This window comes from Verrucomicrobiota bacterium, assembly GCA_016200005.1.
GTDB lineage: Bacteria > Verrucomicrobiota > Verrucomicrobiia > Limisphaerales > PALSA-1396 > PALSA-1396.
Genome location: JACQFP010000042.1, coordinates 1 through 57,671 on the forward strand (window position 1 = coordinate 1; position 57,671 = coordinate 57,671).

The 57,671-nt window shown below is 57.6% G+C and carries 42 protein-coding genes (1 of these 42 running past the window's edge); 19 read left to right on the top strand and 23 right to left on the bottom strand.

The genetic code is table 11. The features are described 5' to 3' along the window. The 5 genes from HY298_14875 to HY298_14895 form a co-directional block, all read right to left on the bottom strand. The coding region (locus tag HY298_14875; GenBank protein MBI3851539.1) for a hypothetical protein at positions 1-2,671 on the bottom strand (2,671 nt) is incomplete at its 3' end. Between the two features lie 271 nt (positions 2,672-2,942). Beyond that, a complete protein-coding gene (locus HY298_14880) occupies positions 2,943-4,355 on the bottom strand; it encodes an ATP-binding protein (GenBank protein ID MBI3851540.1) in 1,413 nt (470 codons plus the stop codon). Continuing rightward, entirely contained in the window at positions 4,336-5,010 is a 675-nt protein-coding gene (locus HY298_14885) for a response regulator transcription factor (GenBank protein ID MBI3851541.1), read from the bottom strand. Before HY298_14885 ends, HY298_14880 begins: the two co-directional genes overlap by 20 nt. A 154-nt stretch (positions 5,011-5,164) precedes the next feature. Next, positions 5,165-6,700: a DegQ family serine endoprotease gene (locus HY298_14890; protein ID MBI3851542.1), complete on the bottom strand. Its 1,536-nt coding sequence runs from the start codon at positions 6,698-6,700 to the stop codon at positions 5,165-5,167. Between the two features lie 331 nt (positions 6,701-7,031). Then, complete coding sequence (locus HY298_14895; protein ID MBI3851543.1) at positions 7,032-8,048, bottom strand: MBL fold metallo-hydrolase; 1,017 nt, start codon at positions 8,046-8,048, stop codon at positions 7,032-7,034. A gap of 226 nt (positions 8,049-8,274) precedes the next feature. Between HY298_14895 and HY298_14900 the strand changes: the two genes are divergently transcribed. Continuing rightward, complete coding sequence (locus HY298_14900) at positions 8,275-9,141, top strand: prepilin-type N-terminal cleavage/methylation domain-containing protein (protein ID MBI3851544.1); 867 nt, start codon at positions 8,275-8,277, stop codon at positions 9,139-9,141. A 65-nt stretch (positions 9,142-9,206) separates the two neighbouring features. Here the strand turns inward: HY298_14900 and HY298_14905 are convergent, their stop codons facing one another. The 3 genes from HY298_14905 to HY298_14915 are packed head-to-tail and all read right to left on the bottom strand — an operon-like array spanning position 9,207 to position 12,708. Then, positions 9,207-10,622, bottom strand: a complete 1,416-nt coding sequence (locus tag HY298_14905; GenBank protein MBI3851545.1) for an amidohydrolase family protein — start codon at positions 10,620-10,622, stop codon at positions 9,207-9,209. 24 nt (positions 10,623-10,646) lie between these two features. Then, positions 10,647-11,465: a DUF3445 domain-containing protein gene (locus HY298_14910; GenBank protein ID MBI3851546.1), complete on the bottom strand. Its 819-nt coding sequence runs from the start codon at positions 11,463-11,465 to the stop codon at positions 10,647-10,649. Between the two features lie 13 nt (positions 11,466-11,478). Further along, on the bottom strand, positions 11,479-12,708 hold the full coding sequence (locus tag HY298_14915; GenBank protein MBI3851547.1) for a Gfo/Idh/MocA family oxidoreductase: 1,230 nt from the start codon (positions 12,706-12,708) through the stop codon (positions 11,479-11,481). 145 nt (positions 12,709-12,853) lie between these two features. On the opposite strand from HY298_14915, the gene HY298_14920 reads away from it, so the two are divergent. The 5 genes from HY298_14920 (at position 12,854) to HY298_14940 (ending at position 18,012) form a co-directional block, all read left to right on the top strand. Continuing rightward, positions 12,854-13,042 (top strand): hypothetical protein, encoded by a 189-nt coding sequence (locus HY298_14920; protein ID MBI3851548.1) that lies wholly within the window; start codon positions 12,854-12,856, stop codon positions 13,040-13,042. 139 nt (positions 13,043-13,181) lie between these two features. Further along, positions 13,182-14,744: a glucose-6-phosphate dehydrogenase gene (gene zwf, locus HY298_14925; GenBank protein ID MBI3851549.1), complete on the top strand. Its 1,563-nt coding sequence runs from the start codon at positions 13,182-13,184 to the stop codon at positions 14,742-14,744. A gap of 72 nt (positions 14,745-14,816) precedes the next feature. Next, positions 14,817-15,539, top strand: a complete 723-nt coding sequence (pgl, locus tag HY298_14930; protein MBI3851550.1) for a 6-phosphogluconolactonase — start codon at positions 14,817-14,819, stop codon at positions 15,537-15,539. Between the two features lie 358 nt (positions 15,540-15,897). Further along, positions 15,898-17,331 carry an aldehyde dehydrogenase gene (locus tag HY298_14935; GenBank protein MBI3851551.1) on the top strand — a complete coding sequence of 478 codons (1,434 nt, stop codon included), beginning with the start codon at positions 15,898-15,900 and terminating at the stop codon, positions 17,329-17,331. A gap of 210 nt (positions 17,332-17,541) precedes the next feature. After that, positions 17,542-18,012, top strand: coding sequence for a hypothetical protein (locus HY298_14940; GenBank protein MBI3851552.1), 471 nt, complete (start codon positions 17,542-17,544; stop codon positions 18,010-18,012). A gap of 45 nt (positions 18,013-18,057) precedes the next feature. Here HY298_14940 and HY298_14945 read toward each other — a convergent pair whose 3' ends face one another. From HY298_14945 to HY298_14955, 3 genes are all read right to left on the bottom strand, one after another. Continuing rightward, the gene (locus HY298_14945; GenBank protein ID MBI3851553.1) at positions 18,058-20,469 is read right to left on the bottom strand and encodes a DUF1343 domain-containing protein; all 2,412 of its coding nucleotides are present in this window, start codon (positions 20,467-20,469) and stop codon (positions 18,058-18,060) included. 70 nt (positions 20,470-20,539) lie between these two features. Continuing rightward, entirely contained in the window at positions 20,540-23,989 is a 3,450-nt protein-coding gene (locus HY298_14950; GenBank protein ID MBI3851554.1) for a DUF11 domain-containing protein, read from the bottom strand. 242 nt (positions 23,990-24,231) lie between these two features. Then, positions 24,232-26,175 carry a CSLREA domain-containing protein gene (locus tag HY298_14955; GenBank protein ID MBI3851555.1) on the bottom strand — a complete coding sequence of 648 codons (1,944 nt, stop codon included), beginning with the start codon at positions 26,173-26,175 and terminating at the stop codon, positions 24,232-24,234. 434 nt (positions 26,176-26,609) lie between these two features. Here HY298_14955 and HY298_14960 point away from each other — a divergent pair, with 434 nt between their 5' ends. From HY298_14960 to HY298_15015, 12 genes are all read left to right on the top strand, one after another. Then, positions 26,610-27,980, top strand: coding sequence for a TolC family protein (locus tag HY298_14960; GenBank protein ID MBI3851556.1), 1,371 nt, complete (start codon positions 26,610-26,612; stop codon positions 27,978-27,980). Then, entirely contained in the window at positions 27,977-28,990 is a 1,014-nt protein-coding gene (locus tag HY298_14965; protein MBI3851557.1) for a hypothetical protein, read from the top strand. Before HY298_14960 ends, HY298_14965 begins: the two co-directional genes overlap by 4 nt. A gap of 7 nt (positions 28,991-28,997) precedes the next feature. Next, positions 28,998-32,084 (top strand): efflux RND transporter permease subunit, encoded by a 3,087-nt coding sequence (locus HY298_14970; GenBank protein MBI3851558.1) that lies wholly within the window; start codon positions 28,998-29,000, stop codon positions 32,082-32,084. Between the two features lie 148 nt (positions 32,085-32,232). Continuing rightward, on the top strand, positions 32,233-33,657 hold the full coding sequence (locus HY298_14975) for a TolC family protein (GenBank protein MBI3851559.1): 1,425 nt from the start codon (positions 32,233-32,235) through the stop codon (positions 33,655-33,657). Further along, on the top strand, positions 33,654-34,676 hold the full coding sequence (locus HY298_14980; protein ID MBI3851560.1) for an efflux RND transporter periplasmic adaptor subunit: 1,023 nt from the start codon (positions 33,654-33,656) through the stop codon (positions 34,674-34,676). The genes HY298_14975 and HY298_14980 overlap by 4 nt, the downstream gene beginning before the upstream one ends. Positions 34,677-34,702: 26 nt before the next feature. Next, entirely contained in the window at positions 34,703-37,810 is a 3,108-nt protein-coding gene (locus HY298_14985) for an efflux RND transporter permease subunit (protein ID MBI3851561.1), read from the top strand. A 249-nt stretch (positions 37,811-38,059) separates the two neighbouring features. Continuing rightward, positions 38,060-38,428 (top strand): DUF190 domain-containing protein, encoded by a 369-nt coding sequence (locus HY298_14990; GenBank protein ID MBI3851562.1) that lies wholly within the window; start codon positions 38,060-38,062, stop codon positions 38,426-38,428. Between the two features lie 2 nt (positions 38,429-38,430). Next, positions 38,431-39,648, top strand: a complete 1,218-nt coding sequence (locus HY298_14995; protein MBI3851563.1) for a cation:proton antiporter — start codon at positions 38,431-38,433, stop codon at positions 39,646-39,648. Positions 39,649-39,651: 3 nt separating this feature from the next. After that, a complete protein-coding gene (locus HY298_15000; GenBank protein ID MBI3851564.1) occupies positions 39,652-40,077 on the top strand; it encodes a universal stress protein in 426 nt (141 codons plus the stop codon). Positions 40,078-40,108: 31 nt separating this feature from the next. Next, on the top strand, positions 40,109-40,828 hold the full coding sequence (locus HY298_15005; GenBank protein MBI3851565.1) for a hypothetical protein: 720 nt from the start codon (positions 40,109-40,111) through the stop codon (positions 40,826-40,828). Positions 40,829-40,839: 11 nt separating this feature from the next. After that, entirely contained in the window at positions 40,840-41,241 is a 402-nt protein-coding gene (locus HY298_15010) for an EamA family transporter (protein MBI3851566.1), read from the top strand. 1 nt (position 41,242) lies between these two features. Further along, entirely contained in the window at positions 41,243-41,683 is a 441-nt protein-coding gene (locus HY298_15015; protein MBI3851567.1) for a hypothetical protein, read from the top strand. Between the two features lie 45 nt (positions 41,684-41,728). Here the strand turns inward: HY298_15015 and HY298_15020 are convergent, their stop codons facing one another. Then, positions 41,729-42,142 (bottom strand): TfoX/Sxy family protein, encoded by a 414-nt coding sequence (locus HY298_15020; GenBank protein MBI3851568.1) that lies wholly within the window; start codon positions 42,140-42,142, stop codon positions 41,729-41,731. Between the two features lie 103 nt (positions 42,143-42,245). Between HY298_15020 and HY298_15025 the strand changes: the two genes are divergently transcribed. After that, entirely contained in the window at positions 42,246-44,174 is a 1,929-nt protein-coding gene (locus HY298_15025; protein MBI3851569.1) for a sulfatase-like hydrolase/transferase, read from the top strand. Between the two features lie 121 nt (positions 44,175-44,295). Here HY298_15025 and HY298_15030 read toward each other — a convergent pair whose 3' ends face one another. The 11 genes from HY298_15030 to HY298_15080 form a co-directional block, all read right to left on the bottom strand. Beyond that, positions 44,296-45,780: a DUF1501 domain-containing protein gene (locus tag HY298_15030; GenBank protein MBI3851570.1), complete on the bottom strand. Its 1,485-nt coding sequence runs from the start codon at positions 45,778-45,780 to the stop codon at positions 44,296-44,298. A 27-nt stretch (positions 45,781-45,807) separates the two neighbouring features. Further along, positions 45,808-48,384, bottom strand: a complete 2,577-nt coding sequence (locus HY298_15035; protein MBI3851571.1) for a DUF1553 domain-containing protein — start codon at positions 48,382-48,384, stop codon at positions 45,808-45,810. Positions 48,385-48,420: 36 nt separating this feature from the next. Then, on the bottom strand, positions 48,421-48,699 hold the full coding sequence (locus HY298_15040; GenBank protein ID MBI3851572.1) for a hypothetical protein: 279 nt from the start codon (positions 48,697-48,699) through the stop codon (positions 48,421-48,423). A gap of 42 nt (positions 48,700-48,741) precedes the next feature. Next, entirely contained in the window at positions 48,742-49,197 is a 456-nt protein-coding gene (locus HY298_15045) for a hypothetical protein (GenBank protein ID MBI3851573.1), read from the bottom strand. A gap of 27 nt (positions 49,198-49,224) precedes the next feature. Beyond that, positions 49,225-50,727: an NADH-quinone oxidoreductase subunit N gene (locus HY298_15050; protein MBI3851574.1), complete on the bottom strand. Its 1,503-nt coding sequence runs from the start codon at positions 50,725-50,727 to the stop codon at positions 49,225-49,227. Continuing rightward, positions 50,724-52,271 carry an NADH-quinone oxidoreductase subunit M gene (locus tag HY298_15055; GenBank protein MBI3851575.1) on the bottom strand — a complete coding sequence of 516 codons (1,548 nt, stop codon included), beginning with the start codon at positions 52,269-52,271 and terminating at the stop codon, positions 50,724-50,726. Before HY298_15055 ends, HY298_15050 begins: the two co-directional genes overlap by 4 nt. Before the next feature lie 143 nt (positions 52,272-52,414). Then, entirely contained in the window at positions 52,415-53,971 is a 1,557-nt protein-coding gene (locus HY298_15060) for an NADH-quinone oxidoreductase subunit M (protein ID MBI3851576.1), read from the bottom strand. Then, positions 53,968-56,082 (bottom strand): NADH-quinone oxidoreductase subunit L, encoded by a 2,115-nt coding sequence (nuoL, locus tag HY298_15065; GenBank protein MBI3851577.1) that lies wholly within the window; start codon positions 56,080-56,082, stop codon positions 53,968-53,970. The genes HY298_15060 and nuoL overlap by 4 nt, the downstream gene beginning before the upstream one ends. Then, positions 56,083-56,490 carry a PIN domain-containing protein gene (locus HY298_15070; GenBank protein MBI3851578.1) on the bottom strand — a complete coding sequence of 136 codons (408 nt, stop codon included), beginning with the start codon at positions 56,488-56,490 and terminating at the stop codon, positions 56,083-56,085. Then, positions 56,487-56,702 (bottom strand): hypothetical protein, encoded by a 216-nt coding sequence (locus HY298_15075; GenBank protein ID MBI3851579.1) that lies wholly within the window; start codon positions 56,700-56,702, stop codon positions 56,487-56,489. Before HY298_15075 ends, HY298_15070 begins: the two co-directional genes overlap by 4 nt. 15 nt (positions 56,703-56,717) lie before the next feature. Then, positions 56,718-57,671: the 3' portion of a GMC family oxidoreductase N-terminal domain-containing protein gene (locus tag HY298_15080; protein ID MBI3851580.1), read on the bottom strand. The gene runs 693 nt beyond the window's last position; 954 of the gene's 1,647 nt are visible here — the last part of the coding sequence; its start codon lies off the right edge, out of view; its stop codon occupies positions 56,718-56,720.

The window sequence follows — 57,671 nt, forward strand, 5'->3', positions numbered from 1 at the left end:
CCCCGATGGAGACATTTACTACCTCCGCCACGCTCCAGACCCAGAAGCCAAACCCATCGTTCTGCTCCATTGCCCAGTGTTCTGAATCCATTCCAACTTTGATCGCACACTCTTTTCCAACTTTGTTTGCTACACGACATCCCGCATACAGGTTCGTGCCGGATGCCGCTAGCGCATAGACAGTTCGGTTCACCCCTGAAGCCAAGGCAGACCAAGTACGCCCGTCCCATTTCGCAATATTAGTAGCTGCTGTCCCGCCCGCCGTGGAAAACAATCCTCCCGCATATAGATTCGTCCCGGAAACCGCAAGGGCACCCACATAGTTATTCATCCCCAAACCCAAGGCCGACCACGCGCTCCCATCCCATTTGGCAATCCGGTTGGCCGCCACCCCGCCCGCATTGGTGAAACTGCCTCCCGCATACAGGTTCGTGCCGGACACTGCCAGCGCATAGACAGAATCGTTGACGCCCGACCCCAAAGCCGACCACACGCTGCCGTCCCATTTGGCAATTCGGTCTACTGTCATTCCTCCAACCGTTGTGAAATAGCCGCCAACATACAGGTTGCTGCTGGACGCGGCTACTGCAAAGACGGACGGGAATTGCACCCCTCCCATCCCCGACCCTAATGCTGACCACGTAATCCCGTCCCACTTGGCGATCCGGTTGGCCGTGATTCCGCTTGCCATATAGAAAAAGCCTCCCGCATATAAGTCAGTGCCGGACACCGCTAACGCATAGACCTGATTGTTCACTCCTGAACCCACATTTGACCAGGCAGTCCCGTCCCACTTGGCTATCCAGTTGACTGTCGTCCCGCCCGCCGTGGTGAAATCTCCTCCGGCATAGAGGTTCGTGCCGGACACCGCCAAAGCATAGACAGTGGAGCCTGCACCCGATCCCAAGGCTGACCATGAGTTTCCATCCCATCTGGCAATATTATTGGCCGCCACTCCACCCGCAGTGTCGAACCTGCCTCCCGCAATCAAATTCGTACCGGACACCGTCAGTGCCTTGACGTAACCGAAGAAACTCCCAATTCCGGAACCCAAGGCAGACCACGCGCTCCCGTTCCATCTGGCAATCCGGTTGGCGGGAAGTCCGCCAGCCGTCGTGAAATAACCTCCCACGAAAAGATTCGTGCCGCTCACGGCGAGCGCATAGACGCCCGGAGATTGCACTCCTCCCAGCCCTGAACCCAACGACGACCATGTACTCCCGTCCCATTTGGCTATGCCCATCACCGTCACCCCGCCCGCCATGCTGAAATCACCTCCCACATAGAAGTTCGTGCCGGACACCGCCAACGCACGGACGTAGTTGTTCACGCCCGACCCCAATGCCGACCACATACTCCCGTTCCATTTGGCCACGTTCGTCGCTGCAATCCCCCCCGCCATCGTAAACCTGCCTCCCGCGTACAGATCCATGCCCGACACTGCTAGGGCGGTGACGTCCGCGTAGTCTGATCCTTCCAATCCAGAACCCAAGGCTGACCATGCAGTGCCATTCCATCGAGCCACACGATTCGCTTTCACCTCGCCAGCGATGGTAAAGCTGCCGCCAATGTAAAGATTGCCGGCACCGTCAACCACCACGGCATTCACAATACCATCGGCCCCTGGCAATCCTCCCATGCTGACCCAGTCCGCGTCGCTGAACGTGGGGTCAATCCGCACGGGATAAACTGCCGAAGCATCGTCCACCACCACGGCTAGCCGGGTAGCGGCAGGCGTCCCCGCCTGCCGTAGAGCCGAGGCTTCCAGCTCGGCGGATTCTGCTGTGTCCTGGAAATTGTGCGTTGGAAAAGTTGCAGGCGATGTCCGGGCGGCAGGATGCACGCCCTCCACGTCAGGCAGGATGCCCGACGCTACTTCCATCCGCGCTGGCAACTCGCGTCCCGTCGCATCCACCGCGCGGAGACGGTTGTAGGCAAGCTCTCGTCCGGAGCCGTCCAGCACCAGTCTTGCCCCGTGAGATAACAGGTCCTTTTGTTCCGCCGCTGTCCCGCCTGCCGAATATCTCACGGGGCGAGCGCCATTGACCAGCGGCTCAGCCTTTGCGCCGGTCACGTCCAGTTCCACGCGCAGCTCGCCTTCCCCTTCAGGCCGTTGTTCCACGATAAAATCCTGGCGCACGCCGTCAACGCTTACCGAGTATTCCTCCGTCAAGCCGGGCCGGATGAACCGGGCGATCGAACCGTCCACCGTCACGTCACCGGCGCAAATCAGCGGACCCCTCACCCCGTCCCTCTCCCCATCGGATGGGGAGAGGGTGGCCGAAGGCCGGGTGAGGGGATTGCTAACACCAAAAACAAAATCTTCAACCGGCGCGCACGGAGTGGCGCGCCCTACCTGGACGGCCACCACGCGGAAGGGTTCGCCGGCAGAATTGTCCGCAGTGGAACTGAGCCAGAGACCGTCGCGGGTCACCGTGCCTTCGAGTCCTTGGAAGGCGCAGCGCAGTTGCGCACCGTCCGGCGTGGCGCTGACTGACAGGCCGTCGCCCTGATACTGTTTTGTCGCCACGGCACCGAGTTGGTCCATGGGGATCGGCGTGGACTGGCGAGCGGCGAGAGGAGTGTCAATGGGCGATTGCGCGCCGATGGGCAGGGCCGTGAGGATGGCGACCACGGCGAGGTTGAACCCGTGGAAAATGATGGCCCTCATCAGCGGCTTGTCCGGTTGTGGATTGTGTCCTTTGAATTTTCGTTCCAAGTGTATGCGGTGAAGCTATCACCGCCGGAGGCGGAAAGTCAAGATCGCGGCTGGGTGGGGACGGCGACTGGAAGTGGCGGTCAATGCGCTGGTGGAAAAGCGGCAGAAGACTGCCGCACTCCACGACGCTTCGCGCGGTTCATGCGTCGCAGGCAATCGCTTTGGGTCTTGGAGTGCGGCAGTCCTTTGCCGCTATTGGCTGCGACCTAGATTGCGAAGGCTTTCAAGTCTTCGGGGTTTGCGTGGCGGGGAGCAGGATTGTGAATGTCGAACCTTTCTCCGGCTCGCTCGATACCTCGACGGAACCGCGATGCGCCTGTACAACGGCTTTGACAAGGCTCAAACCGAGGCCAAGCCCTTTTTCATTCCTGCTTTTGTCGCCACGATAAAGCCGGTCCCAAATTCGCGGCAACTCTTCTGCCGAAATTCCCAGGCCGGTATCTTTGACGCTGATGATGATTTGTCCGTTCTTTTGAGCGGCCACGATCTCCACTTTTCCGCCAGCCGCCGTGTATTTGATGGCGTTGTCGATGAGATTGGCGAGCGCCTGTTGAATGCGATTGCGATCGGCCTGAAGCGTCAGGTTCGCGGGCGCATTGGCGGTGAGGGAAATCTTTTTGTCCTCGGCAACGATTTGATAAAGCTCGATGACGTTGCTGATCAAGGCCGGCAAATTGATGTCCGTGATGTCGAGCTTCATGGTGCCGGTTTCGGCTTCCGAGATGTCCATCAAGGTTTTCAGCATTGTCAGGACGCGCTCGGATTCTTCCATTGAATCGGCCAGCGCTTCGCGGCAGGCTTCAGGATTGCCAGAACTCTGCAAGGCAAGTTCGGCCGTGCCGCGCAACCGCGCCATCGGCGTGCGCAAATCATGGGCGACATTGTCCAGCGCCTCTCTCATGCCGCGAATGAGCGCTTCATTTTTTTCCAGCATTCGATTGAACAAATTGACGAGTTCATCGAGTTCATCATGGTTCTTGCGCGCTGGCACGCGGGCGTCCATCCGTCCAGTCTCAATGATGGAACGGACGGTTCGAATCAAGTGCCGGATGGGTAACAGCGCGCGTCGCGTCAAGAAAGCGCCGCCAGTGAAGCCCAAAACGATGACCGCGATCATGACGGTGGCAAATACGACGCGGAAATGGGCCAGCAGTTCTTCGGCGTTCTCCGTGCTCTTGCCGACTTGCAACACGCGGCCGTCACTCAACGCGGCCGAAGCGAACATCCAGACCTTTTGATTGTTCTTGCCGGTCAGCGAAAACCACGGCTGCCGTTCCTCGACGCCGATCAACTCGACTTTTTTCAAATCAAAGTCGCGCCATTCTTCCGGGACGCTGACGAAGAGCGCATTGTTGCGCGCGCCGACGATGCGCACAAAAAAAGCGTTCCGTCCGCTGTTCGGCGTGTTGAAAAACCTTTCGCTCAGTCCGCTCAGCCCGCCGCCTTCATACCAGGCGCGGTATTCCGCCAGCTTGGCGCGAATGACTTCCCTTTCCTTCTGCTGAATCGACGAGGAGAGAATGAAATAGGCCAGCACAAACAGGGCGCAGGCGGTGAAAATAAAAAATGCCGAATACCAGAAATTCAACCGCAGGCTGAAGCTGCCGCTGGCGCGTTCAATTGGTTTTGAGGACATAGCCGACTCCGCGCAGGGTATGAATCAACTTTTTCTCGAAGTCCCGGTCCACTTTGTTGCGCACGCGGCAGACCACCACGTCCACGACGTTGGTCTGCGGATCGAAGCTGTAGTCCCAGACATGTTCGAGGATCATCGTCTTGGAAACCACTTTGCCGGCGTTGCGCATCAGGTATTCGAGCAAGGAAAACTCCCGCGCCTGCAACTCGATATTTTGGTTCGCCCGCGTCACTTCACGTGTCACGAGGTTCATGCTCAGGTCGCCGACGGTCAATGTCGTCGGCTCGGTTGCGCTGGTGGAACGGCGAATCAACGCCTGCACGCGCGCCAGCAGTTCGCTGAAGGCAAACGGCTTTACCAGGTAATCATCGCCGCCACTTTGCAAACCCTTGATGCGGTCGTCCACCGAAGCCTTGGCGCTCAGGATCAGAACGGGCAGGTTGATTTTTTTGCGGCGCAGTTCCTGCACAACGCTCAAGCCGTCCCGCTTGGGCAGCATGATGTCGATCACCGCCGCGTCGTACGGCGTGGACAGCGCCAGGTGCAGGCCCTCGTCGCCGTCGGGCGCGTGATCGACGGCAAAGCCGCTTTGCTTCAGCCCCTTGGTGACAAACGAGGCGATCTTCCGATCATCTTCAATGACCAATACGCGCATGAGGCAGACTTGGTTGCCGTCGCCGCGGGTTGGCGCCACAAGCACACTGCTCCCGTTGCGGTCGGCTTCCATAAGTCTGCCATGATTCGAGTTGCTGGTCACAAAGAAAAAGTTTTCCTGAAATCGACTTCGGGAAAACTTTGCGGTGGCCAAGTTACTTCTCTTTGCTCTCGTCCACGATGATGAATCGGCTGCCACCCTTGCTCCAAACCCGCACGAGCACCTTCTTCACCTTGATGTGCTTGCTGACTTCCACAGCTTCTTCCGCGTTCTTGACCGATTTGTGATCGACCTCCTGAATTACATCGCCTTCGCGCAAGCCAGCTTCAAAGGAAGCAGAATTTGGGTCCACGTTCGTGATCAGCGCCCCACTCACACTGGCGGGGATTTTTAATTGGCTGCGCGCCGCCGCGTCAATGTCGCCGACCTCAACGCCGTTGAGCGCATCGCTCTCCTTTTCACTGGGTTCGCGAGTGCCAGCGGCGGCTTTTTCTTCCGCCATTTCCTTCAGCGTAACTTTGAAGGTCTTTTCTTTCCCGTCGCGAAGCACCTTGACATCGACTTTCTTGCCGGGCGGGGTCTGGCCAACCATCAACTTCAAAGTCCGGTGGTCTTGAACGGCCTTGCCGTCAAACTCAATGATCACGTCCCCGTATTTCAATCCGGCTTCCGCAGCGGCGCTACGTTCCATGACTTCCCCAACCAGCGCTCCGCCAGAGTCGGGCACTTTGAATTCCTTCGCGAGTTCCGGCGTTAATTCCTGAAGCATTACCCCCAAATAACCGCGCACCACTTTGCCTCCGTGGATGAGTTGATCCATGACGCTGCGCACCAAGTTTACCGGAATGGCGAACCCGACACCCATGTTGCCGCCACTGCGACTGTAGATGGCGGTGTTGACGCCAACCAACCGGCCTTCCGCATCCACCAACGCGCCGCCGGAGTTTCCCGGATTGATCGCGGCGTCGGTTTGAATGAAGTCTTCGTAGTCTTCGATGCCCATGCCGCCGCGACCGGTGGCGCTGACGATCCCCATTGTGACGGTCTGGCCGATGCCGAAGGGATTGCCAATGGCCAGCACCACATCGCCGACTTCAATCTTGTCACTGTCGGCAAACGTAACGAACGGCAGGTCTTTCGCGTCGATCTTCAGCACGGCGACGTCCGTCTTAGGATCACGGCCGACAACTTTTGCACTGTATTCCTGTTTGGATTTTTCCTGGGTCACCTTGATTTCATCGGCGCCGTCCACAACGTGATTGTTCGTCAGGATATAGCCGTCCTTGGTGACAATGACGCCGGAGCCGAGGCTGCGTTCCTTGAAGGTTCGCGGCTGCTGTGGCTGTTGTCGCCGTCGCGGCTGGTTCTCATCAAACTGGTCGCCAAAGAACCTCCGGAAAAACGGGTCGCCAAAAAACGGAAGCATTTCCGGGGATGGATTCTTCACCGTCTTGGTCGTGAACACATTCACGACACTCGGCGCGACCTTTTTCACCACGGGCGAAAAACTCGTGGTCATTTTGTTTTCGCGCGTTACCGGCGATTCATTAACGACGATGGGCACCGTCGTCTTGGCCGATTTCCCGCCGGACGATTTTTCAAATGCCAGGGTGGTTGTGACCCAGGTCAGCGCGCCGCCCATCAACGCCACCAGACCAATGGCTCCAATTCTTTTCCATGCAGTTTTCATAATTATGCCTTTCTCAAATGTGATCGAAACGCGCGGTGGCAGCCGACTTTTCGAAGTCAGCCACCGCGACATTCCTGATCTATTTCAAAATCATCGTTCTTTTGTTTAACTGTTCGAGAGGGATTCATCCAAACCCCAGTCGCTACATAGACAACTTGACATAGGCATTTTGCTCAGAGATTTCTCGAACATTACAAATTGTTAATGTTGGAAGCGGAAAAAAGCGGTCGGAGGCCTCGAACTCTCCAAAAGATGCTAGGGCGCTTTCTCCGAAAGCGCCGCGCGGCCGGCTCGGAGAGCCGGCCCTACCGGTCTGTCATGCCAGCCATCATCACTTGCTTTGGACCAACTCTTTGCCGTGATCGCGGGCGTGTTGCTGGTGATCGTCAACGGCTGCAGTCTGAGGTTGAAACGGTTTGCCGCCCATTTCGACGTACACCTTCTCGACCTGGGCCGGAAAGAAATCGCCGACATAATGCGCAATCGGTTTTTGTTTCAGCAGAGCGGCCTTGATGTCATCCACCGCTGCCTTTACTTCTTCCGGCTTCTTGCTCGCGTACTTGCTGACCTGTTTCCGTAATTCAACAAAAAACTTCTGTTGGTCTTCGAGAACTTGACCTGTGCCCATGGGACCGTGCCCTGGGCAAATCGTTTTGGCGCCGAGTTTCTTGGCGGCGGCCAGAGTCTTGACCCATTGCTCCGCGTTGCCGTCGTTCATGTAGTTGTATGGGCCGTTCACGCAGGCGTCGCCGGTGAACAGGATTTTTTCCTTGGGCAACCACGCGAAGCCGTCGCCGTGCGTGTGCGCCACGCCGAAGTAATGCAACTCCACGCGATGTTTGCCGTCGTCGAAGATCATGTCCTTGTCGTAAAGCAGCGAGGGTGGTTTCAATTTGCTCGCGGCGACATCCTTGCGGCCCTTGGCGGCGTCTTCCCAGCGACCCGGCTTGCCGCCGTAATAGCCGGTTTCATACTTCTTCATCTCGTCAATGACGCCGACGTGTGCGACCGGCACCGCGCCGTTGTCCACCCAGACTTGATTGCCGTAGGCGTGGTCGCCGTGATGATGCGTATCGAAGGCGAAACGAATCGGCTTGTCCGTGATGGCCTTGATCTTGGGAATGATCTCTTGCGCGCCGGACGGGAAATTGCCGTCGATGACCAGCACATAATCTTCAAAAACAATCCAGCCATTGTTGCAATGACCGTGGCCTTGGAGGTCGCCTTCATGGAAATAAACGTCCGGCGCGATTTGCTCCGCCTTGTTCACTTCGGCAGTGGAAAGGACGGGCGATAACAAAAGTGCCGCGAGGGAAGGAAGCCAAGCTGTTGAATTGGGAGAGTTCATGGCGGGATGGTGACAAAATATTTTCTCCGGTCAAATGAGAAAGGTGCAGCGTTGAGCTTGCCTACCCTGACCTTGTTTCAAGATGGCGTATTCGACTCAACCTTCTGCGTGACATTTCGCGGGCGGGGTGGTCTATTTCTTATAGCAAGACCGAGTTCAGCAACCGCGTTTTTTACAAAGCAAGTAAAGGTCAGTTTTGGAGAGTTTTGTTCGAAAGTCATGAGTTATGACGAAACTGTGCAATAGCCTCGTTCAAGCGAAGGAAAGTAATTCCCGAGGTCGCGCTTTCACACTTATCGAACTCTTGGTGGTTATCGCCATCCTTGGCATCCTGGCCGGCTTGCTGCTTCCGGCACTTTCCTATGCCAAGGCGCACGCGCGCTCGACCGCCTGCAAAAACCACCTTCGGCAAATGGGGATTGCTCTGCAAATGTACGTGCATGAGAACGGGAGTAAATATCCGTATGGGGTGAACCCTTATGCTCCCGAATTTGACGACGCAGTTGGAGTTGCGAACACGCGGTATTGGTGGGCGAAGCTTCTGCCTTACTACCCGGTGAAGTGGACGGTCGCGAAATACCACTGTCCAGGATACAAAGGGGCAATAGTGGGAGAGGTCGGCAGTCGTCCTCCCTTTGGTGCCTACGCATACAATCAGAGGGGAGTTCGACCACCTGTCTCCGGTCATCAGAATCCTAATCTTGGTATTAATATTCGTTTTCCCGACGACCAATTCGGTTTGGGACCAACCTATCACAAATCGTCGCCGTTTCGGGCAGTTTCTGAAAGTCAAATAAAGGTGCCTAGCGAGATGTTGGCCATTTGTGAATCCAGGTTCTTAAACGCGAAGGTAAATGGCTATCCAGGCGGAGAGTGCGACACGCAATGCGGATTCTTGAGGTTTCCTTACAACGGCGCGGGAAACGAATTCGCTTTTGGCGAAGAACGACACGGGAAGAATTACAATCAACTGTTCTGCGATGGACACGTTGCGGCCATGAATCCGTGGGTTTTGTTCAATCCCACGAATACCGCGCCGATGTGGAACTACGACCATCAGCCGCATCCAGAACTGTGGATGCCGGACTACTAACCTTGCTCAGAGTAAGTACCGGACTGCAGGGCGTGACTGAGCCATTGGAGTTGAAACCAACAAGCTCACTTCACCTCGTTGCCAAATTCTGAGGGCGGTTCGAGTTTGCCCTTGTGTTTCCAGAGACGGTCGTTGAGTTGCGGAAATAATTTCAGTGCGTTGTCGCGGAGAATTTGTTTGCCAATCTTCAGCGCGAACTCCTCTTTGAGATCGCCGCTCGTAATTTTTTCGGCCAGCACTTCTGCCAGACAACGGCGCGTCATTTCAGTGGCGCCGTAAATGCCCTCGGCGTGATTGCAGTCTGCTCCCCATAAGATGTGGTCGGACGGCATCACTTCAAGCCATTCGTGGTAAGCGCGTTTGGCCATCGTGTAGCTGAGCGTCGGCATCCAGACCGAATCAATCCAGACATGCGAACCGTGACGCATCCCAATCGCGCCCGTCTCGCCAATCCACGGATAACCGCCGTGAAACAGAATGAACTTGGTTCTTGGATTGGACGTGATGAGGTCGAGCAGCAACATCGGGTTCGAGCCGGCCAGCCGGCCGTGTCCGGTGTGAATTTGAAATGGCAGCTCGTACCTGGCACTGAACTCAACCAGCCGCCACATGATGAAGTCTTCAAAGTCTTTGATTTCCCTGGCTGTGAGTTCACTGCGCGGCCGACCAAAAGTTTTCTCGGCGATTTCCTTTGGCACGTTTTCAAAAAGCAGCGTTCGCTCGTAGGCCAACGTCGTTTTCAGGCAGATTGCGCCCGCGGCTTTGGCCTTCTGAAACAACTGATCAAGAGCGTTCAAGTAGTCGTCGAGCGATTTGATCTCCAGACCGGCTTCTTTGGCAAAGTAGTACGGGCTGTCCCACGGATTCTTGTCGCTGTATTCGGTAGGATGGAAACCGCGCACAAGCGTCGTAACATTGAACACCAGCACTTCAAACGGATAGTAGGTCTTGAGTTTCAACCTCGCCCAGTAAGGATCGTTGACCATGAGTTCGATGTTCGCCCGCTCGGTGACAACGTGGTAAATCCATTTCTGGTCCTGATAGTTCTTGAAGATGCGCTCATTCAACTTGCGGGCCTGCGCGTCAGTGATGGTGTCGAAGTCAACGCCGTAGAGGTCTTGAAAGGCGGGGAGTTGGTAGCGATAAACGCTCGTCGCGCGGGCATTAGTAAAATCGTTTTTGGCTTTGTCCCACCACTCGTCGAACGAACCGCCGGATTTCCACGGCGTGAGCGGATTGAAACCCGTGAAATAACTGTTGCGCCAAATGCCAGAGAGATTCATCCCGCGACCGTGGTCCGTCTCAACGTATCCCGGCAATGTTTCGAGCGGGAAAAGATGATCGTGCGTGTCGATGGCGGGAATGGAATCAAGATACGCCTTGACGCGTTTATAGCTCGCCGTTTTGCGCGTGGCTTCAGCTTGAACGAAGTTAGATGCGAGAAGACAAAACGTGAGGGTTGTGCAGAGAATAGGTTTCATAGGTCTCATGGTGGTTTCCAGTCATCAGGACTGCAATAATGCAATGATGGTTGAACGGGCCGTGGCGAGATTTTTGTATCGCGCCATCTCCTCCGGCATCGTTTGCAATACGCGGCTGAGTCGTTCTGCCACTGTTGAATCCTTCTTCAGCTCGGCGAGCGGGTGAATGGCGATCCGGATGCCGAATAGAATTCCCTGGTTTTGCGGCAATGCTACGAGCGCCTGATGTTCCACGCGCAACCAGATCTCTGTCAGACTCACGGAAGCATCGAAGCGCGGGAGTCGGCGTTCCGGATGTTGATTTAACTCCGGCGAACGGCTGAGCCCCCAGTTGGCGCGTTGCCAGGCGATGCCGGGTTTGATCTTGCTCAGAAATCCGTGGATTTGATTTCCGAGCTGCGAGTTCAAGCCGGGCACCACACCGTGAATGAATTCCAGCGGTCGGCCAATTTTTTCCGCCAGACTCCAGGAGGAGGGAAAGCAAACGCAGCCGGCCAGCAGATGAAAGCAGCCCTCGGCTTGCGGCTTCAAGAGGAGGAAATCCGGTTCGAGGGTTTCGCCCAGTGCGAGGCAGCGTTCCCAGGGAGAATTTGCTTCTTTCAATCGAGCAAGCGGAGCATCCGCTTGCCATAAGCACGCCCTCTCTATCGTTTCGTCCAGCAGCGGAATTCCTTCCGGCAAGAGTGCGGCGTAGGTCTGCGGCGCGGTTTGCAGCCAATGTCGCCGCTGTGAAATCAGTTCCTCATGGCGTTCCGTGGGTGCAAAGAATTCGGCGACGTTTCCGCGCTCGAAACGCATCTGCAGTCGATAATCTTCATCCGGAATTACATCAGCCAGATTCATCGCATCCGAAACTTCACGCCGCTTTAAGCGGATGTGACCGGTCGGTGAGCGGCATCGGCACGCGAGCGCCGCTGAGTCCGGCGTGATAGACTGCCATCACCATTTCCACAGCTTTCATTCCCGCGCGACCGCTGCAAACCGGTTCGCGATTCTTCTGGATGGCCTCAAGCCAATCGTCCACGACGCGTTGATTGGCCGGAATGAAACCGCGTTCTGCCTCATTGGCATTGAGCATGGGATCATTTTCCAGTCGCCGCCATTGATCAGTTTTACCCGATGTTTCCCATTTGCCCGGCTTCGACCAGTAAATTGTGGGACAAACATCGGCGAGAATGCGGACGCTGGCTTTACTGCCAATGATTTCAATTCCCCAGTGTCCGATGCTGTCTCGCAGTTTGGCTCGACTGGTGAAACTGGCAATGACGCCGTTGGCGAACGCGAACCGCGCTTCAATTTCGTCGCCGGCCACCGGCCCGATTTGCTCGGTGACCGTGCGCGCGTCCTGTCGCGTAATGTCACGTCCCTTCCACAACACGCGCGCCGCACACCACAGCGGTTCGCCGGCAAAGAACCGAATCAGGTCGAACAAATGTGTGCCCAACACCAACATGTCTTCGCCGCCGGCGCGCGCGTCCTGTTTTCCATAAGCACGAATCTGGAGCAGGTCGCCGATCAAGCCATTCTCCATCTCACGCTTTAGATGAAGGATGCTTGGCGCGAGACGCATTTGATGGGCGACGGCAATCTTCAACCCGGCTTTCTCGGCGAACACCAGCGAGTCATCCGCCTCCGCGAGCGTTTGAGTAAACGGCTTTTCCGAGTAAACGTGCGCGCCAACCTTGAGAGCTGCCATCGTCATTGCGTGATGTTGATCGGTCCACCGTGGCGCGACGGCCACCAGTTGCGGTTTCTCCTTTTCCAACATGAGGTGGTAATCGTCGTATTGACGAAGCGCTTTGCTTTTTTCCGCCGCCTTGGCGCGGCCCGATGGGTTCGGATCGGCCACGGCCACCACCTGAACGTTTGCGCTGTCGTTGAAAACAATGTCGAGCCCGTGGCCGTAATCTCCTTTACCAGTATGACCGATGACGGCGGCGCGCAACTTGTTGCCCGTTGCATCCGATGGCTCGGCACCAAAGAGGGTCTTGTCTGCGACCGTCACCGCACCAAGCATCAAACCTGACTGCTTCAGAAAAACCCGGCGGGAAAGCGGGGCGTTGGTTTTGTCTCTGCGGGTTGTCATGCGGCGTGAATAAACTCCACTCGCGCGACTGTCAACGGACGATTCACAAACCCGGGCGTGATTGCTGACGCGTGGTCGCCACCGGACACTAACTACCACCGAAGGCGTGGGGCACTTGGTTTGGAGTTCCGCCTTAGCCGTAACGATGCAGACCGAAGAACCCCTCACCCTGGCCCTCTCCCCGTCGGACGGGGAGAGGGAATATTTTCGCGCGTATGGACGACGCGCACCGTTGGGTGATTTGCCGCAACGTCGCCGCAGTTTCACCCTCTCCCCATCGGATGGGGAGAGGGCCGGGGTGAGGGGCGTGTTCAACTACATAGAGACGGCTTAGGCGGTCGGGGTGGGTGTTAATCCAAGGCCGCCTGAAGGCGGAATTCCAAACGGCGGAGGCGGCCGGTTGTGATCGCGTGCGGATTGGCCGTCATCATCGTGGTTGAAAAGGCGCGGGGCGTCCTTCATTGTCTTGACCCATGAATCACGTGGAACAGTTGGACGAATTGCTGACGTGCCGCCTGGACTTCGGGCGCAAAGCGGTCGAGCCGTGCACGATTGTGATTTTTGGCGCGAGCGGCGATTTGACCGCGCGCAAATTGATCCCTGCCTTTTATCATCTGTTTGGCGAGAAACAATTGCCGTCGCCCTTCCGCATCATTGGCTTTGCGCGTCGCTCGAAGACCGACGCCGAATGGCGCGTGGAATTGAAGACGGCGCTGGACAAGTTTTCCCGCACCCAACCGGTGAACGAGGAACAATGGTCGGCGTTTTCGGCAAACGTGTCCTATTGCCAGGGTGAATTCTCGGATCTCGCCGCCTACCAAAAGCTGGAGCAACAACTCACCGGGTTTTGCAACGAACCGCTGCGGCGCAACCTCGTTTTTTATCTGTCCACGTCGCCCAGCCAGTTCGCTGAAGTAGTCGAGCATTTGCACAACGCCGGTCTGTTGCAGAAGAAGGAAGCCGGCGGGTTCTGGCAACGGGTGGTGGTGGAAAAACCGTTTGGCCACGATCTGGCGTCGGCGAAGAAGTTGAATGCGGAACTGACCCGGTTCGCCCACGAAACCCAGATCTACCGCATTGATCATTATCTGGGCAAGGAGACGGTGCAGAACATTTTGATGTTCCGCTTTTCCAATTCGATTTTCGAGCAGCTCTGGAATCGCCAGTCGGTCGATCACGTGCAAATGACCGTCAGTGAAAAACTGGGCGTCGGCACGCGCGGCGGATATTATGAGGAAGCTGGCGCGTTGCGGGACATGGTGCAAAATCACATGTTGCAGGTGCTCGCGCTGATGGCCATGGAACCGCCGGTGTCGTTGGAGGCGGAGTCGGTGCGCGACGAAAAGGTCAAGCTGCTGAAATCAATCCGTTTGTTGCATCCCAGCCAGGTGGTGGGCGCCGTGGTGCGCGGTCAATACGCGGCGGGCGAAATCGATGGTCAGCCGCGCCCAGCCTATCGCCAGGAGACCAAAGTGAGTCCGAACTCGAACGTGGAAACGTTCGTGGCGCTGAAACTCTTCATCGACAACTGGCGCTGGTCGGGCGTGCCGTTTTATCTGCGGTTCGGAAAGAATCTGCCCCTCAGCGCGAGCGAAGTGCGCGTGCAGTTCCGTCCCACGCCGCACGTGCTGTTCGCCGCGCAATGCGGACCGAAACTGGACGCCAACGCGATCACGTTGCGGTTGCAACCGAACGAGGGCATCACGTTGCGCTTCAACGGCAAAATCCCCGGCACCAATCTTCAACTGCGCCCGGTGCGGATGCATTTCAGTTATGACGCGGAATTTGGCGCGTACACGCCTGAAGCGTATGAGCGGTTGCTGCTGGAAGTGTTGTCCGGCGACGGCACGCTGTTCATCCGTCGCGACGAAGTGGAAACGGCCTGGAGCATTGTGGACCCGATTCGGGAGGGTTGGGATGGCCAGCCGCTTACGGGACACGAGTTTTATTCTGCCGGCACCTGGGGGCCGGCGGCGGCCGACGAGTTGTTGACTGCTCGTGGACACGCGTGGCGTAATCCGCAACCGATTACCTGAGCAGGAGGAGAGCGTGAGAACTCGCCATCTGGAAGCCGAGTCCGCCTCCCGGCGTTGATAACCAATCTTCGCATGACAAACTTTGAGCTTTTTACTTTGCCGAACGCCGTCGCTTTAGCTCAAACGGTGGCGAGCGCCTGGATTTCGGAAGTGGAAACCGCAAGTCACGCCGGCGCGCCGCAATTCGTCGCATTGTCCGGCGGACGGATTGCGCGGCAGTTCTTTGCAGCGGTGGTCGAACTGGCCAAAGCCCGGAACGTTTCCTTCGCTCCCGTCCATTTTTTTTGGGCGGATGAACGGTGTGTTCCGCCGACGGATGCGGAAAGTAATTTCGCCATCGCCTATGACCACTTGCTGGATCCATTGAAGATTGCGTCTGGGCAGATTCATAGAATTCCAGGTGAACTAAATCCACAGAAGGCCGCTGTGACCGCCGCCGCGGAGTTGGGCCGGGTCGTGCCTGGCACCCAAAACGGGCAACCGACGCTCGACATTGTTTTCTTGGGCATGGGCGAGGATGGACACGTGGCGTCAATCTTCCCAGGCGAACCGGAAGGCGTCATCTTGGACAGGTCAATCTATCGTGCCGTCACCGCAACCAAGCCACCACCGCACCGCATAACGCTGGGTTACCGCATGATCGGGGCGGCGCGACAGGTCTGGGTGCTGGCTTCCGGTCCAGGCAAAGAGCAGGCGCTGCGCGAATCCCTCGCCACGGCGGGCCGAACGCCATTGGCGCGAGTGCTCAGGTTGCGTTCACACACGAAGGTTTTTTCGGATATCCCCATTCGCTAAAGGCGATTTTGCCTCTGTTTACGGGTGATTTCGGGGGGCTGAAAAAATTTGTGATTTTTTTGAACACATTGGGGGTTACAATCATCTATATTTCAGAGTTGGTACGCTGTCCGTTTAGGGTTGGCAGAGAGGTTATGCTGGTAATGAAGTTCGGGCAGCGGCAAAATAGTTGGCTTCATTACTCTTCTGAGCGCCTCGGTGAAGGCGTTTTAACCTCGTCACCAATGAGCCAGAGCAATCTGGCTCATTTTTTTTATCCCGACATATGAAGGTTTGAACACACGCGCCCCATTCTCGAGTTGGCTTCAAGCTCCTCCTTGCCTTTCAACTCGACCTGCTGTTTGATTCACGCCGCCTTATGATTAAAATTCCTGTCCTCCGTTGGGGCCAACCTTACGAAAGCCTCGAAGTCGATAACGTCATCCACTTCATCACCGGCGAAACGCTCGCCCGGGTAAGCCAGGCCAATCCCGGAATGCTCGCCAAGGACATGAAGAAAGCGTCGCGCGCCCGCGACGTGTTGCGTGAGATTCCCATCCGCCAACTCGTCCAGATCATGAAGAAGGCGGCCGACCTCTACAAAGACGCCACGCTGCCGATGGGCGACGGACAGCAGTCGCCCGACGATTTTGCGCGCCAGCAGTCTGCCTCAACAGGAATGCCCGAGCACATGTGCAAAGCGAACATGGCCAAAAACCATTTCGTGCTGTCGAACATGGACCGCATCCTCGATTGCCTCACGCGCGGGTTGCCGCTGGACATTCTCACGCGCGGCTATGGCGACGAAGGCCGGGGCGTGGTGGTGAGTTACCAGGCGCAATCGCCCGTGCTCGGGTTGGTGCTGCCGTCGAACTCGCCGGGTGTGCACACGCTCTGGCTGCCGGTGATCCCGATGCAGGTCGGGCTGCTGCTCAAGCCGGGGCCACAGGAGCCGTGGACTCCCTATCGGATGGCGGCGGCGTTTTTCGAGGCGGGCGTGCCGCGCGAAGCGATCGGCGTTTATCCCGGCGCGGGTGAGATGGGCGCCGAGGTGGTCAACCGCGTCCGCCGCGTGAAGATTTTTGGCAGCACGGAAACCGTTCAGCGTTATCACGGTAATCCTTGCGTGCAGGTGCACGGGCCGGGCTTCAGCAAAATCCTGCTGGGCGACGATGTGGTGGACGATTGGCCCAAGTACATCGACATCATGGTGGACAGCGTTTATCTCAACAGCGGACGCGGCTGCATCAACTGTTCGGGCGTCTGGGCGTCGCGCCACACGAAGGAAATCGCCGCGGCGCTCGCCGAACGCCTCGGCCCCATCGACGCGAAACCGCCGGAAGATCCCAGCGCCACCCTCGCCGCATTCACGGTCGCGGGGCAGGCTCAAGCGATCCACGCGTCCATCCTCGACAAGCTGAAAGAGGACGGCGTGACCGATATGACGGCGAAGTTCGGCTCGCGACTGGTTGAGAAGGAGCGCGCTGCTTATCTACGGCCGTGGGTGATCCACGGTGATTCACCGGAGCGCAAGGTTGCGCAGACAGAATACATGTTTCCTTACGTGACCGTCATTCAGTGCCCGCAGAGCGACATGATCGAGAAGATCGGCCCGACGCTCGTGTGCAGCGCCATCACCAATAACAAGGCGTGGGAACAGCAACTCATCGAGGCGACCCACATTGACCGGTTGAACATTGGTCCGATCCCGACGATCAAGCTGGATTGGCTCCAACCGCACGAGGGGAACATCGTGGACTTCCTGTTCCGGGCGCGGGCGTTCCAGACGACGCCGGAGAAATTGAAATCGTGAGCCGCGTGACGGGATTCCGCGGCGTTCTGGTTTGAGTTATGGGGCTATGTACTTGATTCCCCTTGGCCCATCGGACACGCTAAACTGTGAACTCCAACGCCGCGCGAGGGCCGTTTCCGTTGGAGTTCAACCTTTAGGTTGTCCCGCTCTGCAGGAAGGGGAATCAAGCGCATAGCCCAATTGAGTTAATGTTTAGCCCACGAACAAACCATGAAACCGGCCGGTCCGTTGAAACATTTCGCCCTAGCGTTCCTCATTGCGGTCGTGATTTACACCATCTTTTATACCGGCATTGAACACCGGCGAACGTTCCGCGGTCCGTGGCGGGTGGTGTTTACCAATACCGCCGCCGGCGTTCCCCGGTTGGTCGTTTCCCAGCCAAAACTCGGGATCACCAATCTGATGCTTGATTTTCCCAACGAGAAACTGCCGCTGATCGTTTCCAACAGCCTGATGGTTTGCGATACCCCGCGCGAAGTGCCATTCCCCGTCCCCTTCGGCCAGTGCATTTTCATGGACACGACTTTTCTGCCGGGCACCGTAACGTTCAACCTCTTCAGCCATGAGATAGAACTGCTTCCGCGCGTCCTGATCATCAATAGAAAGGAGTATTCGTGGAAGTCGGAAACTAACATTTCCGTTTCGGGTGTCGGCGTTATGTCAATTCAACCGAAGAACTGAATGGTTGAGTTGGGATTTCACCGCCAACCCAACCGGCTGGCATCGTCAATAGAGCAGATACTTCGCGCGGCGCTTTTGAAAATCTTCCAGGTCGGTGACCCACATTCGCTTTACATCCGCAAGCGTCTTACCGGATTTGAGCGCGTCGATCGTGGCGCTGTGACCGAGCAGTCGATTGAATTTCTCCATGTCGAAGTTGGCGGGATAAAGCCGATGGAGGGTTTGCGCGATGGTGAGACCGATATCCACCACGTTGCAACGCTCGCGCTCGGTCAGGAGCATGTTGACTCCGCCGCACGACTTGTCCTTGAAAACACTCGCCGTGGGCGTGAATCGCACCGGCACAAACCGCACGCCCGCCAGTCCCGCGCGATTCAATTCCTCAGCCAGTTGAACATCGTCGATGTAAGGCGCGCCGACGACTTCAAATGGCGTGTCGGTGCCGCGCCCGACCGACACCGCCGTCGTTTCCAGCAAGCCCACGCCGGGATAAAGCGTTGCCGCAGTCAGCCCGCGCATGTTTGGCGAAGGATTGATCCACGGCAGCCCGGTTTGATCGAACCACAAATCGCGCGACCAGTTTTCGACTGGAATCACAGTCAGATCAGCTTTGAATTGGCGCTCGTCGTTCAACATCCGCGCCAGTTCACCGATCGTCATGCCGTAACGAACAGGTACCGGATGAAACGCAGTGTAGCTGGTGTCGCTGGTGAGCACCGGACCGTCGATGGTCGCGCCATTGATCGGATTCACGCGATCCAGGACGAACATTTTGATGCCCGCCTCGGCCGCCGCTTCCAGTGCGCCGCCCATCGTCGAGATGTAAGTGTAGAACCGGCAGCCGACGTCCTGAATGTCGAACACCAGAGCGTCGAGGTCTTTCAATTGGTCCGGTTTGGGTTTGCGCGTTACGCCGTACAGACTGTAAATCGGCAGCCCGGTCTGTTCATCCATGCTGTCGCCCACCTTCTCGTCCAGCGCACCCCGGATGCCGTGTTCGGGACTGAACAATAATTTCAGAGTTACGTCTGGCGCGTTTTTCAGAAGGTCAATGGTGGAATTGCGTTCGCGGTCGGTGCCCGTGTGATTGGTGATCAGTCCGATTCGCAAGCCTTTGAGTCGCGCAAAGTGTTCCCGTTTGAAAACGTCGATGCCATTCAGCGACTTGAGTTGAGCAGTTGTCGGCGGATTGACCACGCGAGCAGCAACATTGGTCTCCGCTTCCGTTCGAGGCGAAAGTGAACCGGGAACGTACGCGAAATTGAAGCCGACCACCGCCTCCGCCGCGAGATTCGCCAGTGTCGCTTGCAACGTCGCCACGCTGCCTTTGCCGTCGGGGTGAACGCGGTTGGAAAGAAATATCCAGAACGTTTTGGAAAAAGGATCGATCCAAAGGCAACCACCCGTGAACCCGGTGTGGCCGTAGGAACCGAGCGGGAAAATCTTGCCGCGCGGCCGGCTGTAACCCGAGTCAATATCCCACCCCAACCCGCGTCGTGCCGAAACCGCCGGCGGCGATTGCACGCTCGTCATCAGCCTCACGGTCTCCGGTTTGAAAATGCGGACGCCTTCGAGAGTGCCTTCATTGAGCATCATGCGGGCGTAACGCGCCAGATCTGTTGCCGTCGTGAACAGTCCGGCGTGACCGGCCACACCGCCCATCAAACGCGCGGTCGGATCATGCACCGTGCCGCGCAACATCTCCCCATCCGTCATTTCCGTCGGAGCAATTCGTGCCCGTTTCGATGCGGGCGGGACATAGCCGGTGTCCATCATCTTCAGTGGTTGATAGATTTCATGAGTGACAAATTCCTCCAGCTTGCGGCTGGTCACGCGCTGAACGACTTCACCCAGCAGAAAAAAGTTGATGTCGCTGTAACGGAAGGTGGTGCCGGGCGACGATTGCAGTTTTTCGCGGCAGGCCATTTGGATCGCCGTTTCCTGTCCGTGCCATTTCGTCTTGGTTTCGATGTCCGGTCGCAGTCCCGAAGTGTGCGTCAGCAGTTGGCGGATGGTAACCGCCTCTTTCCCGTCGCCCGCGAACTCAGGAATGTAACTGTGCACCGGCGCATCAAGTTTCACTTGGCCGCGCTCAACCAACAGCATCACCGCCGGCGTGCAGGCGATGACCTTGGTCAGCGACGCCGCGTCGAAGATCGTGTCCTCGGTCATAGGTTCTTCCGCCGGAACGAGCGAGCGATGGCCATAAGCCTTGTGGTAGGCGTGGCCATTGCGTTCCAACCAGAGCGCACCGCCGGGAATGCTTTTCTCGGCGATGGTCTGGTTGATGGCCGCATCCATCTCCAGAAGTTTCGCGGGCTGAAACACCGGCAGCGGGGCGGGTGGGGTTGTTTTACAAGCGGACAGTCCGATCAACAGTCCAAGAGAAAGCGACCCAAAGCAATGATGTGCAGCCCAACGGATTCGACGAAACGTCACGGAGCGGAAATGGCGCATAGTTTGGCGAAAAGAATTAAACCATCGCGCCGCCGCATGCGCCAATGAAACATTTCAAGAGCGCTCCGGCTTACGGCAACACGACGACGCGATAAAATCGTTGCGTATCAGAACTGATGGCATCCTGCTTCGACGCCGTATTCCCGATGGCGGGCACGTCGCCAGGCAGATCATTCCAGCCTGCGTCTGCGAGGCTGGTCTTAAATTGGACGCGGTAAGTTTTCCCGGCAATCGCGCTCCAGACCAGCGTCACGTTCACGCCGTCCTGCGTAATCGATGTGATGCTAGGGCGGGAGACATCCACGTAATTGAGTGCGAACGCGGTGTTGTTGGCGTTGGTGGGGTCGCTGGTGCTGGCCCAGGCGGTCGCCTGATTCGTCAACGTGCCGGAGCTGGTGACAGTGGCGGTGATGGTGATGGTCGCGGTGCCAGAATTGGACAGCGAGCCGAGATTGCCGATGATGGTGCCTCCGTTGTTTGTCCAACTGCCCTGGCTCACCGCGGCGGAAATAAAGTTTTCACCGGCGGGCAGCGTGTCGGCGGCGGTCACGCCGCTTGCCGCATCGGGACCACGGTTCGTGACGGTGAGCGTGTAAGTGAGCATGTCGCCTTCCGTGATTTGGGCCGGCATGCCGGTGAGCGCGACCGCCAGATCGGCGACCTGACTGCAACAAATGGGGCCGACGAGAGTGGTGATCGCCAGCCGCCAGCCGCCACTGAGGTTGCCGGTGTCGGAACTGGTGTCATCCATGATGAACAGCGACCAGGTTCCATTCGGATTGAGGCCGTTGAAGGCCGACAAGGCCGTGCCAAAAGGACCCCCCGGTGCCGGAGCGGAGAAAGTGTCGCCCGCCTGATAGTCGGTGGGTTGGAACGTGCCCGAAACAATCTGGCCGGAATCCGGCAACGTGGCGGCGGCATCATCGTCAAACGTGAGCACCACGTTGCTGACATCGTTGCCACCTCCGGTGTCGGACATGAGCAACACGGTCTGGCCGGTCGGGCCAACCAGCAACACATCAATGTCGTCCGGATAGGTGTGGCTGAGATTCAACAGCGTCACAGTGACTTTGGTCACCTGACCGGTGACGCCGGAAACGCTGATCGTCGAGGGGTACGGTGAACCCGGGCCACTCGTGCTGCTGCCGGGGATTTTAATTGAAGCAGAGTTGCTGTTGGTTTTTGTCGTGGCGCTCGTGGCGCCCAGATTGAAACCGTTGGTCAAGATGCCCAAGTCGGCCGCGCCGTCCTGGAGTTGAAGACGGGCAATCACCGTTCCACCACACACACCCGTGGCCGTGAAGGAGAAGGGCATGGTGACAGATGGACCACCCGCCGCCAGCACGCCGTAAGTCTGCGGACCGCTCGGAAAGCTGATGCCGTTGGTGTACAATAACGTGACCACGAGATTGGTTGTGTTGGCAAAGCCGATGTTCTTCAGCGCGAAGTTCACGGTCACTACTTCACCCGGATCGACGGCGCCATTGGTCGGCCCACAGGTTTCCCCCGCGAGCGCGGCGCTTTGCAACACCACGTACGATGTGGGAATTGAATTGGTGACAGTGAAGTTGGTGGGCGAAATGTCGAAAAAAATATTGCTCACTGCCTCAACCTTGATGCGCGCCAGGGAACTGGAGATGTTCGGGAGGAGGACCGTCTCTGAACCGTCGTTGGGCGTGTTAGCGACGAGGGTGATGGGGAACGAGTTGCCGCCGTTCGTGGAGAGGAGAATGTTCACTGTGGCGGCATCCACGGGCGCCCCGGTAGTGCCCGCAACATCCCACGTCACCGTTCTGGTGCCGGACCAGGTCACCGCCGAGCTAGGTGATGTCACCACAAACGGGCCGGCAGTTGAAGTGACCGTAACCTGTGTATCGGCCGTGTTGACGCCGCCCCCGCCGGCGCGGTTGTCGCGCGCTGTGACGCGAAAATTCATGGTTCGATCCGTTGTCGGCAGTTGCTCGCCGATGCTGGTCGTGTTGTTGAGAAGGTCAGAGATTTTCGGAAAAGTTCGCGCTGGGCTGGAAACCGGATTGAAGGAACGAAACAACGGACTGCTCCCGTTGTCGGGGCTGGTCACGGTGGTGGCCGGTCCGAGATCGCGCTCTTCCCAACAATACGTCAGCGGGTCGCCGTCCGGATCGCTGCCAGCGGCGGTCAAGGTGAACGGGGTGCTCGTCGGGATGACGAAGGCCGGCCCGGCATCGACAGTCGGCGCATTGTTGCCGGTGGACGAGAGCGCGGGACAACCGCTGCCGGAGCCGGCAGTCGTGTAGTTGATGATTTCGTCGAAGCTGACGGAATGGAAGTAAGGATCGCTGTGCGGCTGCAGGTTGTCGGTGCCGCAAATGCCGGCATACGCCATGATGGTGGAGCCGCTGCCGGGTTCGTACGCGGTGGAAGCGTTGCGAGTGCCACCGCCACAGTTCCCCGCGGTGCTGTTGAAGGTGTGGTTCGCGCCGAACTGATGCCCCATCTCGTGCGCCACAAAATCAATGTAGAATGCGTCGCCGATCGGCGAAGATAAACCCGTCACGCCGCGCGCTTTGTTGCCACTCACGCAAACGACGCCCAAGCCGGCAATACCGCCACCGCCCGTGCTGAAGACATGGCCGATGTCGTAATTCGCGTCGCCGATAACGGTGTCGATGTTGGCCTGGTTCTGCCCGAGCATGGTCGAGCCGCTCGTGTTCGAGTACGGGTCGGTGCTCGCATTGGTGTAAACGAGCAGGTTGTTGTTCGCGACCAGGATGAGCCGGATGGCCAGTTCCGCTTCATAAACGCCGGTGACGCGATTGATCGCCGTGACAATGGCGGACATGCCCGCTGCCACGGTGCCGCCTTGAAACTGCGTGTATTCGGCGTCCGCCGCGCAAGCCAGCCGATACGTGCGCAACATGCTGCCCGAACGCAACAGATCATTTGCGATGGACGTTCGCGCCGCCGTCGGATTATTGCTGGCGGGGGTGAGGCATTCGAAATCCACAGCTCGACGATAGTCACGCTTGTAATAACTGGTGTGGAGGTTCGCATCGCCCTTCCAATACGGATCGACATAGACGGCGCCGTGCGGCGAAAGGATTTGGGCGTGAAATCCCGCCGGAGCTACGTCGAACCGCACCGTCGCGGTGAGGTCATCAACGCCTTGACCGAAGTAGGTCTTAAGTTCCGGGAATTTGGCCGCCAACTCCGGCGCCATGATTGGCGATTCAACAACGAGAAATCTCGCGAATGTTCCATCCGGCATCGGCAGTACAAGTTCCGCGGGGTTCTGTGCCGCCTGCGACGTGAATTCCCGCGGCGCGCGGCTGAGGACTTCGTGCAGCGCAGCATGATTCAGATTGAAAGCGCGAAACTTGCCGGGATGAATCCAGACTTCGGAAGGCGGTTTGGTGGCAGAGATTTGATCCACCCTTTGCCAGAGCACCTCAGGCGGGGGCGACTGGCCGCGCGCCGACGCGCCGGAAAGCAACAGCGCCATGAACAGAATCGCGAGAGTCCGGAATTTGAAGTGGAACATTATGGCGCGTTCTTCTGTTCAGTTTGAGACTTCAGACCAAGTTCAACGCGCGCAATATGCTACAGCACTGCGTAAAGGTCAAACGGGTGACGGGGTGACCCCCTTGAGCACTGGCCCCTTTGCCTCATGGGAAAATGACACCGAGGCATATAATGGTCTTGAGGGCAAGCGCGCAGTCTCCAAATGGAGTAGCGCCGCTGCAAACCGATGTCACTGAGAAACAGCTTGCGGCTTGCAGGTGCCTACGGATAGGTGAGTTGGTAAAACCGCCGAGGCAGTCCCACGGCGCCGGCGTCATTGTATTGCAACGTGCCACTGCCATCTGCCGTTACGTCCGCGATGGTAGTAAAACTACTCGGACCTAAAGTAGGCGACGCCTGGAGATGGTGAATTGCGGACGGGACACCGACACCTTGCAGGACAACCTGGCCGTTCATAAGGTGAGTGATGGAAGTAAACCTCATCGCTTCGCCACCAAACTCAAAGGCGCCAATGTCCGGTGCATCGTGCCGGATAAAGTTGCGTTGATCGAGCTTGGGCGCGTTGGCATTGGCTGCATTGATCGCTGGACTGCCGGACATGAGCGCATGTGTCTTGGTCGGGCCGCCGTTGTCTTGCAACGGACCCAGAAGCGGGTCCTGACCGAAGATGTTTCCGCCCTGAGGTCCGCTGATGAAGAAGTTCGTGGTCGTCCGGATCAGGTCAAAGGCGAGCTGGCCCGTCACGGCACCGGCATTTGTGCCGTCGTGGGTAGTAAAGCCGTCATCAGGTGTGTCAAGCGTGATCCCGTTGCCACGCGCGTTGTTGGCGATCAGCGAATTCTGCGCGAAGAAGGTGATGTTAGTGTCGCTAGGACTGGCATAGATAAAGAGTCCACCTCCTTTACCGGTTCCCGAGACGGGAAAACCTAGCAGCACCCGGTTGTTGGCCAGGGTCGAGTTAAGTAATTGTGTCTGGCCGGCGTAGATATAAATGCCGCCTCCGCCTCCATTCTTACCCGCAACGTTACCACTGAAGGTGCTGTTTATAATGTGCAGAAGCGACGTGGGGACGATGAAGCCATCGTGGTAGATGGCGCCACCATAGACCGCGAAGTTGCCACTCAGCGTGCTCCCTTCAATGTGACAGAAGTCACTATTAGTAGGAGAAGCAGATACTGCCAGGCTGAAGATGCCTCCCCCAAAACGCGCCGCTGAGTTCGCGTTCAGCGTCGTGCGCGATATTACAATAGGTGACTCAGTCTCCATCGCTCCTCCGTCAAAATTGGCGTGGTTATCGTGCAGATAGCTGCCAGACAAAGTTAGTGGAACGAAATTGCCGATACCTCCGCCGGAAGCCGCGGTATTGGAATAGATCTCGCTGCGCTGGATGTTCCACTGGGCACCAGAGTTACCATCAACATAGAGGCCGCCTCCCGTTCCATCCGCAGTGTTGCTGTAAATCTGGTTGTCTTTGAGAATGAACTGGCTTTGGCCCGAAGGCATGTGGACGAGCACGCCGCCTCCCGCGCCTACTCCACCCGCCGCCACGCTATTGGAACGAACGATGACATTATCCATCTCGATCGAGCCGCCCGTGGAAGAGAAATTGGCATAAATACCCCCGCCGTTTTGGCCAGTGTTGCTCTCGAAGATCACGTCACTGAGCAGGACATGGCCGGCGCCTTCGATGTAAAGACCGCCGCCGCCAATCGGGCTGTTCGTGGAAATCGATTCGCCGTTGCGGATCGTCATTCCGCTCAGAGTAAAGTTCTTCACCGTGGACAGAATCTGGAAGACACGGTCGTGGGTCACCGAGCCATTGCCGTCCACGATAGTGACTCCTGAGCCCGCGCCCTGAATTTCTATGTCGGCAGTGATGTCCAGATCTCCGGCTACAGCGTTGTTGTCGTAGCCCACTCGGGTCAGCGTGTACGTGCCCGCCGGCAGGATAATCGTAGTCGCTCCTCCGGAGTAGTTGGCTTGCATAATCGCCGCCCGTAAAGTGCAAACGCCGGAAGGATAGCTGAGGCACTTCCCATCCAGTTGGTCAGCGTCCGGCTCGTCCGCTGTGCTGTTGACGGTGAATATAGCTCCAGCCTGCGAGCTTTCCGATCCAAAGAATGGAAGCGCCAGGGCGCAACCTACAGCCAGCAGTGTCTTTCTTCTCAGGCGAGTGAGGGAGGATAGGTTTTCGGTTTCACTCATCTCGTCGCGGTCTAGCAAATCGGAACGGCGGTGTCAACCCGCCCGTTTTGCCGGCTTTCAAGCCGATCTAAATGTGTGGCCCGGAGCCCACGAAAGCTCTTGAGCTTGTGTTGCACCAGCAGTCGGTCCAAAGTGGCGGCGCTGAATTGGTTGAGCGGTTTCCTTTGGGACGGCACAACCTGACCATAGTGCCTTTCGTTATGACGCAGCCTCAGGGACAGAGCACCAGCCAGGCGTTTGCTGCACAGCCACTCAGCCGCCAAATAGTGCCCACCACTTCTGCCACGGGTTCATACTTGGGCTGTGGGCCAGCTCGATTTGAGTCAACTCGTGGCCTCATTCCGCTGACAAATTCTCTTGCGTTCCGGCGGCGATTGCTTTGCGCTTGGGGCGAAGAAACATTTCCTGTGTACCATTGGCAATTCATAATTCTGTTGGGAGTTTTGACTGGCTGCGCGCGTTTTCAATCGCAGCCTCTTGCGCCAGCCGAGACCGCGTCGAAACTCGAAGCCCGCACGCTCCACAATCCCGACCTGAAGAAATTCCTCGAAAAGAATTTGCATCGCGAGTTGACCACCTGGCCGTTGAAGTCGTGGGATTTCTCCGCGCTCACCCTCGTGGCGTTCTATTATCATCCCAGCCTGGACGTCGCGCACGCGCAATACGGTGTCGCACAGGCCGGAGTGATCACCGCTGGCGGAAAACCAAATCCCACCGTCGGTCTTGTCCCGGAATACACGGTCAACGCGGCGCGCGGAATGTCCCCGTGGCTCGCCGGTGTCAACTTCGACATTCCGATTGAAACCGCCAACAAGCGCGGCTACCGCATCACCCGGGCCAGACATCTGTCCGAAGCCACGCGATTAAATATCGCCACAGTCGCCTGGCAGGTGCGCAGCAATTTGCGCCGCAGTCTGCTCGATTACACCATCAGCCTCCGGCGCGAAGAGATTTTGAAGACGCAGCAGACCACACAGACGGAGATGGTCAAGCTGATGGCACAAAGGCTGGCAGCGGGCGCGATTGCGCCGACGGAACTTTCGACCGCACGCATTGGGCTCGATAAAACCCGACTGGAACTGGGCACGGCCCAAAGTCAAAGCGCCGAGGGTCGCGCACGCGTCGCCGAGGCGCTCGGCCTTCCGCTGAGCGCGTTGGATGAGGTTGGTTTGGCGTTGGACCTGGAGCGGTCGGCGCCGGCTGATCTGACTACCACGGAAGCGCGGCGGGAAGCATTGCAGAGTCGCGCCGACATTTTGAGCGCGCTCGCCGAATACGCTGCCTCACAATCGGCGCTGCAACTGGAAATCGCCAGACAATATGCCGACATTCACCTGAACCCCGGCTATCAATTCGATCAGGGCGAAAACAAATGGGCGCTCGGCTTGAGCGCGGAGTTGCCGGTGCTGAATCAAAACCAGGGCCCAATCACCGAAGCCAAAGCGCGGCGTACCGAAGCCGCCGCCCGTTTCACGGCGTTGCAAGCGAACGTCATTGCGGAGATTGATCGTGTGACCGCCGCATATCGGGTCGCACAGGAACAACTGGCAACGGGCGACTCGCTGCTGGCCACACAAAAAAAGCAGGGAGCGGCGGCGTTGTCGCAGTTCCAGGCTGGCGCCATCGACCGACTGGAGTTGCTCGGCGCGCAATTGGAACTTGGCGGCGCGGAGTTGCTGCGGCTGGAAGGATTGGCCCGGACTCAACTGGCCGTGGCCGCGCTGGAGGACGCCGTGCAGCGGCCGGTCCTTGAATATCCTGATCTGCCAGCCCAATCCCAAACCCGGAAGGAGAAGAAGCCGTGAAAAGAAAACTGAAAACAGTCTTGGTTCTGCCATTCTTCGTGCTCATTGCTCTTGGATTGATCTTCGCCTACCTCCAAATGAGCAAGGAGCGCGCGGCCGAGGCCGAGCGCGAGAAACCGGTCGCCGCAGAATCGAAAGTCACCCGCGATGCCAGCGGCGAAACCATTGTCACGGTGGACGAGGAAACGCAGAAAAGGATTGCGCTGCAGATCGCGGCGCTGGCGGCTGCGGAACTTCAGCCGGAAGTCAAAGGTTACGGTCGCGTGCTCGATCCTGCGCCAGTGGCCGCGCTGGTCAACGAACTCGTCGCCGCCCACTTCGCTGCGCAGGCTTCCGGCAAGGAATTTGAACGATTAAAATTACTGGCCGACCAAAACAACGCCTCGGCCCGCGCATTGGAAGCGGCGGAAGCAACGGCCCGCCGCGATCAGTTGCAGATGCAGTCGCTCCGCACCAAGCTCGCGTTGACGTGGGGCAAGGCGCTCGCGGAGGGCGACGATCTGCCAGGGTTTGCGCAATCGCTGGCAACTCACGAAAACGCGCTGGTGCGAATTGATCTGCCGGCGGGTGAATCCCTGCCATCTCCGCCGCTTTCCGCGCGCATTGTTTCGCTTGCCGAGGAGTCCAAACCGGTCACGGCGGAATTTTTCGATGTCGCGCCCGCCGTGAATGCGCAGACACAGGGCCAGGGATTTTTATTTCTTGTGAAATCAAACCAATTCCGTTTTGCGCCGGGCGCGGCGGTGCTTGGTTACCTCCGAATCGCGGGTCAGGCGCAGAGCGGCGCGGTGATTCCGCGCAACGCCGTGGTCAGGTTCAACGGCAAACCGTGGGTTTATTTTCAAAGCGGTAACCAGACGTTCACTCGTCGGGAAATCTCCGAGGATCAGCCTCTGGCCGAAGGCTGGTTCGCGGCGCAAGGTATGAAGGCCGGCGACCGCGTCGTGGTGCAGGGCGCGCAAATGCTGCTGTCCGAGGAGCAGAAATACCAAATCCACATGGGGGATTAGGACGGCCATGCTCAACCGCATCGTCCAATTCTCACTCCGGTTTCGCGGCGTGGTCATCACGCTGGCGTGCGTGGTCATTGGCTACGGCCTGCTCGTGGCGTCACACACCAAGCTGGATGTGTTTCCCGAATTCGCCCCGCCGATGGTCGTCATTCAAACCGAAGCGCCCGGCCTGTCGCCCGAACAGGTTGAACAGTTGGTCACGCGTCCGGTTGAGAACGGCATCAACGGCGTGCCGAATCTGAAATCCATCCGCTCGCAATCCATTCAGGGGCTTTCAGTCGTCACGATCGTGTTCCGCGAAGACGCCGACATTTACCGCTCGCGCCAGATGGTCGGCGAACGGCTGACGCAAGCCGCCGGTGATTTGCCACAGGGCGTGGCCGCGCCGAAGATGGGCGCGCTGACTTCATCAACCGCGTTGATGCTCGCCATCGGCTTGACTTCAACCAACCGCACGCCGATGGAACTGCGCACGTTCGCCGATTGGACCTTGCGGCCGCGTCTGCTCAGCGTGCCCGGCGTGGCCAAGGTGGATGTGTTCGGCGGCGATGTCCGGCAACTGCAAATTCAGGTCAAGCCCGACCGGCTCATCGCCTACGGTCTGGACATCGAAGACGTTTTGGCCGCAGCACGCAAGTCCACCGGCGTGCGCGGCGCTGGTTTTGTGGAGGATGCCAACGCCCGGACGATTGTTCGCAGCGAAGGACAATCCCTCACACCGCAGCAACTCGGCGAAATGGTGCTCGTCCATCACAACGGCGTCAGCGTTCGTTTGAAGGAGGTGGCCGATGTCGCGGAAGCGCCCGAGCCAAAACTTGGCGACGCGCTCATCAATGGCGAACGCGGCGTCATTCTGCTGCCGTTCAGTCAATACACCGCAAACACAATGGACGTGACGCTGGCCGTCGAACGCGCGTTGGAAGAAATCAAACCGCTGCTGGTCTCGGAAAAAATCACGATTCAGCCGCGCCTGTTCCGGCCTGCCAATTTCATTCAGGCGTCGCTGCACAATGTCAACGTGTCGCTGCTCATCGGCGGCGTGCTGGTCGTCGTGGTGCTGTTTTTGTTTCTGCTCGATTTGCGAACGGCGTTTATTTCATTTGTTTCCATTCCGCTGTCGCTGCTGGCGGCGGTTATTGTGCTCGACCGATTCGGCGCCACGCTCAACACGCTGACGCTGGGCGGATTCGCCATCGCCATTGGCGTGGTGGTGGACGATGCAATCATTGACGTGGAAAACATTTTGCGGCGGTTGCGGGAGAACCGGACGTTGCCGCAGCCCCGGTCGCTTTTTCAGGTCGTTTTCGACGCATCGCTGGAAGTGCGGAGCGCGGTCGTTTACGCGACGTTCATCGTGGCGGCGGTGTTCATGCCGGTGCTCTTGATGAAGGGCGTTCAAGGAAGATTGTTCGCGCCGCTGGGCACTTCGTTCGTCCTGGCCATCATGGCGTCGCTGGCCGTGGCGCTGACGGTTACGCCCGCGCTTTGCCATCTGCTGCTGTCGCGCATTGCCCCCCCTCCAGAGCCAAAGTACGTGAGCTGGCTCAAGCAGCGGCATCGCCATTGGCTGGAGTCATTGAGCAAACAGCCGCGCACGGTGCTTGTGTCTGCGTTGTTGTTGTGTTTGGGCGCGGCGGCGACGCTGCCTTTTTTCGGCGGCGCATTTCTTCCGGAATTCCGCGAAGGCCATTTCGTGGTTCACATGGCCGCGCTGCCCGGAACGTCCCTCGAAGAATCCCTGCGAATTGGCCGCGAAGTAACAGCGGAACTTTTGAAAAATCCGCACATCCGGTCGGTGTCGCAGCAAGCAGGCCGGGCCGAGCAGGGCGAGGATACATGGGGAACTCATTACAGCGAACTGCACGTTGATTTGCAGCCGTTGAGCGGAGAGGAAGCGGAAGGCGTGATGGGGGAGATTCGGCAGGCGTTGGGAAAATTTCCGGGACTCACATTCAAAATCCTGCCGTTCCTCGCCGAGCGCATGGAGGAAACGATCTCTGGTGCGACCGCCCAATTCGTCATCAACATTTTCGGGGACGACCTGGATGTGCTCGACCAAAAGGCAATCGAGATTCGTCAGGTCGTCGCTCAAGTGGCCGGCGCGGTGGACGTGGAAATGGAATCGCAGCCCGGTTTGCAGGAAACCGTCGCGCGCCTGCGGCCGGAACGATTGCTGCAACTCGGCTTCCGTCCGGTGGAGGTGATGGACGCGATCCAAACCGCGTATCAAGGCACGGTCGTGGCCCAGACTTACGATGCGAACAAGGTTTTTGACGTGGCCGTGATTCTTCATCCTGCCAGCCGCAAGAGCGCCACGACCCTCGGCGCGCTCATGCTGCGCAACGCAGACGGCTTGCGCGTGCCATTGCGGGAATTGGCCGAGATTTATTCCGGCAACAGCCGTTACGTGGTGTCGCATGACGGCGCGCGCCGCCGCCAGCAGGTGACTTGCAATATCGCCGCTGGCGACGCCGCGGCCTTTGCCAAACAAGTTAAAGAGCAGATAACCAGAAAGGTTTCCCTGCCGCCAGGCGTCTATTTGGTTTACACCGGATCAGCCGAAGCGCAAAGTCAGGCGCGTCGCGACCTGCTCATCCATTCCGTCATCGCGGCCGTGGGCATTGTGCTATTGCTTGCCATTGAGTTTGGAACGGCGCGAAACCTTTCGTTGATTCTGGCCAACCTGCCGTTCGCTTTGGTCGGCGGCGTGCTGGCCGTGTTTGCCAGCGGCGGATTGCTCTCCATCGGTTCATTGGTTGGGTTTGTGACCTTGTTCGGCATCACGATGCGCAATTCGATTATGATGGTTTCGCACTTTGAGCATCTGGTGCAAAAGGAGGGAATGACCTGGGGACTCGACGCAGTCAGTCGCGGCGCGTCGGAACGGTTGCTCCCGATTTTGATGACGGCGCTCGTTACCGCGCTTGGATTGTTTCCTCTCGCCATCGGCGCGGGCGAAGCCGGACGGGAAATCGAAGGACCGATGGCAATCGTCATCCTCGGCGGACTGCTGACTTCAACCGTGTTGAATCTGCTGGTGCTGCCAACGTTGGCGCTTCGGTACGGAAGGTTTGAAAAGAATCAAGTGTAAGCTGGCGCAATGACGTGTCTTGCCCCGTGGGATAGGCGCGTCCGGCAATGAGCAAGTTCCCACAACCGGTATCCCACGGGGCGAGTGCGTTTGTAGCGCCGTGTTTTGGCCAAATTTCCTTGCGTTCCGGCGAAGATTCCTTTGCGCTATGGGCAAAGAAACATTTCCCGTGTACCCTTGGCAATTCATCATCATAGTCGGACTGTTGACTGGCTGCGCTCATTTCCAGTCGCGACCCTTATCTCCAGCCGAGACAACGGCAAACCTGCAAGCACGCTCGCTCGACAATCCTGACTTAAAACAATTCCTCGAAAAATATCTCCGCAAGGAGCCGATCACCTGGCCGCTCCCGTCGTGGGATTTGAATGCACTCACGGTGGCGGCGTTCTACTACCATCCCGATCTCGATGTCGCGCGGGCGAAATGGAGCGGAGCGAGAGCCGCGCTCATCACCGGTGGCGAGCGGCCAAATCCGAGCGTCAGTCTTTCACCAGCGTATGACACAACAACTCCGCCGCCGTGGATTCTCGGCTTGAGTTTCGACATTCCTGTCGAGACGGCAGGCAAGCGCGGCTATCGCATCGCGCAGGCGCGGCATTTGTCCGAAGCCGCGCGGCTGAATCTCGCCGCCACCGCGTGGCAGGTTCGCAGCCGCGTGCGCCGAAGTTTGCTGGAACTTTACGCCGCACGCGAAAGCGAATCGGCACAGAGGCAACAAGCCGACGCGCAGACGAAAATCGTCGGGCTTCTTGAAAAGCAGGTTGAAGCCGGGGCTGCTTCTCCAATCGAACTCACGCAAGCCCGCATCAATCTCAACACCACGCGATTGGCGTTGCAGGATGCACAGCGACAGAACGCTGAAGCCCGCGTTCAACTGGCCGACGCACTCGGTTTGCCGGCCCGCGCGTTGAATGACGTGGAGCTTTCATTCGCGGGCTTGAATGAGTTTCCAAAAGATTTGATGACTTCCGAAGTCCGCCGCCAGGCCGCTCTAAATCGCACCGACATTCTCGGCGCGCTGGCGGAATACGCCGCAAGCCAGGCCGCGTTGCAGCTTGAGATCGCGAAGCAATACCCGGATTTGCACCTTGGCCCGGGTTATCAACTCGATCAGACGGACAACAAATGGTCGCTCGGCGTCACGCTCACATTGCCGGTGTTGAATCAAAATCAGGGAGCGATTGCCGAATCCAAGGCGCGTCGCGAAGAAGCCGCTGCGCGGTTCGTTTCCGTGCAAGCGAAAGCACTCGGCGAAATTGACCGCGCGGTGGCTGGTTATCAGGCCGCGCGTGAGCAAGCCGCCACTGCCGAAGCGCTGCTCGCGGATTTGAAAAGGCGACGGAACGCCACGCAAGCAATGCTCGACGCGGGGGAAGTGGACAATCTCACCATTGCCGCCGCTCAAGCCGAACTCAGCGCGGGTTCGCTCGCGCGATTGAACTCGCTGGTGAAGGCGCAGCAAGCGCTCGCGGCGCTGGAAGACGCCGTGCAAAGTCCGTTGTCCGCTGCCGGCGCACAAGCCTGGGAGAACAACCCCCGCCTTTCAAACGATCCAACTCTAAAACCAAAATGAAGAAACCATTCACCAAACTACTTGCAGTTGTGCTGAGCACCGTTGCTTTCGTCGGTTGCAAACCCGGTGGGCAGGAGGAGAACGACAAGGTCGTCACAGAGGTTGCCGTGCAAGTCGGCAAATTGACGCGCGCCACGCTGCACCGGTATGTCACGGCCTACGGCATCGTGGAACCAGAACCGGCGCGTGACGGCAAACCCAGCGCGGGCGCGCGGCTCGCTCCGCCGGTGGCGGGCATCGTCGCGGAAGTGAACTGCGCCGAAGGTCAGCGCGTTGAAAAAGGTACGGTGTTGTTTCGCCTCGACAGCCGGCCCGTTGACGTAGCGGTTCAATTCGCGAAACAGACTTACGAGCGACAGAAAAAACTTCTGCCCGTCGGCGGCACGTCGCAGAAAGCGCTTCAGGAGGCCGAACAACAACTCGCCGCGGCGCGCGCGCAACAAGCGTTGCTGAGAATCGAAGCGCCGTTAGCCGGTGTCATCACTCGCGTCAACGCCCGCCCCGGTGAAGCCGCGGACCTGACGAGCGTTCTCGGCGAACTGGTGGACACCGCACGGCTCGTCGCCACCGCCAGTGTACCCGCCGGTGAAATGGACGGACTAAAGGCCGGACAATCCGTCGAGTTCATCAACGAGGGCAAGCCACTAACCGCCCGTGGCGCGGTAGCGTTTATCAGCCCACAAGTTGACACGAAGACGGGCGCGGCGTTGCTGCGTGCGTCTGTGCCGGCGAACGCGGGCTTGCGTCCCGGCCAATACGTCAATCTCCGCATCGTAAGCGAAGAACGCGCCGGAAGGCTGGCCGTGCCGGTCGAGAGTGTGGTCACCGATGTCGAAGGCCACAGCGTCATTGCTTTGGTTGAAGGAGACAAAGCCACACAGAAATCAGTGAAGGCCGGCCTGCGCGATGGCGGTTTGGTTGAGGTTGAGGGCGAAGGATTGAAGGAGGGTGACACGGTGGTGACCGTCGGTGCTTATGGTTTGCCCAAGGAGACGAAGGTGAGGGTGGTCAAACCCTGACCGGCTACGGGCAATAGCGTCATCGCATGAAAATAGACAATAGTTCGTTTCTGGGCCGGTTCGCCACGCATCACGCGCTGTCCATCACCTTCATTGCGGTTGCCTTGTGTGTGGCGGGGATTTATGCGGCGTTCCAAATGCCGTCATCAGTGTTCCCGCAGACGAACTTCCCGCGCGTGGTGATCCTCGCTGACAATGGTGTGATGCCGGCCGACGAAATGATGGCGACCATCACGCGGCCCATTGAGGAAGCCATGAAGGATATTCCCGGCACAGTCACCATCCGCTCGGCGACGGGACGCGGCTCGGCGGAAATCAACGTCTTCTTCAACTGGCATGTGGACATGGTTCAGTCCGAGCTTTACGTGTTGGGCCGTTTGGCGCAAATCCGCTCGACTCTTCCCACAACAGTGCAGACGACCACGTGGCGACTGACGTTTTCGGCGTTTCCGATTATTGGCGTGAGCCTCACCAGTCCGACGCGCGACATCACGCGGCTTTGGGAAACGGCGCGCTATGATCTCAAGCCGCGCTTCCTGACCATTCCCGGCGTGGCGCGTGTGGACCTGGTCGGTGGTCGCGCGCCGGAATATCACGTGATCGTGGATCCAATCCGCTTGCAGGCGGCGAATCTCGGCTTACAGCAGATCACGGAAGCCCTGTTGAAAAACAACCTGATTTCTCCGGCGGGCATGCACGAGGAGAACTACCGGCTTTACCTCACCACCGTGGATGGCCGCGTGCATTCGGCGAAGGACATCGAGGACCTTGTGGTCATAGTAACCGACGGCCATCCCATTCGCGTGAGAGATTTGGCGAAAGTGGAACGCGGACCAGAGCCAGTCTTCAATGTCGTGACCGCGGAAGGCGTCAACGCGGTGCTGCTCAACATCCGCAGTCAACCTGACGGCAGCACGCTGGACATTGCCGGCCAGTTGAAAGCGCAGTTGCAGCAACTCAAGACTGAGTTGCCGCCGGACATGAAGCTGGCGTTTTTTTACGATCAATCCCTGTTCGTTCGTGAATCGGTGCGCAGCGCCTGGGAAGCGATCCTGTTCGGCCTGATTCTCTCGGTACTTATCTTGTACCTTTTCTTGAAGAACTGGGGCAGCACGCTTACGGCTACCATCGTCATCCCGGTGACGGTGCTGGCCACCCTCTTGGCGATGAAGGTGCTGGGCATGAGTTTCAACCTGATGACGCTTGGAGGCATCGCCGCCGCGATCGGCCTGGTGATTGACAACGCCATCGTGGTTGTCGAAGCGATCCACACCAAAATTGCCACGGGTCGTTCCCGCGTGGAGGGCGTGGAGGAAGCAGTAAGCGAGATTCTTGCTCCGTTGGTCGGTTCAACGCTCACGCCGGTCGTCGTGTTCCTCCCGCTGGCGTTTCTCGAAGGCATCGCGGGCGTGTTCTTTCGCGCGCTGGCGCTCACGATGGTCGTATCGCTGCTGACCTCGCTCGTGCTGGCCATCACCTTGATGCCGTCATTGGCGGCTTGGTTTCTTCGCGACCGGCAGCATCTGGAGCACGGGCGCGCGCCCAAAGATGCCGAAGGCGGCTTTCTGCTTCGGCGGCTGATTCGTGTTTATGAGAAGGCAGTGCGCGCCACACTGCGCCACGAATGGCTGACGTTGCTGGCGTGTGGCGGTGTGCTTGTGGCAGCAGTTGTCATTTACCAACGGCTGGAAAGCGACTTTCTGCCTCCGTTGGACGAAGGCGGCTTCGTCATCGACTATCTCGCTCCGCCCGGAACGAGCCTCACCGAGACGTCACGCCAACTCTTGCAGGCAGAAGAAATTCTGCGCGCCACGCCGGAGATCGAAAGCTATTCGCGCCGGACGGGCGCGCGGCTGGCGCTGGCCATCGCCGAACCGCACACCGGCGATTTTCTCGTCAAGCTCAAGCCGGGGCGAAAAAAATCCACCGAGGAGGTTATTGCGGAATTGCGGGCCGAGTTTCGCCGAAGGTTTCCGGCGATCACTTGGGAATTCCCTGGCATTCTCAGCGACCTGGTAGGCGACTTGACGTGGTCGCCCCAGCCCATTGAAATCAAAATCTATTCCTCCGACCTGAGCTTCCTGAAACAGAAAGCGCCTCAAGTCGAGGAGCAGATTCGAAAAGTAAAAGGCGTCGTGGACACTTTCAACGGGCTGATGTTCACCGGCAATTCCCTCAACTTGCGCGTGCGCCATCTGGACGCCGAACGGTTTGGTCTCACCGCAGATGACATCGCCGCCGCCGTGAACACGGCAATGCTTGGCCAAGTCGCCTCGACGGTGCTCGAAGGCGACCGCGTGGTGGCTATTCGAGTGCTGGCAGACCCAAAGAGCATGGATCGAATTGCCACTTTGCGCACGCTGCCGCTCCGCACACCCGCTGGCGGAGTGGTGCAACTGGCGCAAGTCGCCGATGTAATCGAAGAGCCAAGCCAGGTCGAACTCCGCCGTGAAGACTTGCGCCAGGACGTTGCGGTGACGGCGCGGCTCGAAGGCCGCGATCTCGGGAGCGTAATGGCGGAAATTCGGGCGGCTTTGAGTCAGGACGAAACATTGCCGCCCGGCTCAGTCGAGTTTGGCGGGCTTTACCAACAGCAACAGGAGTCTTTCCGCAATCTACTGATGGTCCTGCTGATGGCCATTTTCCTGGTGTTCACCGTGCTGCTGATTGAATTCCGGTCGTTCTATGAGCCAATTTCCATCGTGTTTGGCGCGGTACTGGCGCTGTTCGGCACGGTGTTCGCGCTTTGGCTCACCCATACATCGCTCAACATCGTCAGTTTTCTCGGCGCGATCATCGGCGTCGGCATCGTGGCGAAGAACGGCATCCTTATGCTGGATTTCGTGGGGCATTTGCGAGCGGACGGCGCGAGCCTGGAGGACGCTCTGGTTCGCTCCGGCCACCGGCGTTTACGGCCAGTGCTGATGACTTCCATGGCTGCCGCGTTTGGCATGTTGCCGCTGGCTTGGGGGATCGGCACGGGCGCGGCAATGCTCAAACCGCTGGCTATCGCGGTCATCGGTGCTCTCTGTATTTCGGTGCTGTTGTCGCTTGTGGCGACGCCGACCGTGTATTACCTGATGCTCCGGGTGCGAGAGAAGTCAGCCTTGCCCAAGCTTGCGCCGCATGAGTGAGGCAACCCACGGTGGCCGGGCTGCATCCACGCTTTCCCGTTTTGCATTTGACAACGTTGGCTCTGATCTTGATTGTTTTTCCGGCAATGGAGTTTGCCCTTCCGCAAGGGAAAACCGCCTGAGCAATTCTCAGAGCTGATGACTCCTACCGAGCATTCGTGTGCGGTAGAAGTCTTATGAGCTATCTCTGGATAATCGTCAGTGGCGGGCTGCCAGCCGTAAACCTCAATTCGACGAAAGGTCGCTGATATGCACCTCCCTCACGAAGCCGTTTTGTTGCGTATCTTTCTCGGCGAAAGCGACCGATGTAACCACCAGCCGCTCTACGAAGCCATCGTGCTCAAGGCGCGTGAAATGCATCTCGCCGGCGCGACGGTGCTGCGCGGGCCAATGGGCTTCGGTAAATCAAGCCGACTCCATACCGCGAAGCTTCTTCGGCTTTCAATGGATCTGCCGCTGGTGATTGAGATCGTTGACACGGAAGAAACAATCCAAGGCTTCCTGCCCGTCCTGGACAGAATGATGAGAGGCGGGTTGGTGACGTTGGAAAAGGCAAAGGTGATTGATTATCGCGGTGATCCAGATGTGCGGCCACCGCAACCTGAGGAAGCGACCTAAAGATGGAGAACATCTGGTTCATCGCCGCGTTTTGGATGGGACTGGCATTGCTGGCGAGCCTCATCTCCATCCGGCTGGGCATTTCAGTGGCCCTGATTGAAATCGTGGTAGGAGTGATTGTCGGAAACATTCACTTTGGCCAGTACCACCACCTGCTGCGCACAACGGAGTGGACTAATTTTCTCGCCATGTTAGGTAGCGGCGTTTTGACTTTTTTAGCCGGAGCGGAAATCGATCCGGCGTCCCTCCGCGCCAATCTACGCGCCAGTTTGAGTATCGGCATTCTATCCTTCCTGCTGCCATTTTTGGCGGTGTGGGCGTTTGCCCAATTCGTGCTCGGCTGGCCGCTGCATCAGGCGCAAATCGCGGGCATCGCTTTGTCCACCACGTCGGTCGCTGTGGTGTATGCCGTAATGATTGAGGGCGGATTCAGCAACACGTCATTGGGCAAGACAATTTTAGCGGCTTGCTTCATTACCGATTTCGGCACAGTGCTGGCGCTTGGCACGTTGTTCGCCAACTTCAACATTTGGCTGCTTGCGTTCGTGGTCATTCTTTCGGTCATGCTTTGGTTCATGCCGACGTGGACGCAACTGATCATCACGCGCCTCGGCGCAACGCGGGTCAGCGAGCCAGAAGTGAAGTTTCTGTTTCTGGTTTTGTTTTTTCTCGGTGGCCTGGCATCCACAGCCAAAAGTGAAGCAGTGCTGCCGGCTTATCTCGTCGGACTCGTCGTGGCGGGGGTATTTCTGCGCGACAAAACCCTGGTTCATCGGATGCGCAGCATCGCATTTACGATCTTTACGCCGTTTTATTTTATCAAAGCGGGCCTGTATGTTTCACTGCCTGCGTTGTGGGCGGCGCTGGGAATCATCATGGTGTTGCTGGCGCTCAAACTGGTGACGAAGTTCATTGGCGTCTGGCCGTTGACGAAAGTGTTTTACATGCGGACGCGCGAGGCCAACTACACCACGCTGCTCATGGCAACGGGTCTGACCTTCGGTACCATCTCCGCTCTGTTCGGTCTGCAAAATAAAATTATTGACCAGACGCAATACACCGTGCTCGTGACCGTGGTGATTTTGAGCGCGTTCGTGCCAACGCTCATCGCGCAGAAGTTTTTCCAGCCGCGCCTCAAAGTGATGATTGCCTGGGGCCGGCTTTATCAACGCAAGATCAATGGGAAATCAAGTGCTCAACCCATTCCAACGAAAGGCTAGGTTATGTTCAGGAAAATTCTCGTCGGTTATGACGGTTCAAAAGGCGGGAAAGCCGCTCTGCAGCGTGCCGCGGTCATCGCCAAGGAATTCACCGCTGAAATCACCGCGCTTTGGGTGCGTGAACCGCTGCCGCGCTACTCTGATCTGCCAGGCGAATACGAGGAAGAGTCGGAAGCGGCGGACGAATACTTCCAAGCACGCCAAAAGGAAGTCCAAGGTGTCGCCGTGCAACACGGTATCAACATCCCATGCGAAACCCGCCGAGGCCATCCAGCCAAAACGATTGTGAAATTCGCCGATGACGGCAGGTACGACCTGATCGTCATCGGACACAGCGATCATTCCGAATTGTGGGGACGATTGCTCGGGGACACCGCCGACCGTATCAGCGACCACGCCCATTGCAGCGTGTTGATTGTAAAACAGTGACTAACGTTCTATCGAGTTTGGCAGTCGGCTTATGAATGCGTCGTTTCAATTCGTCGGAAGGACGCGAGAAGTTGCGCAGCTCGAAAAACTGTACTCAGAACGCAAGCATGTGCTGATTCTCGGCCTGGCCGGGACGGGGAAAACCGCCCTCATCAGTCACGTCCGTAAAACCCTGCCGGTGATTGTCTGCCCGCACACCACCAAAATGACTGAGGCTTGCGACGCGCTCGAAAATGAACTCGGTTTGCACCCGGAAAGTTTCAAACTCATTCAGCGAAAGCAAAAGCTGTTCAAAGTTTTGGCGGAGGCGAGACGGACAGTTGTCTTTGACGGCGTGACGTGGACGACGCCCAAGCTCAGTGCTTTCCTTGATTGCGTGAGCGAGCGCGTGCCTGTCTGGATTTGTTGCCGCTCAGAACACTCTTGGGACATCGGCCACTTCTGGCCATTCCTTTGGAAATTCGTCCGCGTCGGACTTCAGCCGTTCCAATTGTCCGAGACGCGCTCGCTCGTGAAAGCCGCCGTGCAAAGTGGAGCGATTCCGCCTGATGCCACGCATGTCATCAAGGAATTGCATCATCTTTCTGCGGGAATCCCGCTTGTCCTCCGCGAGTTGTTCGACGAACTGGCCACGCGGAAATACGACCCGAAGAATCCTTTCGACCTTCGGCTGCTGGATTTGGACCGTCGCATCCACGAAATTTTCCCGACGGCAACCGCGCTCGGATCGAAATCAAACCCGACGTTATGAATGAAGTGACTGTGGCATTGCTGGCCGCCTGCGTCGCCGGGTTTATGGCGATGATGGTTCGGGCGGGCATCTCTCCAAACCTTCGCGTGGCTATTCGCACCACATTAATTCTGGCGCTGGTTTGGATTTTTGCGTATGCGAATCAAAAACCCATATCCTTACTGGCGTTGTCCTGGTCTGTGCGGTGCATGGTGGTACTCTCCGGTCTTGCGATCGCTTTGGCTTGGTTTTTTCATTTTCGCGGGTTGCGACAACCGGAGACGCCAAGTGTTGCACCGATGGACAGAATAAACGTGCTCTTCGCCGCGCTTTTTGCCGTCTTGCTGCTTTACGGTCCCTCTGCTCAACGTTTCGGCTTGGGAGCATTGCTCCTGGTTAGCGGCGCGCTCATCTTGTCCTGGAACCGTAATTGATGTGAACGAGAATCACGAACGTCATCTCATTTCAACGTTCCGGTACGTGGACAATTTGATGTCCGAAGCCGAACGTATTCTTGCGACGGCAGGCTTAGCCTCGCCGTTTCGGGAATACACGCAGGACTACACGCCGACGCAGCGCCAAGTGATTCATGGTTGCCTCCTCCGCGTGCGCGAGGATATGCGGCGGATAATGACGGACTTGAAAATCACCCGAACCGTGCCGACTTGCGGCGCGCTTTGGGCGGCACGCGGCCACCTCGCTTTTGCCAGCATCGCCGTTGCGGAACTGGAGCCGAAGCGAATGCGCGGCTACGGCGAACTCTCGGACGCCGACAAAAAAGCGCTCGACGGCGTCGTCGCCGAGTTGTCCAGTGAACTAGACCGTTTGATGGCTTATCTCGATAAAGGCTCGGCTTCCGACGCCAGGGTTGCGTGATAGTCGGTTCGAGGAGAAGCGCGCGGAGTCGCTGGATGAGTGAGCTTATTTCGATTCGAGATTGAGGGCTTTGGTTGCCCAGCGAGCCAGATCCTCGTGGTCTTCCAACACAAACGCGGGAACTTCGTAATAATTCTTCAGCTTCTGCTTCTTGCCCGGCCTAAAGGGCTTCATTCGTTCGTCCAGGTAATCCTCCACGGTGTGTTCGTCCGTTTTGAAATAAAGCTTGCCGTCGTGAATGATGCCAAAGAAGCGCGCGTCCGCATAAAGCCCATAACCGCCAAACATGGGGCGGCACTGCACATCCGGATTTTCGCGCAATTGATCCAGCACGAAATTCTTAAACGACTCTGCTTTCATCCGTTGTTCGGCAAAAATTAGTGGACGGTCTGCGGCTGGTGGCACTTCAAACCGGTCCGCGCCTTGATTGTCGGTGACGAGCCGACGAAGATGCAACAAGTTTTTGAATGGTGTTTCCAGCGCACCGGAATATTCTGGTCGTTCAGGGGTTATTGATTGAACACCGCCATGAAATTCCGCTATCGTTGTTGTCTGACTGAGTATGCGCAAACTGTTGTCTCATCGTTTGGGGGGCGTGGCCCTCTTTTACGTTATCTTTCTGGCCGTTGCCCTGGGCATCCGGCTGGTCCTGCTGTTTCATTCGTGGCGCAACATGGATCTACACCCGCTGAAGCTGGCCGGCGTCTTCGCTTACAGCTTCCTCTTCGATCTGGCGACGGCTTCCTGCTTTACCATCCCGATGATTCTGTATCTGGCGCTGCTGCCGCAACGCTGGTTTGCCAGCCGTGTGCACCGCTTTCTCAGCGCGACATTTTATTTTGTATGCCTCTACGGTTTGATATTTGTGGCCGCTGCCGAATGGTTTTTCTGGGAGGAGTTTAGTGCGCGATTCAATTTCATCGCCGTCGATTACCTCGTCTATACCACCGAAGTCATCGGCAACATCCAGGAATCCTATCCACTGCCGCTGATCTTTAGTGGACTGTTCGTCGTCACCGCGCTGCTCTTCTACGGTTTTTGGAAAACCGGGTGTTTGCGAATCTGGCAACAATCGCAGTCCGGATGGCGAAGTCGTTGGGTTTGGGCCGTCGTGCTTCTCATCCCGCCAATCTTCTTCACTCTCGTACTCAACAACCGTCAAGTGCCCGAATTTGGCAACGTGTTCAACCAGGAGCTGGCCAAGGACGGCATTTACTCCTTTTTTGCTGCCTATCGGGAGAATGAACTCAGTTACGACCGGTTTTACCCCACGCTCGACGACCAAGTGGCCTTTGGGCGTCTGCGTAAATTGTTGCGGACGGACAACGCCCAATTGCTTTCGGAAGAACCCACCGACATCACGCGCTCTATCAAGAACGAGGGCGAGGAGAAACGTTACAACGTCATTCAAATCACGGTCGAAAGCCTGAGCGCCAAGTTTCTCGGTGCGCTGGGCAATCGCAAACACCTCACTCCGAATCTCGACGCGCTGGCCGAACAGAGCCTGTTCTTCACCAATTTCTACGCTACCGGCACCCGGACAGTGCGCGGCATGGAAGCCTTGGTCCTCTCGCTGCCGCCCACGCCCGGCCAATCCATTGTCCGCCGACCGGGCAACGAGCAAATGTTCACACTCGGCTCGGTGTTGCGATCGCGGGGCTACGACACGGCATTCATCTACGGTGGCTTTGGCTATTTCGACAACATGAATTATTTTTTCGAGCACAACGGTTACAAGCTGGTTGATCGCGCCTCGGTGCCGAAAAGCGAGATCACATTCGGCAATGTCTGGGGCGCGTGCGACGAAGACCTGTTCAACTGGGCGCTCAAAGAGGCGGACTCATCCTATGCGAAAGGCAAACCGTTTCATCACTTCGTCATGACCACGTCCAATCATCGGCCTTTCACCTTTCCCGGCGGCAAGATTGACATTCCGTCGCACACCGGCCGGCACGGCGCGGTCAAATACACCGATTACGCGATCGGCGAATTGTTGCGCAAGGCGCGGGAGAAACCGTGGTTCACCAACACGCTGTTCGTCATCGTCGCCGACCACTGCGCCAGCAGCGCCGGCAAGACCGCGCTGCCCGTTGACGGCTACGCGATTCCGCTTTTCATTTATAATCCCTACCTGATCCAACCCCGGAAGGTGGCGGCGCTGTGCAGCCAGATTGACTTTGCACCCACCATGCTCGGATTGCTCAACTGGTCTTATCCCAGCCGTTTTTTTGGAAAGGACATTCTCAAAATGCAACCGTCCGATGAGCGCGCTTTCATCGCGAATTATCAAAAGCTGGGCTACCTGCAAAAGAACCGATTGGCAATACTTCAACCCGTGCGAAAAAAGAATCTCTATCAATACGATCACGCCAAGGAGAGCCTTGTTTCCACAACGCCCGACGAAGAATTCCTGAACGACACCATTGCTTACTATCAGACGGCGAGTTACCTCTTCACGCATCATTTGGACAGGGAAATTGAAGCGAAATAGTCGTCACCATTACTGTGCGGAATTCTCGCTCTTCAAATAGCCGCCGAAGTGATGAGTCGGAGTGGACGGTTCATCGTTTGGTCCGTCTCGTTACTCCGGCGGCTACCTATTCAACGGTCCATTAAGCCAAAACTTCGCGGATCACCTGCCCATGCACATCAGTGAGGCGACGTTCGATGCCGTTGTGATAGAAGCTCAGGCGCTCGTGATCCAATCCCAGCAGATGCAGAATGGTGGCGTGAAGATCGTAAATGGTCGCAATGTTCTCCGCGGCTTGATAACCAAATTCATCCGTGGCGCCGTAACTGAAGGCGCGTTTCACCCCGGCGCCGGTCATCCAAACCGTGAATCCCTTCGGATTGTGATCGCGCCCGTTGGCGCCCTTTTGAAACGTCGGCATCCGACCAAACTCCGTCGTCCAGACGACCAGCGTATCCTCCAACAAACCCCTGCCCTTCAAATCGCGCAACAGGGCAGCGGTAGGTTGATCGAAGATCGCCGCGTGGATTGAGTATTGTTCCTTCAGTTTTCGATGCCCGTCCCAGTTGCCGACACCTTCGCCCATCGCATAAGAGCCGTTGAAGAGTTGAACGAACCGCACGTCACGCTCCAGCAACCGGCGAGCGAGCAGGCAATTTTTTGCATAACCCGCCTTGAGCTTGTTGGCATCGTTGACGCCATACAACTCGCGGGTGACGGCGCTTTCCCCGGATAAATCGCTGACCTCCGCGGCGCGCAATTGCATCTTGGCTGCCAGTTCGTAACTGGCAATCCGCGCGCTGAGGTCGGTGTCGCCCGGATGTTTCTCAAGATGTTTGTCGTTGATGAATTTCAAAAAATCGCGCGTGGAGGTTGCGGCGCTTTCGCTAATCTGCTCAGGACGGTTCAGATTGGGAATCGGTTTGTCGGCATTGAAGGCCGTACCCTGAAAAACCGCCGGCAGAAAAGCCGAGGCCCATTGGCGCGGGCCGATTTGCGGCACGCCGCGCGGATCGGGAATGGCAACAAAGGCAGGTAGATCACTGCACTCGGTCCCCAGCGCGTAGGAAACCCACGCGCCCATGCTCGGAAAACCGTCCAGCGTGAAGCCGGTGCTCATCTGGTTTTCCGCCGGACCATGCGTGTTGCTCTTGGCGGTCATGGAATGAATGAAGCACAGGTCATCCGCCAGTTCCGCCAGGTTGGGGAACAGGTCGGAAATGTATTTGCCGCTTTGCCCGCGTGGTTTGAATTCCCAGATCGGCTTGACGAGATTGCCCTGCTCGCCTTGAAACGTGATGAGCTTTTCATTGCCCGGCAGCGGCCTGCCATCCATCTTGATCAACTCCGGTTTGTGATCCCACGCGTCAAGATGACTACATGCGCCGGAACAAAAGATCAGCAACACGCGTTTAGCTTTCGCCGGAAAATGCGGCGGCCGCGCAGCCAACGGCGCCTCCGGACGGACTTGCGGTCGGATCGGCGAACGATCTCTTTCCGCCGCCATCAAACCTTGCTCGCCAAGCAACGTCGCCAGCGCAATGCCGCCCAAACCCGTCCCGGCAAATTGCAGAAACGTGCGTCGGTCGAGCAACCGACGACCGGCATGGGAAAGCTCGGTGCTCATAATGAAACAGCAAACGCTGTGAAGTGCTTAGAACACATACAAAAACTCATTCGCGCTGAACAGGGCGCGACAAAATATCGACAGTCCGCTTTCCTTGATTAACTTCACCGAAGCCGCAACCTCGCTCTTCGTTGATTCGCGACCGAACGCAAGCCAGAATGCTCTTCGCGCCTGCGCCTTCGGATCATTGCCGGCTTCCTGCTTCAGACGCTCCGCAAAAAATCCCGACTGCTGGAGCATGAACGAACTGTTCAACAGGTTAAGCGCCTGCAAGGGCGTGGTGGACGCGTTTCGTTTGGGCGCAATCTGTCCGGCGTCCGGGCAATCAAACGCGCCGAAGGTATCGTCCAGTTGCATGCGCGGTTTGGATTGATAGACCATGCGCCGCCAATCGGCCGGCCCGAATTCCTTTTTCGAGTTATAGACCTTCACGTAGTTGTCATTCGGTTCGAATAAATCAAAACCCGGCCCGCCCATTTTCAAATCAAGTTTGCCGCTCACCGAGAGAATGGCGTCGCGAATCGGTTCGGCTTCCAGGCGCAGCGGCGGGAAACGCCAGAGCATTCGGTTCGACGCATCGATCGTCAACGCGTGGGGGTTGGGCTTGGTTGATTGTCGGTACGTGCTGGAAAGCAAAATCAACCGGTGCATCGCCTTGAGACTCCAGCCGCGCGCCATGAATTCCGTGGCCAGCCAGTCGAGCAGTTCCGGGTTGCTCGGCTTGATTCCGTTCCGGCCAAAATCGCTTGGCGTGCCCACCAAACCCTCGCCGAAGTGATGTTGCCAGAGACGATTTACCATCACGCGGGCAGTCAATGGATTCTGTGGATTGATGATCCAGCGCGCCAGGGCCAGGCGACGCTCAGTATCGGGCGCGTCCTCCGGCAATTCAATTCTCTTTCCGAATTCAGAGAGCGCGGCGGGCTTCACGGCTTCCCGCTTCTGCATTGGGTCACCGCGAAACAATCGATACGTCCTTTCCGGCTTGACGAATTTGCCGGCATAGACCTGCTGAAAGTCGGTCGACTGCTTGAGTTGCTTTTCAATCAGCTTGATCTGGTCGAGCAAACTCTGAAGCTCCTCTGCGGCACCAGCCGGCAGACCGTCGGCGGAATAATCCGACTGCGCCTTGGCGCCGGCTTTGTAGGGCCGTCGGTCATCGGAGGAGGCGACCAGTTTCCATTGGTCGGTTTGGGTCGCGACTTCGATTTTGTATTTCGTGGCCAGCCGGTCGGTGAATTTTTCCTCGCGGTCGCGCGCCCAAATAATTTTGTCGATGACAACGTGATCGGGCAGTTCAATTTGCACCCAGCCTTTACCCTGCTCGCTGGAAATCCAACTGCGACCATTGCCGTACTTTCCGTCGTTGATGTGTTCCAGCTTGTGCAGATCGGAACCAGCATAGGTGCCGGACGCGCTGGCCTTCGCGCCTTTCCCGGCCAGCGCCACGTTGCGCGGTTTTTCTTCGGCAGAGACAATTTCCAACTCGTCAATGCACGGCTCGCTGTCGGTGGTTTCCAAAATCGTAAAGCGCACGGACTTCGCCTCCACTGGCGCAAAGCGATCCACGTTCTTACGCGGATGGACTGGTGAACGGAGATAAGGGAATCGGTTCGTGGCCGGAGACGACTGGGAATCCGAAGCAACCGCAGATGTTTCGCTTGGCCACGAAGCTTGGATTTGCGCCAGTGATTCGAACCGCTCCAACTTTTTGCTCAACTCCGCCAGCACCGGGCGCAGTTCATCCGCCGCCTTCACGCGTTGCTCGTAGTCCGGCGTGTGCAAAACCCTCTCGCCGTGCTGCACGCCGGCGAAGATCGCCTGCATCGCGTAGTAATCCGTCTGCGAAATCGGGTCGAACTTGTGATCGTGACAGCGCGCGCAGCCGACTGTCAGCCCGAGAAACGCGCTGCCCGTGGTTGAAACCATGTCATGCAATTCGTCGTTGCGTTGTTGCAGCGTCAGTTGGATGTCCGGACTCTTCACGCGGTCCCATGGTCCGCCGACGATGAACGCCGTGGCCTCGTCGCTGCCGAGCGTGTCGCCCGCGAGTTGTTCGAGAACGAACTGGTCGTAGGGTTTGTCTTCGTTGAAGGCACGAATGACATAGTCGCGATATGGCCAGGCATTGGGTCGTTGGAGGTTTGTCTCGAAACCGTCGCTCTCGGCGAAGCGCACCACATCGAGCCAGTGCCGTGCCCACCGTTCGCCATACCGCGGCGAAGCGAGCAATCGTTCCACCAGTTTCTCATAGGCATCGGAACTTTTATCCTGTACGAATTGATCTACGTCCTCCGGCGAGGGCGGCAGGCCGAGGACATCGAAACTCAAGCGCCGGATCAACGTCACCCGATCCGCTTCCGGCGACGGCACGAGTTTGTTCTGTTCCAATTTTGCGAGGATGAAATTATCGATTTTGTTGCGTGGCCAATCCGTTTTCTTCACAGACGGAACTTGCGGTCGCACCGGCGCTTTGAAAGCCCAATGCTCGTTGGTTGCACCCCTGACTGATTCGAGTTCCGCACCGCTCGAACGCACGACCAAACAGCCCGCGACGATAACTGTAATCAAAAACGCGGTTTCAAGTTGGCGTGCAGAATACATCGATTCAAAACGTTCAATTGATGCGGCTACTTGGCTCTAGTACGTGTCACCGAAAACCGACGGGATTTCCCGCACTACGACGCGCAAGCTCAAGCCTCGTTGCCGTAACTGCCGGTCAAGCTGTTCATCGCTCCCCTTCGGGTTGGCCAGCAATTGCTCGACCTCTTGTCGCCACTCGGCGAAGCGCCCGGCGTGAGGGTGACGCGGATCTGTCCAATGCCGAACCAAACGGGCGCGCGTTTCCGGGTGCTGCCAGAGCATTCGCCCGTAATAGAGCTTGGCGTAGTCCGAGTATAAAATTCCGTTCTGCGGCATGGTAGGATCATTACTATGATTTGGCTTCCGGTTCAACTGCGATTATCTGTCGATCAACCCAATGGCCAACGCCCACTCGTGATGCTTAAGGTCGCGGGGTTCATTGCGGCGCAATTTGGGTACGAGTAAATCCGCCGGTCGCGGAACGATGAGAGTGAGATTTCCGTGCTTTTGAGTTTCTGCCCGTTGTTTCCAGCCAGCCGGCAATTCGTTCAGCACAGAGTCGGGCATCAAGTTCACGTGCCAACCGTGTTGCTTCTCAAATTCACTACCGATGAGGCAGTCGTAACAACGACGGGCAATCTCATCGCTGTCGGTGATTGGATCAACATCCATGCTGGCTTCAGGAAGTTCGGTGTTGATCCCGCGATGATGCGCATGCCAAAGAAGTGCGGCGGAACCGATCAAAATCATCGTGCCGGGCTGTTCGAGACTTAGGGACAGATCCATGATCCATTCCGCAACTTGTTTCCCGCTTCTTAATTCTCGCCTGGGCATTGCTGATATCCTTTGGTGGATTCCTTCTTAGTACCCGACAGACTTGATCGCCGCCAGCAACCTTTCCAAAACCAGATTCGGTGCGGCGCCCAACACCAACACCCCCAGCGCCAGCAAGCCCAAAGCCACTTTGCTCGACAACGGCGTGCGAATGGCCGGCGCATTGGACGGCGCGTCCACCACGTAAATCTGCTTGAGCACTTGCAGATAGTAGTAAAGCGACACTGCGCTCATCGCGATGGCGAACGCGACCAGCCAAAGCAGGCCGAGATTTTTCGGGTCGGTGCCAATCGCAGCCGTGAAAAGATAGAACTTTCCAAAGAATCCGGCCAGCGGGGGAATCCCTGCCAGCGACAACATGAAAATCATCATGCAGAAGGAAATTAATGGCGCGCGCCGACTCAAACCGGCAAAGTCAGAGAGACTGTCGCCGCCAGCTTTTTCCTGCACCACTGAGACGACACCGAAAGCGCCAATGGTCGTCAACCCGTAGGTCGCGGCGTAATAGAGCAGCGAGGCGAACCCCTGCTCCCCGTGGACCATCACGCCGAGCAACATGTAGCCCGCGTGAGCGATGGCCGAGTACGCGAGCAGACGTTTCACGCTGCTCTGCACGATCGCCACCAGATTGCCCAGCAACATCGAACCAGCCGCCAGAATCGCCAGCACCGGCACCCAGCCGGACTCGTAATGACGCCAGTTGCCGCTCCCCTCCGCACCGGTGAAACCCAGCATCATCACTTTGGCGAGAATGAAAAAGCTGGCCACCTTGGAACCCGACGCGATGAACGCCGCGCTCGGCGTCGGCGCGCCTTGATACGCGTCCGGCGCCCAGAGATGAAACGGCACCGCCGCAATTTTGAAACCGAACCCGATGACCGTCATCACAATCGCCACAACCAGCAGCGGATCAAGTGCAGTCCCCTTCAACTTTGCAGCGAGCTGGATCAAGTTGATTTCTCCCGTCAGCCCGTAAAGCAGACTCAACCCAAACAAGGTGAACGCCGCCGCCATCCCGCCGAACAAAAAGTATTTCAGCGCGGCTTCGGCAGACTGGACGTTTTGCTTGTTGAAAGCCGTCAGGATATAGAGCGACAGGCTGGTCAGTTCGAGCGAGACGAAAATCATCAGCACATTTTCCGAACTGACCAGGAACATCATCCCGACCGTCGCCAGCAGCAGCAGTGCGAAGTATTCTCCCACGTGATCGGTGAAATTGGTTTCAATCGAAATCAGCACCGTGAACACCGTCAGCACCAGCAAGGCCTGCTGCACGAGTTGTGTCAACGGGTCAACCACTAACATGCCGCTGCCGTTCAAGAAGTTTGCGTGCTGTTCCGTGGTGAACATCCAGAAGATTGCAGCGGCGCAACCAACACAAGAAATCAGCGCCGACAAAATCATCCGATACTGGCGCGCCTCCGCGCGCATGATGCCCAAATCGACCGCCAGCACCGCCAGCGCCGCGATCACCAGGATGGTTTCCGGGATCGCCAGCTTGAGCATTTCAAGATAACTTACCCCGCTCAAAACAAACCTCCCTTCCGCAAACCCTCGAACAACGGCGAGCTAAAACTCGGCACAATCAAATCCAACAACAAGCGCGGGTAAAGCCCGATGACCAACGACGTGGCGATCAAAATAACCGCACCAATCCGCTCGGGAATTGAGATTGGCTCTCGTTCGTGTTGCCCCTCTCCCGGCCTATCGGCCACCCTCTCCCCCTTCGATGGGGAGAGGGACGGGGTGAGGGGGTTCGCCGGTTCGCCAAAAAAAGCCTTTTGTAAAACACGCAGCGTGTAAGCCACACCAACCAGAATCCCGACGCCAGCCAAAACCGCGAATGTTGGGAATGCCTGCCACGCGCCGATGAGCACCTGCAACTCCGCCACAAATCCGCTGAACCCCGGCAAACCCATCGATGCCACACTCGCCACGACAAACGTCATCGCGGCAAACGGCATCGCCTTCGCCAGATTCATCCCTTCCAACGCGGACAATTCCCGTGTGTGCGTCCGGTCGTAAACCATCCGCCCCACCACCGCGAACAGCAGACCCGCGATGATGCCGTGGGAAAACATCTGCAGCACCGCGCCGCTCAAGCCGATTTCGTTCAGCGTCACCAGCCCCAGCAACACAAACCCCATGTGACTCACGCTCGAATAACCGATGACAAATTTAAAATCCTTCTGCACCAGCGCCACCATCGCGCCATAGACAATCCCGATGACCGCGAGCAAAGCGACTTCATTTCGCCACGCCACGAGCCCCAACGGAAACAGCGTCATCGCCACGCGCAAACAGCCGTAAGCGCCCAGCTTCATCACCACCCCCGCGAGCAACATCGACGCCGCCGTCGGCGCGGCTACGTGTCCGGTTGGCGCCCATGTGTGAAACGGCCACAAACCCGCCAGAATCGCAAACCCCACGAACACCAAAGGGAACGCCCAGTATTGGAAATGTTCCGGGAACGGATACTTCGCCAGCTCCAGCAGACTCATCGTCTTCGACCCGGCGACGACAAAGGCCGCCACAATTCCGATCAGCACCATCGCGCTACCGACGAAGGAGTAGAGCGCCAGTTTCATCGCGCCGTATTCCTTGCGCGTCGAACCCCAGATCGCGATCAGAAAATATTTCGGAATGATCGCCAGTTCGTAAAAGACGAAGAGCAGGAACAGATCGAAACTGAGGAACACGCCATAGACGCCACCGATGAGCGCGAGGTAAAACGCAAAGAACTCCTTCGCCCGATGCTCGATATTCCACGAAAATAATATCCCCACCACCGCCGCAATCCCGGTCAACAGAACGAGCGTCAAACTGATTCCATCCGCCGCGAGATGAAGCTCGATGCCAAGCGACGGAATCCACGCAATGTGGGTGACAGTTTCAATCTGTGCCCGCAACTCCAGGGGCTTTTGAAGTTGTGCAACAATGCCTGCCAGCGCGATCAGAAATCCTGCGACCGCCGTCAGCAACGCAACCCACCGCGCCGCCGACGCATTGCCCTTCGGCAGGAGCATCAGCACCAGCACGCCAAGAAATGAAATGTAAATTGTCCAGGCTAACATATTCAGATCGCCGACAGTGTAAACCTTTCAACGCAAAGGACGCGGAGAGTGCGGAGAGGCGCAGAGATTTTGAGAATGGACATTCTCTGCGTCCCTCTGCGTTCTCCAGTCTTCTCTGCGTTAAAATTGGCTTTCATCCGCAGTCAAAACTTCAATTGCTCCACCATCTGCACGACGGTGCTGTTGATGACGCCGAGCACCAGTTGCGGCCACAACCCCAGCACGAACATCAGCGCGATGGGTATCGCCACCAGCACGCGTTCGCCCAGCGTCAGGTCGGGCAGCTTCGACCATTTTTCATTCAGCGGCCCGTTGAAGACGCGTTGCAAAATCGTGAGGATGAAAATCGCCGTGACCAGCAGGCCGATCACCGACAGCGCTGCCGCCCACGGTGCGAGCGGAAACACGCCTTTGAATATCAGGAATTCGCCGATGAACCCGTTCAGCCCCGGCAGTCCGAGCGACGAAAACAGCGCGATCCCCATCAATCCACAATACACCGGCGCGACTTTGCGCACGCCGCCGAAGTCGTTCAACCCACGCGGACCGCCACTGCGTTGTTCGAGGAAGCCCACGAACATGAACAGCGTCGCCGCCGTGAGTCCGTGATTGAACATTTGCAGGAATACGCCGTTGAGCGCCGCGGCTTTCTCGGTCGCCAGCGCCGCGTCGTTGCCAGTGAACTTCGCCACTGCAAAAATGGCCAGCAGACAATAGCCAAGGTGGTTGATTGATGAATAGGCGAGCATCCGTTTCAAATCCTTTTGCGCGAACGCAGCGCAGGCTGAGAAGATGATGGTGATCACCGCCAGCCAGAGCAGCGGCGTCAGAATCATTCGCATTTGTTCGGGAAACAGCGGGAGCAACAGCCGCAGAAAACCATAGACACCCATCTTGGACATCAGACCCGTGAGCAGCATCGTCACCGGCGTGGGCGCTTCGGCGTAGGTCGCCGGCAGCCAGGTGTGAAATGGCATCAGCGGCACTTTGACGGCAAGCCCAAGGAGCACACCGCCGAAAATGACCAATGGCAATTGTTCCCGCGTCAATCCGTACCAACCCAGTTTGGCATTCAGTGCCGACGCCAGTTCACCCGTTCGCGCCAGTTCGGCCAGCCGGATAAAATCGAACGTGCCCGTGGCCAGATAAATTCCTAGAAACGCCAGCAACATCGCCACGCTGCCGGCCATGGTGTAAATGAAGAACTGCGTTGCCGCCGGAGCGCGTTGCGGTCCGCCCCAAAGCCGCACGAGGAAAAACGCCGGGATCAAACTCAACTCCCAGAAAATGAACCAATGAAAAAAATTCAGCGCCGTGAAAGTGCCAAACAATCCCGCTTGGAGTAAGAGAACCAACCCATGATAAAGTCCGACTCGACCGCGGATGCACCCCGATGACAAAATAGCAATCGGAGTAACAATTGCAGTGAGCAAGACCATCAGAAGACCCAAGCCATCTATGCCGAGGAAATAATGCACTCCCAATGACGGAATCCATTCATGTCGTTCAATGAACTGAATCTCACCAGATGCCGAGTCAAAATGTTTCCAGAGGATCCAAACAAACATCAGCGGTAACAGACTGAAAATCACACCGAAACGTCGCGCAAGATGTTTGAGACGATCATCGATCCCGATGACCATCAACCCGCCGAGAAGCGGGAGCAGGGTTAGCACAGTGAGTATCGGAGGGCTACTCACTTCCCACCTCCCCAAATCAGGAACAAGACCAGCACCACCAGCGCGACGCCGATGACGCGCAGATAATTTTGCACGCGGCCATCCTGCAACCGCGACATGAGTTTGCTGCTGAGCGTGACGCGTTCACAGCCTTGGTCGAAGCCGAGATTGATAACGAGTTCGTCAAAAAAGCGGCTCACGAAAGACAGACCGAGAATCACGTAAAAAACCAGCAGCACCATTCCCCCCCAGACCTGCTCGTCAAGAATCGTGCAAACCTTCGCCCACCAGGCGTTGAAGCGGATGACGGTTGCCTCGTAAAGTTCATCAACAAAGTATTTGTTCGCCAGCAGCGGGTAGAGGTCGGGCCGCGCCTTTTCCAAAACGTCCTTCTCGTCCGGCGATTGAATCGGCTTGCGTCCGTAAAGCCACCAGCCAAGACCGAGACCGGCAAACACAATCACCGACGACAGCACCATGAGCGAAACGATGCTCCTCGTGAAACCTGTTTCAGCGTCGTGTTCACCCAAAAACGATTGAAACCACGGCCAAGCCGGCGTGCCGATGAAGCCAAGTCCAATCGCGCAGGTTGCCAGCATGACAAGGGGCAGCGTCATCACCAGCGAGCTTTCGTGCGGTTCTTCCTTTTTTTCGTAGCAGCCGACGTGAGTCGGCTCTAACTTCGTTTTGTCGTGGGTTTCGGAATTAGAATGAGCGAACTCACGTCCGCTGCTACGATAAGTACCGAAGAACACCAGCGCCACCTGCCGCGTCATATAAAACGCCGTGAGAAATGCGCCGAATAAGCCGAGATAAAAAGGAATCTGCGACACCGACCAATCGTGCGCTGCGTGCAGAATCGCGTCCTTGCTCCAGAAGCCGGAGAAGACCAGCGGGAAACCCGCAAGCGCCAACATACCGATGGCGTAGGTCGCAAAAGTCACGGGCATGTACTTCTTCAATCCACCCATGCGACGGATGTCCTGCTCGTCATGGCAGCCGTGAATCACCGAACCGGCGCCCATGAAGAGCAGCGCCTTGAAAAAGGCGTGCGTGATGAGATGGAACATGCCCACCGCCACACCACCGACGCCGAGACCCATCATCATGTAACCGAGTTGCGAAACCGTGGAGTAAGCGAGGATGCGCTTGATGTCGTTTTGCGCGACGGCAATGCTCGCGGCGAAGACGGCGGTGATGGCGCCGATCCAAGTCACCACTTCCAGAGTTGCCGGAACGTTCGGCGAATCAAGTACCCCCCCTTGCAAACTCATAATCGGGTACATTCGGGCTACAAGAAACACCCCTGCAGCCACCATCGTGGCCGCATGAATCAAAGCGCTGACGGGAGTTGGGCCTTCCATCGCGTCCGGCAACCACACGTGTAGCGGTACTTGACCAGATTTACCGGCCGCTCCCATGAAGATGAGAAGACCAATTCCAGTTGCTGCCGAAAGTCCCCAGGTCCCACTGATAAAAATTGATTCCAATGCATCCCGTTCCAAACAACCCGTGCCTCCATCGTAAAAAACGAGAGTGCCGTTCGTATAATACAACCACACCATGCCGAGCAGCAACGCCACATCACCAATTCGCGTGACAATGAACGCCTTTTTGGCCGCCGCCGCCGCGCTCGGTTTGTGATACCAGAAGCCGATGAGCAGATACGACGTGAGGCCGACAAGCTCCCACGAAATGAAAAGCAGCAACAGGCTGTTGGCGATGACGACCCCCAACATCGCGCCGGCAAAGAGCGACATGAAGCAGAAGAAGCGCGTGAAGTTTTCGTCGTGCGCCATGTAGCCGACGCTGTAGATGAAAATCAGCAGACCGACGAACGTGACCATCACCAGCATCACCGCCGTGAGCGGGTCGAGTACCCAGCCGAGTTGCAGCCATTGATCGCCGAATTGAAACCAGTTGATGTTGGAAAACTCTTTCGACGCTTCGTGCCCCCCATGTTGCAGCGCATGAGCAAAAGCGCAGAGCGAAAGCAGGAATGAAATAACCATCGAACCAATGGCCAACGACGCCGAGAATTTGCGACAACGCTGCGGCGCCAACGCGCTTAACCCCGCTGCCAGAATCGGCAGGGCGGGAATCAGCCAGAGGTTTTTTACAATCCAGGGCATTTATTTCTGCGGGGGACAGATCACTGGAATGGTTTCACGTTTGTTCCGCCGATAAACCCGAAAGTCCTCCCAATCCACGGTGACGACGGAGTATTTCGGAAAAAGCTCGCTCATGCGGATCAAGCATAAGTCCGCCAGATCGGGCTGGCGATCCGCATAGCGTTCAGCCAGCGCCTCAAGCTGCGGCAAATGGTCATTGCAGTCAAAGGCAAGGGCGATGACACCCTCAGCGAGCATTTCAAAAACGGACCTGCAATTCCGCAGGTGAAACGCGGCCTCCGCCAGCACCGGCTCGCACGTCAGCAGCGGCTCGTCCATCTGCTCCGCCAACCCGACTGCCCAATCATGAAAGGCGTCGTCCCGGCTGACGAATGCCACCAGGAACCCGGTGTCGGCGATCCCCTTCATGAACGCGAGAATCCTTTGCGACGCGACAAGTCCCGTGGCAAACCGCGAATGCTGCCGGCCAGACGCATGTAAGGCCGATCACCGGCAGACGCCTTGGCCTTTTCCAATTGATCGCGGACAACCTTGCCTTGGGGCAGGCCGGTGCGCTTGGCGGTCTGGGCCAGCCACTCGGCCAGTTCCTTGTTAAGACGAATTGTTATTGTATGACTCATACTGTAAAAGTGTAATCACATTGACCCGGCGCGCAACATCTTCTTGTGCAGAGGCAAACCTGCCCATGAACTTCTAATCAAGTCTGCCGCCTTCTCTCCGATCATGATGCAAGGCGCGTTGGTGTTGCCGTTGACAACCGTGGGCATGATGGACGCATCCGCCACCCGCAGGCCCTCGACACCGCGAACACGCAATTGGGAGTCCACCACGGCGTGCGCGTCCGTCCCCATCTTGCACGAGCCGGCAGGATGATACATGGTCGTGGCCGTGTTGCGAATCTGCGCGCGGATTTCTTCGGTCGTTCGCGCTTTCGGCCACTCATCAATAGGAACACCGCGCCAATCGTCAAGGGCACGGTGGTTTGCCAGCGCGCGCGTCAACTCGACGCCTTCCATCAACACTCGCAGGTCCGATTCGTCGTTCAAGTAACCGGCGCGAATCGCCGGCGGGTCGAGCGGATTCGCCGACTTGAGTGTGATGCTGCCGCAACTGCGCGGGCGCGTGAGGGTGGGGAACAGGCAGAAAACCGGCACGGGAACGTTCAACGCTTTGAATTCCGGCGCGCTCAGGAATGGAATGAACATGAACTGAAGGTTGGGTGACTCAGTCGCTTTCGCTTCGCGCGACCGGACAAAGAGGCCGGCCGATTCGAGGTCCGGTTGCGGAGGTGGCGGTTTGTTGACGGCATAAGCAATCGGCAGCATCAGGTGATCTTGTAAGTTTTGCCCCACGCCCGGCAAATCCGCGACCACGTTTAATCCGTGGGCGCGAAGTTGTTCGGCCGGACCGAGACCGGAGAGCAGCAACAACTTTGGTGACTCGACGGCGCCGCCGCTCACAATCACTTCGCGTCGGGCACGCGCCTGGCGGATTTCATTGTCCTTCCGGTATTCGACACCGACCACGCGTTTGCCTTCGATGACCAGGCGCGTCGCGGGCGCGCGGGTTTGCACTTTAAGATTGGCGCG

Bases quoted from the DNA above. Each gene is read 5' to 3' on its own strand.
- HY298_14880 (MBI3851540.1), bottom strand. From the start codon at position 4,355: ATGTCCTCAAAACCAATTGAACGCGCCAGCGGCAGCTTCAGCCTGCGG.
- HY298_14885 (MBI3851541.1), bottom strand. From the start codon at position 5,010: ATGCGCGTATTGGTCATTGAAGATGATCGGAAGATCGCCTCGTTTGTC.
- HY298_14890 (MBI3851542.1), bottom strand. From the start codon at position 6,700: ATGAAAACTGCATGGAAAAGAATTGGAGCCATTGGTCTGGTGGCGTTG.
- HY298_14895 (MBI3851543.1), bottom strand. From the start codon at position 8,048: ATGAACTCTCCCAATTCAACAGCTTGGCTTCCTTCCCTCGCGGCACTT.
- HY298_14900 (MBI3851544.1), top strand. From the start codon at position 8,275: ATGACGAAACTGTGCAATAGCCTCGTTCAAGCGAAGGAAAGTAATTCC.
- HY298_14905 (MBI3851545.1), bottom strand. From the start codon at position 10,622: ATGAAACCTATTCTCTGCACAACCCTCACGTTTTGTCTTCTCGCATCT.
- HY298_14910 (MBI3851546.1), bottom strand. From the start codon at position 11,465: ATGAATCTGGCTGATGTAATTCCGGATGAAGATTATCGACTGCAGATG.
- HY298_14915 (MBI3851547.1), bottom strand. From the start codon at position 12,708: ATGACAACCCGCAGAGACAAAACCAACGCCCCGCTTTCCCGCCGGGTT.
- HY298_14920 (MBI3851548.1), top strand. From the start codon at position 12,854: ATGCAGACCGAAGAACCCCTCACCCTGGCCCTCTCCCCGTCGGACGGG.
- zwf (MBI3851549.1), top strand. From the start codon at position 13,182: ATGAATCACGTGGAACAGTTGGACGAATTGCTGACGTGCCGCCTGGAC.
- pgl (MBI3851550.1), top strand. From the start codon at position 14,817: ATGACAAACTTTGAGCTTTTTACTTTGCCGAACGCCGTCGCTTTAGCT.
- HY298_14935 (MBI3851551.1), top strand. From the start codon at position 15,898: ATGATTAAAATTCCTGTCCTCCGTTGGGGCCAACCTTACGAAAGCCTC.
- HY298_14940 (MBI3851552.1), top strand. From the start codon at position 17,542: ATGAAACCGGCCGGTCCGTTGAAACATTTCGCCCTAGCGTTCCTCATT.
- HY298_14945 (MBI3851553.1), bottom strand. From the start codon at position 20,469: ATGCGCCATTTCCGCTCCGTGACGTTTCGTCGAATCCGTTGGGCTGCA.
- HY298_14950 (MBI3851554.1), bottom strand. From the start codon at position 23,989: ATGTTCCACTTCAAATTCCGGACTCTCGCGATTCTGTTCATGGCGCTG.
- HY298_14955 (MBI3851555.1), bottom strand. From the start codon at position 26,175: ATGAGTGAAACCGAAAACCTATCCTCCCTCACTCGCCTGAGAAGAAAG.
- HY298_14970 (MBI3851558.1), top strand. From the start codon at position 28,998: ATGCTCAACCGCATCGTCCAATTCTCACTCCGGTTTCGCGGCGTGGTC.
- HY298_14975 (MBI3851559.1), top strand. From the start codon at position 32,233: ATGGGCAAAGAAACATTTCCCGTGTACCCTTGGCAATTCATCATCATA.
- HY298_14980 (MBI3851560.1), top strand. From the start codon at position 33,654: ATGAAGAAACCATTCACCAAACTACTTGCAGTTGTGCTGAGCACCGTT.
- HY298_14985 (MBI3851561.1), top strand. From the start codon at position 34,703: ATGAAAATAGACAATAGTTCGTTTCTGGGCCGGTTCGCCACGCATCAC.
- HY298_14990 (MBI3851562.1), top strand. From the start codon at position 38,060: ATGCACCTCCCTCACGAAGCCGTTTTGTTGCGTATCTTTCTCGGCGAA.
- HY298_14995 (MBI3851563.1), top strand. From the start codon at position 38,431: ATGGAGAACATCTGGTTCATCGCCGCGTTTTGGATGGGACTGGCATTG.
- HY298_15000 (MBI3851564.1), top strand. From the start codon at position 39,652: ATGTTCAGGAAAATTCTCGTCGGTTATGACGGTTCAAAAGGCGGGAAA.
- HY298_15005 (MBI3851565.1), top strand. From the start codon at position 40,109: ATGAATGCGTCGTTTCAATTCGTCGGAAGGACGCGAGAAGTTGCGCAG.
- HY298_15025 (MBI3851569.1), top strand. From the start codon at position 42,246: ATGCGCAAACTGTTGTCTCATCGTTTGGGGGGCGTGGCCCTCTTTTAC.
- HY298_15030 (MBI3851570.1), bottom strand. From the start codon at position 45,780: ATGAGCACCGAGCTTTCCCATGCCGGTCGTCGGTTGCTCGACCGACGC.
- HY298_15035 (MBI3851571.1), bottom strand. From the start codon at position 48,384: ATGTATTCTGCACGCCAACTTGAAACCGCGTTTTTGATTACAGTTATC.
- HY298_15040 (MBI3851572.1), bottom strand. From the start codon at position 48,699: ATGCCGCAGAACGGAATTTTATACTCGGACTACGCCAAGCTCTATTAC.
- HY298_15045 (MBI3851573.1), bottom strand. From the start codon at position 49,197: ATGCCCAGGCGAGAATTAAGAAGCGGGAAACAAGTTGCGGAATGGATC.
- HY298_15055 (MBI3851575.1), bottom strand. From the start codon at position 52,271: ATGTTAGCCTGGACAATTTACATTTCATTTCTTGGCGTGCTGGTGCTG.
- nuoL (MBI3851577.1), bottom strand. From the start codon at position 56,082: ATGCCCTGGATTGTAAAAAACCTCTGGCTGATTCCCGCCCTGCCGATT.
- HY298_15070 (MBI3851578.1), bottom strand. From the start codon at position 56,490: ATGAAGGGGATCGCCGACACCGGGTTCCTGGTGGCATTCGTCAGCCGG.
- HY298_15075 (MBI3851579.1), bottom strand. From the start codon at position 56,702: ATGAGTCATACAATAACAATTCGTCTTAACAAGGAACTGGCCGAGTGG.